Raw genomic sequence first — 44175 nt, forward strand, 5'->3', positions numbered from 1 at the left:
TTTCTGCCTCAGGAATGTCGGTCTTGAAGATGCCTTCGGTACCTTTCAGCTCCAGTGGCACATCTTCTACTATAATCACTTTAAAATTCTCCATATCTCTATTCTATTTTAAGTATTTCTATTCAACTCCAGCTTGAGTTTTCTCATGCTGAACTTCTGTTATTTCTAATTCAACCTTATGTTTCCATCTTTCCTTCAAGCCCTCGAAGTCGATTCTCTTAACGACCGCTACAGGCAGGACAGCCGTGATGATAGCACTGCCGTCAGATCCGGCAGTGGAACTGAGACCGCAGCCGCGCAAGTTGGTAATATCACCTACCTCTCTGGCTATCTGTCTTGCCACGAGATAATTGACATCCACGGTAGTTGAAGAAAAGAAATCGGTAATCTGGCGGGAAACGTAAGCCGACTCATGCTGCTTCACATACACCTCGGCATAAGGATTTCCGTCCGTAGTCTCGATTCTGATGTCGCACTTCTTCGTATTGGCTATCAGGATTTCGAAAAGACGCTCCAGCAGGTGGTAATCCAGCCTTACCATGCCCTTCGCCTGCTCCATCGCCTGCGTACTCAGCATGGTATATACCGATTTGTAATACTCTATCAGCTCGCGTAGCGATTCCACATCATCGGGATTGGTTTCGATGAGCTGTCGGATGCGCGACGGATAATACATCGTTTCATGTTTCAGGGCAGAGAGACAGTTGTCGAGCACCTGATTGGCAACATACAGCTTGTCGCCCTCGTATTCCGTTCGATGGATTTCATCTTCCAGCAGTTCCAGTCTGCTGTAGTCCTTCCGGACATCTGCAATGCCGTCGTTCAGCGCTTTCTCGATGCGCACCACCACCTCGTTGAGCTGTTCGCTGTTGGCTCTACGGCTGGTTTTCTCATCCCATATCTCGCTGATTCGCTGCAGCTTTTCCTTGTCAGAGCTGCTGCTGAGCAGAATCTGGTTGATGGTATTCACCTTGTCTACGGCGAAGCGATAGCGCAGGATGTGGCGATAATACAGCAGATAGTAAGCCAGCGGCAGCTGCAGCAGGAGGAGTATCAGGAGAACCACCGCCACATTCTTGGAGTTCTTGGAAACCTCCATCGTGCGCACGTATTCATCGAGCGTATTGTCGGCGCTCATCTCCCTGAAGAGCTGGGTGTAGACCTTGTTGTTGCTGGCATACAGGTCCCACTGGTGGAGCGCCAGGGCTGCCACAGCACTCTCGTTGCGGATATCGAGAATCACGTTGTAGTCGGTTGGCAGACTGTCTCTGAGCCACTGCAGTTCGGCTATGGCTCCCGACTTGGGATACTTCACCATCAGGAAGGTTCCCTTAGGTCGGAGCGAGAGATAATGGCGGTTGAGAAACTCTCTTGCTGAATCGGCGAAGGCAAGCGTGCGCTCGTAATGACCGTTGACATTGCTGAAATAGGCGCTGTCGGCATACTGGTCGGCTCGCTGCAGATTGAGCGGCTTCTGAACGGCTGCACGCTTGTGCTGATGATGAGAGCCATGAGATTTCTGCATCTTTGCCCAGGCGCTGCCTGAAGGAAGACATGAGAACAGGGCTATCAGCAACGACAGCAGGAGCATACGACCCGCAGGAAGGCGGAAGGCAAAACGGCTCCCCTTGCCCACCTTGCTTTGTACAGAAATATCGCACTTGTCAAACATGCGGCTCGTCTTCTTGTATTTCTCGATGATTCCCTTGCAGTTGATCAGTCCGAAACCATGTCCGCCGGTATAGGCGCGGTCGAAGACATGAGCCAGCTGTTCCTCGTCCATACCCCTTCCGTTGTCCGTGATGGAAATCTCCACATACTTATCCTCTGCCTTGACCTGAGCCTCGACGACTACCTCGCCACCGGCAGGAGTAAACTTCCTGGCGTTGTCGGCTATCGTATTGATCATGAAGAGCGTCAGGGCACGGTCGGCTTTCAAAACAGCATCCGTCGGCTTCACCACGAGCCTGATGCCCTTCATCTGGAAGCTCGTCTTTCCCTTCTCCACAATGTCGAAGAGATGTTGCAGGGAGAAGCTCTCAATGCGGAGATTCAGCATTCCCTGCTTCATCTGAATCCAGCGTGTCAGGGTACTGTTATAATCTTCAATGACATCTACCAGTTCCAATATATACTGGTAGCGCTGTTTTCTTACCTCCTCGGTTTCACCACCCTTGCAGAGTCGGGTCACCTCGTTCAGCATACGGTTTATATACGAAAGATTTGAGTTGGCAAACTCCACTTTGGTGCGCTGCTCCACGTTGCGTTCCTTGTTGGCAGATACTCTCATCATCAATTCCATACGGCGTTCTGTTTCCTCTTCAAACTTCTCAAGGAATTCTTTATGTTTCTGAGCATTAAGTTCCATTCGTTCATGCAGAGGTTTAAGCAGTTCTTCCGTGGATTCCTCCTTGGCTTTCTTGCGCTTCATATAGTCGAAGACATAGAGCAGGATGACGGCAATGACAATCATGGCTATCACGGCGATGATCATGACATTGAGAATCGTGGCGATATCGTCGAGCTGGGCTGCACGGGCTTCGAGCTGGCGGTCCTGTCGGGAAGACTCCTGCAGGTCGAGATAGGCGTTGCGGTTGTAGTCGCTCTTCACCTTGTCGTCGAGTGCGGAATAAGCCAGGCTCATCTGCTCGCGGATGGAAGCCACGAGGTCGGGCGCCTGGAAGATAGCCTTGTTGTCATAGAGCGCATGGTTCAGACAGTCGAGCGACGACTGGTAATCCCTGATTTGCCAATAGCACTCGGCAAGGGTACGATGGGCTCCTGCCGTCTGATAAACATCGCCATAGCTGCTGAAGAGATTGAGCGCCCGCTGGGCAAAGTTGCCGGCAAGCAGGTTGGCTGGCATCTGCTCGATGTTGAGATACTGGAAGGCAGGCAGGTTGTTCCTGATGAGGAACTCCCGGTTGTCTTCATCCTGGATATGTTCGCTGATAGCTTGAAGGGCATTCGCCTGCCAGTAAGGATAAGGATTAGGACCGCTCGCCAGCATGTAGCATCTGATGAGCATATCGAATTCTGCCTGCAGAATCTCGTGCTGAGTACCGTGGGTAATCGCTCCACCCGAACCGTAATTGTAGAGATAGTTCAGATACTGGGCTGTGTCCTGCTCCAAGGCGTCAGGGTCTATCTGGTTCAGGGCTTGCATCATCGGCTTCTCCAACTGCACATAATAGAAATAAGTGGAAGCCACAACCGCAAACTCTGACTGGGCATAGACCGCACGCTGATATTCACGAGGAGGAAGGTTATCAGTCTCCTCGCCTATTCGGCGCAGTCGGCGCATCGCTTTCTCACGATAGGCGTAGAAATCCTTGTTGCGGGCTTCCCGCTGACAGAGTCGCATATTCTGGACGTCGGCAATAAGGAGTTCTATCTGGTTGTCGCTGCGTTCTTCCACCTGGTTGAGCCACTGTTTGGCAAGCTTGTAATCCATCTTGGCTATAGCCACGAAGGCAAGGTTGTTGCAAGCCTCTGCATAACCGGTAGGATAATCGCCGGAAAGAGCTAAGGCTCTCTTTGCCAGCACTTTGGTAGAGTCGAGGTTGCGATAGTGAAGAGCATAGGATTGGCTGTTCAACTTATCAACCTCATACTGATGGGCAGGCGAACAAGCTGAAAAGAAAAGCGCCGCCACCACCACAAGGTTGATGACGACGCTATAAAGATGACATTTCTTTTTATGCATAAGCATAAAAACCAAACAACTTTTATTTAAAAACGATTTTCAAAATTAAGCGCGAGCCTTGGCAATATAGCCAAGAGCTTCCTGGCACTTAGCTGTGATAGCAGCCCAGTCGCCAGCAGCAACAGTCTCCTTAGGGAAGAGCTTAGAGCCCATACCTACACAGAGAACGCCAGCCTTGATCCAAGGAGTAAGATTCTCCTCTGTTGGCTCTACGGCACCTGTTACCATGATGTTGCTCCAACGCAATGGTGCCATCACATTCTTGACGAATGAAGGACCACCTACGTTACCTGCAGGGAATACCTTGGTCACATCGCAACCTGCTGCCTGAGCATTGTTGATTTCTGTAACAGAGCCACAACCTGGTGAATATGGTACCAGGCGACGGTTGCAGACTGGTGCAATGTCAGGGTTGAAGTTAGGACCTACGATGAAGTTGGCACCCAACTGGAGATAGAGAGAAGCTGTACCAGCGTCAACCACTGTACCAGCACCCAAGATCATCTCAGGGCAAGCCTTGTCAGCCCACTTTACCAACTCACCGAAAATCTCGTGAGCGAAGTCACCACGGTTAGTAAACTCGAAAACGCGAACGCCACCCTCATAGCAAGCCTTGATTACGTTCTTGCATATTTCAACGTCCTTATTGAAGAATACAGGAACCATACCAGTCTCTTTCATGGCTGCCATGACCTGCATTTTGCTAAACTTTGCCATTTTTATTTTAATGTTAAGTGTTAAATGTTATCGCTGAACGCGACCATTAGCGTTACCGCCAGCAAGACTCTCTACCTCATCAGCAGAAACGAGGTTGAAGTCGCCAGGGATAGTGTGCTTCAATGCAGAAGCAGCTACTGCGAACTCCAATGCCTCTGCCTGAGTCTCCTTGGTCAGGAGACCGTGGATCAGACCACCAGAGAAAGAGTCACCACCACCTACGCGGTCGATGATAGGGTTGATATCATAGTGTTTGCTCTGGTAGAAGTCCTTGCCGTCATAGATAAGAGCCTTCCAGCCGTTGTGTGTAGCAGAGAGAGACTCACGGAGAGTAGAAACAACATACTTGAATCCGAACTCCTTCATCATACCCTGGAAGATGCCGTAGTAACCCTCAGCATCTGTCTTGCCGCCCTCTACGTCAGCATCTGGCTTGAAGCCCAGGCAGAGCTGAGCATCTTCCTCATTACCGATGCAAACGTCAACGTACTTCATCAAAGGACGCATCACAGAGATAGCCTTCTCTGAAGTCCACAGCTTCTTGCGGAAGTTGAGGTCAACAGAAACAGTTACGCCATGACGCTTAGCAGCCTCACAAGCCAACTTGGTCAACTCAGCAGCCTTGTCGCTGATAGCAGGAGTAATACCGCTCCAGTGGAACCACTGGGCACCCTCCATGATCTTATCGAAATCGAAATCTGCAGCATCAGCCTCTGCGATAGCGCTGTGAGCACGGTCGTAGATAACCTTTGATGGGCGCATAGAAGCACCAGTCTCAGCATAGTAAAGACCAACACGGTCGCCACCACGAGCAATGAAATCAGTGTTTACACCATAGCGACGGAGAGCATTCAGGGCAATCTGACCAATCTCGTGCTTTGGCAGCTTAGATACGAAGTAAGCCTCGTGACCATAGTTAGCCAAGCTGACAGCTACGTTAGCTTCACCACCGCCAGGGATGATGCGGAATGAATCACTCTGAATGAAGCGCTCGTTGCCTTCTGGTGACAAACGAAGCATAATTTCACCTAATGTTACAATTTTTGCCATTGTTGATAGTTTTAATTTATTGTTTTTATGTTTGTTTGTAATTGACAATTCTAGGAACTCATCATTACATGATCTTGACAATGTTTTAAGTCACCGTCTCATATCGTTGGCAAAAATAACCATAATTTCCCAAATAACGAAATAAAAAGGGATTTTTTTTCGTTTTTACCCGTATTTTTCCTTTTTTCAATACTTTTTTTTGGTTTTTGTGCAAAAAAACAGCTGTGTATTCGCACAATTCATTTTTTTATTGTATATTTGTGCCCGAAAGTATGAACTGTGGTCGCACACACATGCTTTGGTTCAATAATCAATTGATGGAAATGCACAGCCGGCACTTATTACTATATAATAATGTTCGCGCGAAGCTTTCCTCAAAAATAAATACTTAAAACAATGGCCGAAAAAATCAGAATCAAGGATATTGCTGAAAGAGCTGGCGTATCCGTCGGAACGGTTGATCGAGTTCTCCATGAGCGCCCCAACGTATCCAAGACTGCCCGTGAAAAGGTGGAGAAGGCGCTGAAGGAGATGAATTACCAACCCAACATGTACGCCAGTGCATTGGCGTACAACAAATCGTACACCTTCTATCTGCTCATCCCTAAGCACGAATCGGAAGCTTACTGGGAAGAGATAGAGGAAGGTGCAAAGAAGTGTGAAGAGGTGCGCCGCGATTTCCATATCGACGTAGAAATCAGATTTTACGAGCGCTCCAATGAGGATTCGTTCCGTGATATGTCGAAAGAGATTCTGGAAGCACAGCCTGAGGGCGTCATCGTGGTTCCGTCTTCGCTCGCCGTAACACGGGAGTTGACCGTACAGCTGCATCATAAAAGCATCCCCTTCATCCTCCTCGACTCATACATGCCCGACCTGCGTCCGCTCTCATTCTTCGGTCAGGATTCGTTCTGCTCTGGCTTCTTCTCAGCCAAGGTGCTGATGATGATTGCCAGTGGCGAAAAGGAAATCATGCTGATGAGACAGACCAAGGACGGAAAGGTGGTCAGCAAGCAGCAGGACAACCGAGAGGTAGGTTTCCGCCACTACATGCACGATCACTTCCCACAGGTGGAAATCAAGGTACTCGACCTGCCGCTCAACGGAACCCGAAACGAATACGTGAAGATGTTGGAGAGATATTTTGCCGAGCATCCGGATACGCATCACTGCATCACCATGACATCGAAGGCACATATCGTGGGCGACTTCCTCCTGAAAACCAACCGCCGTGATGTTCAGATCATGGGCTATGACATGGTGGAGAAGAATGCCCACTGTCTGCGCGAGGGAAGCATCTCGTTCCTCATCGCACAGCACGCCTACATGCAGGGTTACTACTGTGTAGACACCCTCTTCCGGGCAATCGTGCTGAAGAAGAAGGTGACCACCGTGAACTACATGCCTATCGAGCTGCTGATGAAGGAGAACGTAGACTTCTATCGCAGAACGCAAATCTAAAATGATTCTGATTGAAGGAAATAAGTATTTGAATATATACATAATTATAAATATATAAAAACAACTACAGAATGAAACTATCAAGCTTTATCAAGATTAACCCTGCCGACTCGGTAGTGGTTTGCTTGCGCCCAATGAAGAAGGGCGAAGAGATTGAGGTAGATGGTAAGACCATCACCCTGTTGCAGGATACTCCTGCTGGACATAAGGTGCTCATCGACGATGCTGCCGAAGGAAAGGACATCATCAAGTATGGTTATCCAATCGGCCACGCCAAGAAGGACCTGAAGCAGGGCGAATGGGTGAACGAGAATAATCTCAAGACCAATCTTGCCGGAACTCTGGAGTATACCTACAACCCAGTAGACGAGCAGTTGAGCATCGCACAGGAGAACCGCACCTTCAAGGGATTCGTTCGCAAGAACGGCGAAGTAGGTGTAAGAAACGAGATCTGGGTGGTCCCTACTGTGGGCTGCGTGAACGGAATCGCAGAGAAGCTTGTTGAACTCCTGAAGAAGGAGACCAACTGCGAGGGAATCGACGCCATCCACGCATGGCACCATAACTATGGCTGTTCTCAGCTTTCAGGCGACCATGAGAACACCCGTAAGGTGTTGCGAGACATCTGCCTTCATCCAAATGCTGGCGCTGTGCTCGTACTCTCTCTCGGCTGTGAGAACAATCAGGCTGACGCTTTCATGGAGATGCTTGGCGACTACGATAAGGACCGCATCAAACTTCTTGTAACACAGAAGGTTGAAGGCGATGAGCTGGAGGAAGGCATGAAGCTGCTCCGTGACCTCTATCAGAAGGCTAAGGAAGACAAGCGCGAGGACGTGCCGGTAAGCAAGCTCCGCGTAGGTTTGAAGTGTGGCGGTTCTGACGGCTTCAGCGGAATCACAGCCAATCCATTGGTAGGTGAATTCTCTGACTGGCTGGTTGCTCAGGGCGGAACATCTATCCTCACCGAGGTGCCTGAGATGTTTGGTGCAGAGACCATCCTGATGAACCGTTGTGAAAACAAGGAACTCTTCGACAAGACTGTTCACCTCATCAACGACTTCAAGGAGTACTTCCTCAGCCACGGTGAACCAGTTGGCGAGAATCCTTCTCCAGGCAATAAGGCTGGTGGAATCTCTACCCTCGAAGACAAGGCGCTGGGCTGTACACAGAAGTGCGGCCGTGCTCCGGTCAGCGGCGTATTGCAGTATGGTGATCGTCTGGAGACTACCGGTCTCAACCTCCTTTCAGCTCCAGGCAATGACCTCGTAGCAGCCACAGCACTGGCTTCTGCAGGTTGCCAGCTCGTACTCTTCACCACCGGTCGTGGAACGCCATTCGGCACCTTCGTACCAACCATGAAGATTTCTACCAACAGCAATCTGGCAAAGAACAAGCCAAACTGGATTGACTTCAATGCTGGTGAACTGGTAGAGGGTACTGAGATGAAGGATCTTGTACGTAAGTTTATCGATAAGATTATCGCCGTAGCCAATGGCGAGGAAGCCCGCAATGAGAAGAACGGCTACAGCGAAATCTCCATTTTCAAGAATGGAGTAACATTGTAACATTAAATATAAAACATGAGTAATAAAAAAGGTTTGCTGGCGCTATCGCCGTTATTTCTGCTGATTGTCCTCATCGCAGTGTTCACCGTCTATTCTACGGATGCGACTCACAAGGACACCAGCTTGTCGCTCACCGTGGCATTCATGATATCCAGTATCTATGCCGTGGCGATTTCGGGTGGAATGCCCATCAAGAAGCGAGTAGATACCTACAGTAAAGGTGCTGGTGCCAACAACCTGATGCTCATGTTGTGGATATACGTACTGGCAGGTGCGTTCGCAGCATCGGCAAAGGCGATGGGGGCTGTAGACGCCACCGTGAACCTGGCGCTGAGCGTTCTGCCTGCCAGCATGATTCTTCCAGGACTCTTCCTGGCGGCTTGCTTCATCTCCGTCTCCATCGGTACCAGCGTAGGAACGGTGGTGGCGCTGGTTCCTATTGCAGCCGGACTGGCTAGTTCCATGCACGGCAATGTGGGTATGATGACCGCCATCATCGTGGGTGGCGCCTATTTTGGCGACAACCTTTCGTTCATCTCTGATACGACGGTGGTGGCAACCCAAACGCAAGGTTGCCGGATGAGCGATAAGTTCAGGGTGAATTCGCTCATCGTGGGTCCTGCAGCCCTCATCATCCTCGGCGTCTATGCCGTGATGGGAATCGGTCTTCAGGCTCCAACCGACATTGCAGACGTGGAATACGTCAAGGTATTACCTTATATATTAGTACTCGTCTGCGCCATAGCCGGCATGAACGTGATGGCTGTTCTGGCAATGGGCACGATACTCTGTGGCTTCATCGGCGTGGCAAGCTACTATCTCGGTTCTCCCCTCTCCTACGACCTGTTTGGCTGGTTCTCGGCAATGGGCAATGGAATCACGGGCATGGGCGAGCTGGTGATTATCGCCATGATGGCAGGCGGAATGCTGGAAATCATCCGGGAAAACGGAGGAATCAACTATATCATCGACAAGATTACCGCCCGTGTTCACGGCAAGCGTGGAGCCGAACTCTCCATTGCTGCGCTCGTATCGCTGGTGAATATCTGCACAGCCAACAACACGGTGGCAATCCTGACTGTAGGAAATATCGCAAAGAAGATAGGTGATAAGTTTGGCGTAGACAACCGCAAGGCAGCCAGTATCCTCGACACCTTCTCGTGTATGGTGCAGGGAATGATTCCTTACGGAGTTCAGATGCTTCTGGCAGCCGGTCTGGCAGGAATCAGTCCGATGGACATTCTGCCCTATCTCTACTATCCGGTAGCCATCGGTATTGCCGCATTCCTCGCAATCATCTTCCGCTATCCGAAGCGATATTATTAAACAGAAAAATATCATTTAAAAATCAGGCGATATGAACTTTTTACAGAGAAACCTTTTCATCAAGCTGCGTTCCGAGAATTTCGGAACCGATGAAGAACTGGAACCAATGACAACCTTCAAGATGCAGAAGATTGCCCAGATGATGAAGAACCTCAGCGACATTCCAGAGGGAGAAGTTCGCATGAACAACAGTTTTCTGAATCGCCGTCTTACCAAGATACAAGATGACGAACGCCATGCTATCGACACCTCGATAGAAACCGTCTACCTGCTGCGCATCATCGTGGGCAATGTGAACAGCATCCTGAAGAGCGGAATCAATCTGAAGGGAATCATCCAGCTGGGCAACTACCTGCGCACGAAAGGCGACAAGGTAGACTTCGTGAAACTGGAGAAATGGCTTACCAGACTTCGCATCCAGCGCATCGCACAGCTGGAAGGAAGCGTGCTCATCACCTTCTTTGACTTTGAACAGGACGAAATCCCGTTTGTTCGCCACGTAGAGCCTGGCGCATACAAGCATACGCTGCGCTCGCTCTATTACAACATTACGGAGCATCAGGACATCCAGTTTGAACAGAACAATGCCGGCTTCGTACATACTACTGGAGGCACCATGCGCAAGAATCTGCGCCGAAGCATGCGCTTCCTGCAGTATGCTCCGATAGAGACTATGAGCAATTTCATGAACAACTTCTTCCGTTCACTTTCGGAAATCGAAGAATAGTGAAATATAAATTTATATAAAAAACGAACACGTCTGATGCATATATCGGACGTTTTTCGTATCTTTGCAGTTATGAAAAGAAGTATCATAACAATAATTACCATTATTTTTACCCTTGGGCTTCATGCTCAAGTGCAATGTGAAGATACCTGCAGTCATGTACATGGTATTGACCTCAGCCATTACCAAGGGAATGTCTTTTGGGAAACTGTAGGTGATAATTCCAAGATGGCTTATGTCTATCTGAAAGCTACTGAAGGCGGAACCAACGTAGACGCCAAGTATAAGAAGAACATTGACCTGGCTCACCGGTACGGGCTCAAGGTAGGATCCTACCACTTCTACCGCGCCAGGATTCCGCAGCAGACGCAGCTGGAGAATTTCATGGCACAATGCCGACCTGGGGATCAGGACCTGCTGCCGATGATAGACGTGGAGACCAAGAGCGGACTGAAAACTGAAGAGTTCTGCGACTCGCTGTTCAAGTTCCTGCATCTGGTAGAAAAAGCCTACAGACAGAAGCCGCTCATCTATACTGGAGCCAACTTCTACGACCATTATCTGCTGGGCAAGCTGGACAGCTACAAGCTCATGATTGCCCAATACTCCAAGCGGGAACCCGTATTGGCAGACGGCAGAGACTTCGAGATGTGGCAGTATACAGGTAAAGGCAGACTGAACGGAATCAATGGTTATGTTGACAAAAGCCGCTTCATGGGAAGGCATAGACTGAGAGAAATCAGATTCAGACATCGATGACTTTGAACTTCGTTACTTTGAACTTGGAGCTTTGAACTTTATGATTAGCTTCAGGGGGTAAAAGTGTGGGCTTGAGGTTAGAAAATCAATGATATCTGGAAATTAAAATATGTAAATCAATAAACTTTAAATAAAACTATGGCAATTATAAAATGTCCAGAATGTGGACGCCAAATTAGCGATAAAGCACCAACATGTCCAAGCTGCGGTGTAGAGATTGCGGGCAAAATCACCAAATGCCCTAACTGCGGAGAGGTATATTTCAATTATCTTGAAATGTGTCCTAACTGCCAGTCTCCCAATCCGACATTGGTAGGTGGCAGAGGCGGATTCTCTCCTGCTCCTTCTGTACCGGTGCAGCCTGCACAGCCAGTGGAACCGGTTGCTCCAGTTCAGCAGCCAGCAAGACAAACCATGCAGCAGCCAGCAAGACCGGCAAATCCGGGAATGCCTGCAACTCCTCCACCTCCACCAGTACGCCCAACGGCAGCTAACGGAAACGGAGGCGAGCAGAATCCGGCAAACAAGGAACCAGAAAAGAAGAAGGGAACCAGAAGCATTCTGATCATCTCGCTCATCTTCTCTGTTCTCGTCTTCGGAATCCTGTATTACTTCTATGACAATGCCAACAAGAACAAGGAGATGGAAGCTTACGAATACGCCATGCAGAGTACTGACCCGATGGTTCTGCAGAGTTATCTGGACACCTACAAGGACGCAGACGAAGCCCACCGCGATTCGATTACAGCCCATCTTGACCGTTTGAAGCAGACGGATCAGGACTGGACCAATGCCGTGGTAAGCGGTTCTAAAGATGCGCTGCAGGCTTATCTGGAGAAATATCCGAACAGCATTCATAAGCAGGAAGCCATCAACAAGATTGATTCCATCGACTGGAATGTGGCTAAGAATGCGGATACGGCTGATGCTTATCAGACCTACCTGGATGACCACAGAGACGGTTCGCACATCGAAGAGGCTGAGAATGCCCTGAAGAAAGTGAAGGGGCGTGACCTGCAGCCGGAAGAGAAAGAATTTATCTCTAGTCTCTATCGCCAGTTCTTCCAGAGCATCAACGCTCATGATGGTGATGGGTTGCTCGCCAACTGCGAAGACATTCTCTCTTCACTGCTGGGCAAGAATTCTGCACCGAAATCGGATGTCGTTACCTTTATGGACAAGCTCTATAAGGAGGATGTTGCCAACATGAACTGGCACATCAACAATGATTATCAGATCAAGAAACGTGAGATTGGCGACAGCGAATATGAATATCAGGTAGTGTTCACCGCCAAGCAGGTGGTTGACAAGACTGACGGTTCCAAGCACGAACAGTTGTTCAAGATTTCGAGCACCGTTTCTCCTGACCTGAAGATTTCATCATTCAATATGTCGAAGGTAACTCCTGCTCAATAAAAAACATGGGAAAATAAAATATGGGAAAATAAAAACGCCCTGTAAGAACAAAAGCATTCAAGTTTCAATGACTTATTTTAAAGCTTTTGCCCTTACAGGGTGATTTTGTTTATTGCATCTGACTTCTACTTTGCGTCCTTCATCTGGCGAAGCAACTCTTTCTGTCTGTCATTCAAGCCGGTTGGCAACTTCACATTATAGGTGATCATCAGATCACCGAAGGTTCCATCGCCACGGTCGTAACCCTTGCCACGAACACGAACCTTCGTTCCGTTCTGAGTCTCAGGCTTGATCTTCAACTTAATCTTCGAACCGTTGCTCAGCGTGATGATTCCTTCACCACCCAGCAAGGCAGTATACATGTCGATGTTCACGTTCATGTTCATTTCGCCATTGTTGGTTCGAGCACCTTGCTGACCGCCGCAGCCGCCGTTGCAACCGCCAGTACCGAAGTCAGCACCTGCGCCATAACCGGCATTGGCTCCACCGAAACCGCCAAAGCCACCAAAGCCGCCCGTTCCAGCGCCGCCTCCGAAGCCGCCGAAACCAGCACCGCCCTGGCTGCTGCGGGAACGGCCGCCGCCAAAGAGATTTTCGAAGAAGCTGGAGAATCCACCTCCGCCACTTCCGAAACTGCTGAAGTCGAAGCCCTCAAACGGATTGCCGCCAGCGCCACCGGCACTGCCGCCACCAAATCCACCACCACCGAAGCCACCGGCGTTCTTCCAGTTCTCGCCAAACTGATCGTATTTGGCACGTTTATCTGGATCTGACAACACCTCATACGCCTCGTTCAAAGCCTGGAACTTAGCCTTAGCCTTCGGGTCGTTAGGGTGCAAGTCAGGATGAAACTGCTTAGCTCTCTTACGATAGGCTGCTCGAACATCCTTCTGAGGAATGTTCTTGTCAACACCAAGAATTTTGTAATAATCTACGAATGCCATATTCTTATACCTCCTATTTTTAATTATTTTTTGAATTATCCAACAAAAAGTATGCCGTAATTGCCAACTTTTTTGTACTTTTGCAGAGTAATAATAACTTTTTAGTAATATGAAACTAGTATTTGCAGCGCTCTTGTTGGCGCTTACCATCAACTCACCCGCTATGGCACAGCAACGTACCGTAAAACTGAGAGTGATCGAAACGAGTGACGTCCACGGTTCCTTCTTCCCTTACGATTTCATCAACCGGAAGCCAAAGGCAGGTACTCTGGCTAGAGTTTCTTCCTACGTCAACGACCTTCGAAAGACGTATAAGGACAATGTTATCCTCCTGGAGAATGGCGACATTCTGCAGGGGCAGCCCACCTGCTACTATTATAATTATGTGAACACCCAGGCTCGCAACGTGGCTTCGGATGTGGTCAACTATATGAAGTATGATGCGCAGGCGTTCGGTAACCATGATGTTGAGACCGGTCATCCTGTTTACGACAAATGGATCAAGGAGTTGAACTGCCCTGTTTTGGGAGCCAACATCATCGACACCAAGACTGGAGAGCCTTACGTCAAGCCTTACATCATCCTGAACCGCGAGGGTGTGAAGGTTGCCGTGCTCGGCTTGCTGACTCCAGCCATTCCTAACTGGCTGACAGAGAATCTCTGGAGCGGTCTCCATTTCGAGAACATGGTGACCAGTGCCCGGAAATGGATGAAGCACATCCTGGAGAACGAGAAGCCGGACGTGGTAATCGGCGTCTTCCATAGTGGTAAGGACGGTGGAATCGTTACCCCTGAATATGAAGAGGATGCTTCGCTCAGAGTTGCAAAGGATGTGCCAGGTTTCGACCTAGTACTCTTTGGTCATGACCACACTCGATGCAACGAGACTGTTACCAATGTGGAAGGCAAGTCTGTTATTTGTCTCGACCCTGCCAATAACGCCCTCTCCGTAGCTGATGCAGAGATTACTCTGACCCTCAACAAGAAGAAGGTGAACGGTAAGAAGCAATATGTAGTGACTGACAAGAAAGTGGTAGGAAACCTTGCCGATGTGACAAAATGTCCTATCGACGAGGAATTCATGAAGGCTTTCGAGCCTCAGATTGCAGAAATCAACCAATATGTGGGCAAGCAGATTGGTACTTTCAAGAACACCATCCACAGCCGTGAATCGTTCTTCGGAAGCTGCGCCTTCAATGATTTCATCCTCAACCTGCAGCTCGAAATGACCAAGGCTGACATTTCCTTCAACGCTCCGCTCCAATTCAATTCCACCATCAACGCTGGCCCTGTCTACGTGAGCGATATGTTCAACCTCTATAAATATGAGAATCAGCTCTACGTGATGCGCCTCACCGGTGAAGAGATTCGCAAGCATCTGGAGATGAGTTATGACCTTTGGGTGAACACCATGAAGAGTCCTGATGATCATCTGCTTCTGCTCGACACCCAGACCAAGGGCGATCAGCAGCGCCTGGGCTTCAAGAATCTCTCCTTCAACTTTGACAGTGCTGCAGGAATCGACTATGAGGTGGATGTTACGAAGCCAGACGGAGAGAAGGTGAAGATTCTGCGCATGAGCAACGGTCAGCCTTTCGATGAGAAGAAATGGTACAATGTAGCCGTAAATAGCTATCGTGGCAATGGTGGCGGAGAGCTTCTCACTCGTGGCGCCGGAATTCCAAAGGACAGTCTGGACAGTCGAATCATCTACCGCAGCAAGCGCGACCAGCGCTACTACCTGATGGAAGCTATCGAAAAGATGGGCACTATCGAGGCTAAAGCCAACAACAACTGGAAGTTCGTACCGGAAGCATGGACCAAGCCTGCTGCCCAGCGCGACTATGAATTGCTGTTCGGCAAGGAAAAATAACTGAGTCCACTTTAAAAAGTAGTTTTTGGTTCTTTTTTCTATAACCCCATTTGATTATCAGATGGTTACTTTTGGAGGAATTATCAAAAATGACTTTTTAAAGTGGGCTCATAACTGAACTTTCGCAAGTTTCTTCCCACACGCCGGTGACCGTTGGTTCAGAGCGTGTGGGACTAACTTGCAAAACTTGAGAAAAAATATATTATGAAGTATTGGTTTATATTTTGCAAGAGTGACCTCTTGCTGGAGAAGAGAGAAGACGGAACCTATACGATTCCATGTAGTGAGGAATGTCCGATAGAGACAAAGCCCTGGACCCACATCCTTAACATCACTCCGATGGAGGACGGAACGGAGGTGAAAACCTTCACCATTCCGGAACCCGTCACAGACCATCCGAAGTTCGAGATGTGCGGTCTGCGCCCCAGTTTCTATAAGCTCACACCTGAGCTTTATCAGAAGGCTGGCAAGTGCCAGGAACTGAACTACTGGGACATGAACACCCATTTCTGCGGCGTCTGTGGCGCTCCGATGCAGATGGCAACCGACATCAGTAAGAAATGCACCCAGTGCGGCAAGCAGGTCTGGCCATCTCTCGCCACCGCCATCATCGTGCTCATCAAGAAGGGCGATCAGGTTCTTCTCGTTCATGCCCGCAACTTCAAGGGCAACTTCGATTCTCTCGTAGCCGGATTCGTAGAGACGGGCGAAAGCCTGGAAGAAGCCGTGCATCGCGAGGTGATGGAAGAGACGGGACTTACCATCAGGAACGTGAAGTATTTCAGTTCCCAGCCATGGCCTTATCCAAGTGGACTGATGGTGGGCTATACGGCAGAATATGTGGATGGAGAAATCCACCTGCAGAAAGAGGAACTCTCTCGCGGTAAGTGGTTTAGCAAGGACAACCTCCCTATCCTTCCTGAGAAATTATCCATTGCCCGCCGCCTGATTGACGCCTGGCTGGAGGGCAAGATTTAATAGTTGAACGCAACAAGAAACTTTTGTTCTGAACAAGAAACAAGAATGCAACAAGAGATGAAAGAGAAACTTTGGAATGCTAACTATGTGAAGGTGATGACGACCAATTTCTTGCTCTACTTCGCCTTCTATCTTCTCACCCCGTTGCTCCCGCTCTATCTGAGTGAGACCTTCGGGACAACAAAGGATGTAATCGGCATTGTACTGAGCGGATATACTGTGGCAGCCCTCATCGTCCGCCCCTTCAGCGGCTATGTGGTAGACGGGTTCTCTCGAAAGAAAGTATTGATGATCTGCCTGGCATTCTTCGCCATCTTCTTTGCAGGATACATTGCTGCCAGCACCATCCTGATGTTTGCCATCTGCCGAACCCTGCATGGCGGACCGTTTGGCGCCGTAACCGTTGCCAACAGTACCTGCGCCATTGATGTCCTGCCTGCCAGCCGCCGCAACGAAGGCATTGGCCTCTACGGACTGAGCAACAATTTCGCCATGGCAATAGCTCCGTCTGTCGGAATCTATCTCCATAATATGGTGGGCAGTTACATGGTGCTGTTCTGGATTGCCTTCATCGTAGCCATCGCTTCGGTGGTGATTGCCGGAACGGTTCATCTGCCGGAGAAGGAGATTGTGAAGAACAAGGAGAAGCTGTCCCTGGACCGATTCTTCCTGACCCGTGCCTGGCTGCTCGCCATCAACATCTGCATGTTTGGTTTCTGCTGGGGTGTTCTGAGCAACTATCTTGCCATCTACAGCAAGGAAGAACTCGGTATTACGGGCGGAACGGGAACCTATTTTGCCATTCTTTCGATGGGCTTGTTCCTCTCCCGCTTGCAGGGTCGTAAGGCACTGAGCAAAGGCAAGTTAACGCAGAATGCAGCCGAAGGAATGCTGATTTCGCTGGTGGGCTTCATCATCTTCGTCGCCATCAAGCATCCAGTAGCCTATTACCTCTCAGCCGCACTCATCGGTCTGGGCAACGGTCATCTCTATCCTGCCTTCCTGAATATGTTTATCAATGTGGCGCGCCACGACCAGCGAGGCACAGCCAACAGCAGTATTCTTACGGGTTGGGATTTGGGATTCGGAATCGGCTGTCTGCTCGGTGGTGTTGTGGCAGAGCATTTCAGCTACAACGGAACCTTCTGGATGGTAGCCATCGAAAATGCCGCAGCCGTCGTTCTGTTCTTTGCCGCCTCTAAAAGCTTTTTCGAGAAGCGGAGAAGAGTAGAATAGAATTTTCAGAAAAAATGTTCCGTGAGAAAACGGAAAAAGAAAAAAAAAATGAGGGTGTGCCATCAACAAGATGATGACACACTCTCAACTGTTTTCCAATGCTGTATTTCAGCTTAGAATGGAAGATCGTCAGCGCTTCCACCTGCTGCAGGAGCTGCTGGCTGAGCTGGAGGGAATGGAGCAGTAGCACCTGCTGCAGGAGCAGCTGCAGGAGCTGGCTGAGCAGGAGCTGCACCCATAGGAGGGAATGCTGAAGCACCAGGCTGCATTCCACCCATTGCGCCAACAGCGTTAGGATCTACGCGCTGCACGTTCCATGCGCGGATACTGTTGAACCAACGACCCTGATACTCGTGAGCATCAATATCGAAGGAAACCAAAATCTCTTCACCACTCTGAATATTGAACTGAGCCATACGGTCTGCGCCAAAAACATCAAAGCACAACTTCTTAGGATATGCTTCGTGAGTTTCGATAACATAAGACTGAGCCTTCCACTCGCCTCTCTGAGAAACGCCGCTTCTTTCTGGTAAAACGGCAATAACCTTTCCTTGTAATTCCATATTAATATTTTAAAGTTTTTATAGATTCAAACGATTCTGACTGCGAAATTACTAAAAATAGTTCTAAAACTCAAACTTTTATCCAATTATTTTTGTGTATGAACAATATTTTTTGTATTTTTGTGCTCAATTAAGCGATTATGCTAAATTAAATAGGTGAATAAGAAAAATAAAAAATTAATTTAAAATAAATACTCATGAGATTTACAGTTTCAAGTTCTGCACTGAGCAACAAGCTCAACATGCTAGCCAAGGTAATCAGCAGCAAGAATTCCTTGCCTATCCTTGATTGTTTCCTTTTCCAGGTAGCAAATGGTGAAATGACAGTTACTGCCAGCGATAGTGACAATATCATCAAGAGCACCATCGAACTGGCAGACAATGACGGCGAAGGCGAATTCTGCGTACCTAACAAAGTTATCCTCGATGCGCTCAAGGAATTGCCTGAGCAGCCTCTCAACTTTGATGTTGACACGGAGACCTTTGCTATCAAAATCGTTTACCAGAACGGTCTTTACAACTTCACCGGTCAGGATGCGGAAGATTACCCTCGCACACAGAGCATGAACGAGGCTTCTCATTTCATCGCCCTTCCTACAAACGTGCTGATTGACAACATCTCACGTTCTCTCTTCGCTACGGCAAACGATGAATTGCGCCCTGTAATGAACGGTATTTATTTCGACCTCACTGCCGATGCTCTCGCCATCGTTGCCAGCGACGGCCATAAGCTGGTGCGCAACAGAAACTACACCATCAAGAGCGAGACTCCAGCTTCTTTCATCCTTCCTAAGAAGCCAGCTTCCCTGCTCAAGGCTATCCTGACAAGAGACAGCGATGACGTGGAAATCAAGTTTGATGACCGCAGTGCCGAAATCCTTTTCGCTGACGGCGAGATGAGATGCAGACTCATTGACGGTCGCTATCCTAACTACAACTCCGTGATTCCTAACAATCCTAACGAGGTAACCGTAGACCGCAGGGCTCTCATCAGCGCCTTGCGCCGCGTAATGCCTTTCGCCAGCGAGAGCAGCCAGCTGGTTCGTTTCAGCATCGAATCAGGCAGAATGGAGGTTTCTTCTGAGGATATGGACTTCTCTACATCAGCCCGCGAGCAGATGTCATGCGAGTATGTGGGTTCGCCAATCAACATCGGTTTCAAGGGCAGCAGCCTGAACGAAGTGCTCAGCAATATCAATAGCGACAACATCATCCTCCAGCTCGCTGACCCTAGCCGTGCCGGAATCATCGTTCCTGCAGAGCAGACTGAAAACGAGGATGTCCTCATGCTCATCATGCCTATGCTCCTGAATGACTAAGGAGCAGCAGGCTTAACTGAATCGTCAGACAAATATTTTTAATAGAAAAATGAAACTCAACTTAAAGAAGCCTTTAATCGTGTTCGACCTTGAAACAACAGGCCTGGACATGGTGAAGGACAGAATCATTCAGATATCATACATCAAGGTAAGTCCGGACGGAACAGAGACAAGAAAGAACCTCTTTGTCAATCCGGAGAAGGAGATTCCTGCAGAGGTCGTAGCCCTCACAGGTATCAGCAACGAAGACGTCAAGGACGCTCCTACCTTCAAGCAGCTGGCAGCCACACTCGACAAGGAGTTTACCGGCTGCGACTTTGCCGGCTACAATTCCAACCATTTCGATATTCCGATGCTCGCAGAGGAATTCCTCCGTGCCGGAATCGACTTCGACTTCAGCAAGTGCCGCCTTATCGACGCTCAGACCATCTTCATGAAGATGGAGCGCAGAAACCTGGCTGCAGCCTACAAGTTCTTCTGCGGAAGAAAGATGGAAGAAGATTTCGAGGCTCATAGAGCTGACCAGGATACAGAAGCCACCTACCGCGTGCTGATGGCTGAGCTCGACAAATATGCTCCAGGCGTTCAGGACGAACCGGAGCGCGTGCTCAACAACGACATGGACGAGCTGGCTGCCTTCTCCAAGCAGAACGACAATGTAGACTTTGCTGGCCGCATCGTATGGCAGGAAGTGAAGGATGCTGACGGCAATGTAATGACCGATGAGAAGGGCGAGCCTCTGAAGCATGAGGTCTTCAACTTCGGCAAATACAAAGGCTGGGACGTTGGCGAAATCCTGACCCGCGACCCAGGCTACTTCACATGGGTTCTGGGCAGCGACTTTACCAACAATACCAAGCAGGTACTTACCCGTATTCGCCTCCGTGAATACAATAAGCGTATGGGGAAATAGGAGAATGTTGAAAGGAAAGAAAATAGTACTGGGCATTACGGGCTCCATTGCAGCCTATAAGTCCTGTCTCATCATCCGCGGGCTCATCAAGAAAGGCGCTGAGGTGCAGGTGGTCATCACGCCAGCCGGCAAGGAGTTCATCACTCCCATCACCCTCTCTGCCCTCACCCATAAGCCCGTGGTGAGCGAGTTCTTCTCGCAGCGCGACGGAACATGGAACTCTCATGTTGACCTCGGACTCTGGGCAGACGCCATGCTCATTGCTCCCTGCACCGCCTCTACGATGGGTAAGATGGCTCACGGCATTGCCGACAACATGCTCATCACCACCTACCTCTCAATGAAGGCGCCGGTCTTCATTGCACCAGCCATGGACCTGGACATGTACAAGCATCCATCCACCCAGGCTAACATGAAGACCCTCCTGGGCTATGGCAATCATATCATAGAACCGGAAGTGGGATTCCTTGCCAGCGGACTGGAAGGCAAGGGACGCATGGAAGAACCCGACATCATCGTGGAGTATCTGGAACGATTCTTCAGCGAGCAGGAAGATCTGAAGGGCAAGAACGTGATGATTACTGCCGGACCCACCTATGAGAAGATAGACCCGGTGCGCTTCATCGGCAATTATTCTTCCGGCAAGATGGGATTCGCCCTGGCTGAGGAATGCCTGCGCCGTGGCGCCAACGTAACCCTCATCTCCGGTCCCGTAGCGCTCTCGTGCAGTCCCGGAATCAACCGCATCGATGTGGAGAGCTGCGAAGAGATGTATCAGGCCTCTACCCTGGCTTTCCAGCAGGCAGATGCAGCCATCCTCTGTGCTGCCGTTGCCGACTTCAAGCCGAATGCCGTTGCCGACAGGAAAATCAAGCGTGAGAAGGACGACCTGGAATTGCGCCTCGTGCCTACGCACGATATTGCTGCTGCCCTGGGACAGATGAAGCAGAAGAACCAGCGAATCGTGGCTTTCGCCCTGGAAACCAACGACGAGGAAGCCAACGCACAGAAGAAGAGACAGAAGAAGAATGCCGACTTCATCGTGCTCAACTCCACCCGCAATCCGGGAACCACATTCCGCACGGACGACAATCAGATAACGATTATCTCAGAAAAGGGCAAGAAAGAATATGAGAAGAAACCAAAGACTGAGGTGGCTAAAGACATCATCAACGAATTGGCAAAAATCCTGTAGGTGGATGAAAGCTGTCTGTATGGTATGGATTCTGTTCTGTACCGTACAGACAGTTTCTGCGCAGGAGCTCCAGGCCAAGGTCACGATCAACCACGCCCAGATTTCGGGCACGGACAAGAGCGTCTTCGAAAACCTGCAGCAGACCCTGGAGCAGTTTCTCAACGACCGCCAATGGACCCATCTGCAGTTTGCCAGGAAAGAGCGCATCGTCTGTAATTTCAACATTACGGTAAGCAAGTATGATAAAGATGCAAACATGTTTACATGCAAGGCGCTTATCCAGGCTAACCGACCGGTCTATAATTCGGCCTACACCACCACCATATATAATAATGTGGACCAGAACTTCACGTTCAAGTTTGCCGAGTTCGACCAGCTGGAGTTCAACGAGCAGCAGATAGACAATCAGCTGACGGCTCTCTGCGCCTATTATGCCTATCTCATCATAGGTCTCGACCTCGACACGTTTGCGCCCAAGGGTGGCGAAGATGTGCTTCAAAGATGCATGAACCTTGCCAACAACGCCCAGAACCTCGATTATCCGGGATGGAAGGCATTTGCCGATTCCAAGAACCGCTTTGCCATCATCTCCGATTATCTGGACGGCGCCATGGAACCCTACCGCCAGCTGCAGTATGATTATTACCGCAAGGGGCTGGACGAAATGGCAAGCAACGTGGAACGAGGCCGGGGCGAGATTACTACGGCTCTTACCACCCTTCTCCGAAAGGCGAGGGAAAACCGTCCGCTAAGTCTGCTGCCGCAGATATGGACTGATTACAAGAAGGATGAGCTTGCCAACATCTACAAGGGTCATGGAACCCAGAAGGAGAAGGAAGCCATCTACGAACTTCTCTTCAGCATCAACCCGTCTCAAAGCGCTTTCTGGGACAAGATAAAGGAATAAAGCCCCGGCTTTCTGCCAGGGTTAGAAAAAAGATTTAATGAATTATGCTCAAGCAACTGTATATTAGAAACTTTACGCTCATAGACGAACTGGATATAAGACTACATCCAGGCTTCTCTGTCATCACTGGCGAAACGGGTGCAGGCAAAAGCATCATCCTCGGAGCCATCGGCCTGCTGCTGGGCAACCGTGCCGACAGCAAGGCCATCAAGTCGGGCAAGGACCGTTGCGTGATTGAGGCTCATTTCGACCTCTCCAGATACGACATGAAGGGTTTCTTCGACGACAACGACATCGATTTTGATGCAGAAGACACCATCATCCGCCGTGAACTGACCAGTGCCGGCAAGAGCAGGGCTTTCATCAATGACACTCCGGTTCCCCTGACCAAGATGAGAGAACTGGGCGAACAGCTGGTGGACATTCATTCGCAGCATCAGAACCTGCTGCTGCAGAAGGAAGATTTCCAGCTCAACGTGGTAGACATCCTGGCTAAGGACGCAGCTCAGATCAAGACCTACCAGGCTGCCTATCAGCAATATCGCTCAGCCCAGGCTGAGTTGGAACGGCTGGAACAGGAACTCAACAGAAACCGTGAGAACGAGGAGTTCATGCGATTCCAGTATAAGGAACTCGACGAGGCGCATCTGGAAGCAGGCGAACTTGAGCAACTGGAGCAGGAATCAGCGACCCTGAACCATTCGGAAGAAATCAAATCAGCTCTCTACGAAGCCGACCATTCGCTTTCGGGCGATGAGGGAAGCATCCTGCAGCTGCTGCGCAATGCCAGCAACAGCATCAGCGACATCAGGGAGGTCTACCCCGAAGTGGCTGAACTTTCCGACCGCCTGGATTCCAGCTACATCGAACTGAAGGACATTGCGCAGGAAATCGGCCGAAGCCTGGACCGGATAGATTTCGACCCAGCCCGCCTGGAACAGCTCAATTCCCGACTGGATAAGCTCAACGCATTGCTGCAGAAATTCCATGTAGAGACCGTAGAGGAACTCATCGAAACCCGCGAACGTCTGACTCAGCAGCTTGACCATATCGACAATGGCGATGAGGACATCAGGCTCATGCAGAAGGAAGTAACCGACAAGCAGCTTAAGGCATTGTCGGCAGCCTATGCACTGACGAATCTGCGCAAGAAAGCCGCCAAGGCAATCGAGACGGAGATGAAGAACCGTCTCATCCCGCTCGGTATTCCTAACGTCCGGTTCGAGATAGAATTTGCCGAGAAACCGCTCAGCAGGGACGGTGCTGACAAGGTAAGCTTCCTCTTCAGCGCCAACCGCAGCACCCCTCTCCAGCCTATCAGCCAGGTAGCGTCCGGTGGCGAAATAGCCCGCGTGATGCTCTCGCTCAAGGCGATGATCAGCGGCGCTGTCAAACTGCCAACCATCATCTTCGACGAAATCGATACGGGAGTCAGCGGAAAGATTGCCGAGAAGATGGCAGAAATCATGACCGAGATGGGCAACCTGAACCGTCAGGTCATCTCCATCACCCACCTGCCTCAGATAGCAGCCATGGGCAGCCATCATTATAAGGTGATGAAGGAGGAAACCCAGACCGGAACCATCTCGCAGATGCGGGAACTGACTCCTGAACAGAGGGTGGAAGAAATCGCCCAGATGCTCAGCGGAAGCGACATCAGCCAGGCGGCACTGGCTAATGCCAGGGAGCTGATAAACAAACATGCCAAATAATAGATATGAAAAGAATCAATATAATAATTTTGACTCTGATGCTGGGAGCATCGAGTGTCCTTGCGCAACCTGGCTCTGTACAGAAGGTTGCCAAAAGCGTCTTCACCTTGACTACATTCAATAAGGACGGCGCCATCATATCATCTACACAGGGAGTGTTTATTGATAACAAGGGTACTGCCATCAGTACTTTCAAGCCTTTCGTAGGAGCCACCAAGGCCAGCGTGGTCGATGCCACGGGAAAATCGTATGAAGTTGACGCCATCATGGGAGCTGATGAGCTTTATGATGTTGCCAAATTCAGAATCAAGGCGAATACGGCTGCGGCTACCATCGCTGCAAAGGAGACGGAAGCCGGACAGAAAGTGTGGCTCGTTCCCTACTCTATCAAGAAGTCGCCATTCCAGCAGGAAAGCATCACGAGTGTAGAGAAATTCCTTACATCCTACAACTACTACATCTTCTCTACGGGAGTTCCTGAGAATGCGGTAGGCTGTCCTTTCGTCAACAAGAACGGACAGGTGATAGGACTGATGCACAGCAACGGTCAGACCACAGCGATTGACGCCAACTACGCCAGTCAGCTGAAAGTTTCCGGTCTTTCATCGCTCGATGCCGCCCTGAGAGAGACTTCCATCCGCACAGCCCTGCCTGATACAGAGGAGGAAGCCATGACCATGATGACCCTGAAGAAGGGTCAGCTGAAAATGCAGGATTATGACAAGTATGCTGACGAATTCATCGAGAAATTCCCTACATCTGCCTTCGGATATAAGGAAAAGGCGCTCAGCCTGGTGAACGACAGCAAGTATGAAGAGGCTGCCCGAATGATGGAAACCGGCATTAAGAAGTCTGCTGCCAAGGATGAGGCTCATTCGGATTATTCTGACATCATCTATCAGAAGATAATCTATAAGGGCGATTCCGTTTATACAGCCTGGACACTGGACAAGGCGCTTGACGAGGCTCGCCAGGCTTACGCCATCAAGGCTCAGCCGGTCTACAAGCATCAGGAAGCCCGAATCCTCTTCACTAAGGGCGATTATGCAGATGCAGCCAATATCTTCCTCGACCTGACCAAGACTCCTATCAATAGCGGTGAGCTCTATCTGGAGGCTGCGCAGGCAAAGACAAGGCTGAAAGCTCCTGATTCTGAGATTGAAATGCTGCTCGACAGTGCCGTCAGCGTGGGAGCCCGCACCAACATGGCGGGTCCATACTATCTGGCTCGTGGTCAATATCTGGCAGGCAAGGGGCAGTATCGCCGTGCCGTTCAGGACTTCAACATGTACGACAGCATTGCGCGCCCGGTAGATCCAGCCTTCTTCTATGCCCGCTATCAGTGCGAAACCAAGCTGAGAATGTGGCAGCCGGCGCTGTTAGACATTGCCCGAACCTGCTATCTTGCGCCAAAGGAGCCAACCTTCTTTGCCGAGTGGGCAAGTCTGGATTTGCGAGTAAAGCGTTATGATGAGGGAATCAGTGCCGCATCCCGCTGCATTGAGTTAGCCCCTGAATATGCTGACGGTTACCTCCTCCTCGGTCTGCTCTATAAGGAGAAGAACATGAAGGCAGAAGCCATCAAGAATCTGAAAAAGGCAGAAGAACTGGGCGATAAGCGAGCTGCCGGATATCTGGAAAAGATAAAATAGCAAGCAAGTTTTTACGAAAAGAATAAGAAAATAGGGGAAAAGCTCTGGATTTAGAAATGAGCTTTTCCCCCTTCAACTATATTTATTTCTCGTGTAATTTTCTTATTTTATTTTCCCGTAAACTGTCCCATGAAGAGGATGCTACCGCTCTGTCTGTCAGTAATCGTATAGACGAACGGACAGTCAGCATGGAAAACCACATGGCGCTCTTCTCTTGGCGCCAGGGCTGTAAGCATGATGGCTCCGGTAACGGCAGCAGCCTTGGTTCCCGTTTCGCTCACCTCTATCTTAGCCTTCTGCAGCATCTGGCTCACGAAGAAATCGCCCTTGGCGAAACGGCTGAAATCTGCCTTCGACGGGTTGAAGATAGATGGCGCACCCAGCTGACTGATGATGTCGTTGAGCGGCAATTCTATTTCTGTGGTAAACTTAGGCAATTTCAAGTCTACCTTGCACTCCTCCATATTTCCCATCATTGTCCTGAATTTTCCTGCATCCATACCCTTCATCATCTCGTCGATGCTCTTGCCCTCGTTAGGCAGCATGACGGTCATGCAGTAGGTTCCGTTGCCGTAGAGCAGCTGCACCGCCTTGAAGGTTTCATTCTCATAATAGTCGAATTTCTCATTCTGATGCATCATCTCCACCTTCTGGATATCGCGCGTATAACCACGGAAATACTCCAGCTTCGTGTCATTCTTGTCAAACTCCTTCATCCAGGTGCCCTTGAAGTAAATGGCGTTCAGCAGATAGGAAACTGCACTAGGCTCCATGCGGTCGATGAACTTCGGAATCATTCCCTTTGTCTGCTTCTCGCACCAGGAGTTGATGCGGTCAGCTGACTTCTGTGAATTGAAGTCGAGGCTCTCGATTCCAGCCTGATAATTGTCAGAAACAGCCTTCACGAAATCTTTATCCAACTGATATTTCTTGTTGACAGCCACGTAGTTAGCGATGTTCACGTCGGTCTGTCTGTCCAGCTTTCCAGCGCTCTTGATCAGCGACTTATACAGTTCGTTCAGTTCCTTCACGCTCACCCCTTCGCAGCCAATCGCCTTCATGATTTCCTGCTGGGTTTCACCGTCAGCACCGTTTGCCAACATACCCATGAGATAGGAAACGCTCATAGGCGAAACCACCTTCGAGTCCATTCCCGAAACCTTCTGGAAGAGGTTGAAGGCAAACTTGTTGTTCTTCTGCAGAATGTCGAGCTGAGCATCCGAGAGAGTCAGATATTGTTCGTCCATATCCATATCTTCGCTAGGGCGAGCCACCTGGTTCCCGTCCTTGATTTCCTTATTCACGTTTTTGCTTGTAGAGCAAGAGTTGATAGCCATAGCTGCCAGCATCATCAGCACGGCAGACTTCATCATGTTATTCTTTTTCATAATCTCTTCTTTTAAATTTCGTCTGCTAGTAAAATGCAGCAGTCGGGAAATCCTTGCATCTCTCTTCTTTATTTTAACTCTTCTTAATATTTCTCAAAAATAATAGTTTAAAAACCGTAAAAACCTTTGCACATTCCAGAAAATAATACTATCTTTGCATTTTACATAAAGGAAAGAAACAGTTACTAACAATCAAAACAATTGAAATTATGAGCAAATATTTTGCAGAATCAGAATTGATCATCAATGAAGATGGAAGTTGCTTCCACCTCCATTTACGCCCGGAACAGGTGGCGGATAAAGTAATTCTCGTAGGCGACCCAGGTCGCGTAGCTCTCGTAGCATCCCATTTCGAGGAGAAGGAATGCGAGGTTTCAAGCCGCGAATTCCACGCCATCACCGGAACATATAAAGGCAAGAGAATCACCGTACAGAGCACCGGAATCGGATGCGACAATATCGATATCGTGGTCAACGAGCTGGATGCACTGAAAAACATCGACTTCGCTACCCGCACCGAAAAACCGGAGCACACCACCCTCACCCTCGTACGCATCGGAACCTGTGGAGGCTTGCAGCTCAACTGTCCTGCCGGAACCTTCGTCGCTTCACAGAAGAGCATCGGTTTCGACGGACTCATCAACTTCTATGCCCGCCGCAATGAAATCTGCGACCTCGAGACCGAGGCAGAGTTCAAGCGCCAGGTGAAGTGGAACGACCAGATAGGAAATCCATACTGCGTAGACAACGACCCGGAGCTGCTCAATCAGATTGCCGGCGACGACATGGTTCGCGGAATCACCATCGCCTGCGGCGGTTTCTACGGTCCTCAGGGCAGAGAGCTCCGTGCCCCACTCGCCGACCCGGAGCTTAACGCAAAGATTGAGGAATTCGAGTATAAAGGCTTGCGCGTCAACAACTTCGAGATGGAGAGTTCAGCCCTTGCCGGTCTTTCTCTCCTCCTCGGCCACAAGGCATTAACCTGCTGCATGGTCATCGCCAATCGTCGAGCCCTCAGTGCCAACACAGGCTATAAGAGCACCATCGACAATCTCATCAAGGTTGTGCTCGATAGAATCTAGTTCATTGCAGCAATACGCCCTGAACCAACGGTCACCGCCCGAAGGAAAGATAAAGAGCAAAAGCTCTCGAACCCCCGCTAGGCGTCCCGGCAGATTTGAAATCCGCCGTAAAAAAAAGTTCGACCTATTAAAACCCTGGGGATTTGTAATCCCCCAACAAAAGGAAAGCATACTCCTTTGCTGCGGATTACAAATCCGCAGAACCTAAATAGGTTAGGATATTTTTAAACGCCGGATTGCAAATCCGGTGGGACGCTAATGCCCTGAAAGGCAAAAAACTCATTGCAGCAATACGCCCTGAAGGGGCAGAAGCTCCTAGCACAGGGCAACGCCCTGGGTTGAAACAGCAAACAACTCTGTCGCCCTGAAAGGGCAAAAGCTTTAAAATTCAAGTTTCGCAAGTGAGGGAATTGATTGAAGTTAAAGAAGTTATCACTCCCTACGGTCGTTCGGGAAGTTAAGGGACAATAGTCTTCTAGCGTAAAACGTAGGACATTTGTCCCTTAACTTCCTTCTAACTTCCCTAACTTCACTTAACTTCCCCATATGCGAAAGTTCAGTTTAAAATAAACAAGAAAGAATGAAGAATCAAGAAGAATGTATCTGCGCCCTGGCAACCCCAGCTGGAGGCGCCATCGGAATCATCCGACTCAGTGGCTCCGACGCCATTACCCTCACCGACAAAATCTTCCAGTCTGCCAACGGCAAATCCCTGGAAGAAGCCAAGCCCTACACTCTGCATTATGGCGAAATCAAGGATAAGGATGGCAACACCATCGATGATGTACTGGTGAGCGTGTTCCGTGCACCCCACAGTTATACAGGCGAGAACTCCACCGAGATTTCCTGTCATGGCAGCCGGTACATTCTTCAGCAGGTCCTCCATCGCTTTACGGAGGTAGGATGTCGCCAGGCAGAACCGGGCGAATACACCCGTCGTGCCTATCTCAACGGCAAGATGGACCTCTCCCAGGCAGAAGCCGTAGCTGATCTCATCGCCTCTACCAACAAGGCAACCCACAAGATGGCGCTCAGCCAACTGAAGGGTCATTTCAGCAACGAACTCTCCCTGCTGCGCGAAAAATTATTAAAGATGACTTCGCTCCTGGAGTTGGAGCTCGACTTCAGCGACCACGAAGAACTGGAGTTTGCCGACCGCAGCGAACTCCAGGCACTAGCCGAAGAAATCAACCACAAGATTACCACCCTCGCCCACTCCTTCGAAACCGGCAACGCCCTGAAGCAGGGAGTAGCCGTAGCCATCGTAGGCAAGACGAATGTGGGCAAGAGCACCCTGCTCAACCGTCTGCTCCACGAGGAGAAGGCAATCGTGAGCGACATTCACGGAACCACCCGAGATGTAATCGAAGACACCACCCTCATCGGCGGAATCACCTTCCGCTTCATAGATACGGCAGGAATCCGCAAGACGGATGATGTGGTAGAAAACATCGGAATAGAGCGCACTTTCCAGAAGATGGAAGAGGCGAAGATAGTAATCTGGCTATTAGATGAGCAGCCGTCAGTCTCAGAAATCGAGGAGATGAAGCAGAAGAACCAGGGCAAGAAGCTGCTGGTAGTATTCAATAAGATGGATTTGCTGGAGGATGAAAAGCTTGAATTCGATAAGTTCACTCATTCCTGCGGTTCAGATTCCAGCGAAGCAGAATCCCCACTCTTCATCAGTGCCCGCACAGGCGAGAACGTTTCATCCCTGGAGCAGGCATTAGTAAAAGCTGCTGATATTCCTGAGATTACCGAGAACGACGTCATCATAACGAGTGCCCGCCACTACGAAGCCCTCATCCGTGCCCATGATTCCCTCTCCCGAGTATTGGAGTCGATGGAAATGGGAATGAGCGGCGACATCATTGCCGAAGACCTCAAGATGGTATTGGAGGAGCTGGGCGAAATCACTGGCGGACAGATAAGTAGCCAGGAGACATTGAACAATATCTTCAAGCACTTCTGCATCGGAAAGTAATTTGCTGCAATACGCTCTAGAATTGAACCTACATTCAGGCAATACGCCCTGTAAGGGCAAAAGCTTTAAAATACCGATGCTTTTGCTCCTTACAGGGCTTTTTATTTTTACTCCCCAAACTCCTCCTTCACATCAAAGCAAGGGCAATCCTTGGCGGCGAACTCGTTGTGGCCATGAACTGTCGCCTCGGGATATTCCTCCTTCAGCTGTTCTATGAGCGCTTTCAGCGCCGCCTTCTGCTCGGAGGTTCGGGTGTCCTTCGGCTTGCCATCCTTGGAAAGCCCGCCGATGTAGCATACTCCGATGCTCACGGTGTTGTGTCCCTTACAGTGGGCGCCAACTTCCTCCACTGATCTGCCCACGTGGATGCTGCCGTCACGATAAATCACGAAATGATAACCGATGCAGAAAAAGCCACGCTCACGGTGCCAGCGGTCGATGTCGGCAACGGTAAAGTTGCGACCTTCCTTGGTCGCACTGCAATGAATGATGATTTCCTTAATCTTACGCATGATAATCTTGATTTTTATTGGAATAGTGATAAATACTTAAGAGGAATATCCTCAACGCCCCAGTTTCTGATGACCAGGGAGATTTCCTCCCCGTTCTCCAATGCCTCGTCTATCTTATTACGGAAAAACATGTAGCATTGTTCGGAATGAGCCACAAGACCTGTAATCTGAGACTTACCGATGATGATACTGCCATATTTTAAGGTATAGGGACCATTTCCAGGCATGATGACAGGCTTGCGGATAACGGACTTCGGAATACGGCTTGTTTCTTTCAGTATTACAGGCATGATACTGTAAGAACCTTTCCCTTGATTATAAACCGGTAGAAGTGCAATCTTATATGTACCTTGCGCCAGACGACTCCTGCAGTTCTCCAAAGTGCCGCAGAAAAAAATTCCGTTGATAAACAGTGAGCCATCCCATCCCCATTTAGTGAAACGACGGCGAAATATACTGATGTTCATGATAATTAACAATTTATAATTAATAATTGATAATTGAATCTAAGGGGTGGCCATTAAGGATAAGGTTGAATTGAAAAACCTTAATGACCCTTAATGACCTTGACCCTTAATGACACCGATTAGACGGTAGATGATGCTTTCTGATAGCGTTTGTCAGGCAAAACGCTTATCAAGCCCTGACGCTTCCAGTTCTTCAGCATTTGTTTTACCGATTCGCGTGTAGAACTTGCACCCTTTACGGCAACACTCTGTTGCTCAGCCTGTTCAAAGGTGAAAGTAACGTCCAGCCGCTCGAAAATAGAGTCGTTTCTTCCACGTCGTGAACGGTCGTATGGCGACTGTCCGGAATAGTTCTTCGACGAGAAAGCATCCTCGATGCGGCTGCGGAAGAAATAGAGCGCATTCTCCAGCTGATAATCAGCCAGGGTGTCGAAGACAGCAAGCATGGTAGGCGTCTGCATCTTCACTATCAGTTCCTTCCACAACTGCGGATTCTGCTTCAACTGCGTCTCTGCGCCCTGGAAACCATGCTTCTGAATCAGCGATTCTGCCACCTTGCAGAGCATGATGCATGTCATCATTCTCATCGTTGTAGGACAGATTCTGAAACGCTGGCGAGCCTTCACCTTGTCGTCATTTTTCATTGTCTCCAGTCTGATCTGTTCCAGCCATCTTCTACCTTTCTCCTCCAGCTTCGGCAGCACAACCTCGCCCGACATCAGCGGCAGCAGATGGGCAATCTGAATGATGCGGTCACGCTGGCGCTCAGTAAGAATGTAGAGATTCTCTGACAGCGGAGTGAAGGTGTTGTCCGGTGTACGAGCCACGACAATACGACTCTGAAAACCATCCGTATAATTGCTTACCACTCGATAGAGGGCATCAGGCGTTCCGCACATCACCACGTTCCATAACAGTCGTTCGATATGGACGTTTACCGCATCTGCACTTCTTGCCTCTCGTTCGTAGCTCGTACCGTCGTATGCCTGACGCAGCATCACGGAAAAATCGCTCATGGCAGATTTCCACTTCTGCGCCACGGTGTCAGCTTCCGGTGTGAACGAGAAGGCGTGCTTGCCCTCGGTGTTAGCCAGACGCTCGGCAAGATTTGCCACAGTATTGTTCAGCGTCAGACATCTTACAGGAAGTTTCGGCTCTTCCGGCTGCTCCTTCTTGTTCTTCGCCGCACGCTTCTTGGCTCTCCATTCGTCCTCCTTTTGCTGGTACATTTTGTCCATTTCCTTCACTTCTGAAGTCCATGCGCCAATCACCGGGTCGATGCTTCCCTTTCCGGATGCAAAGTCACCGGCGATGTAGGAGATGAGGTTCAGCGAGTTCATCTTGCCGTGAACAGCCACCTTGACTCCTGTGGCAAGCATTCCGATGGCAGGACAGATGGCAGAAATCACTGGCATTGCCAGGGCTGGTCCTACTGCGTCAACCGATTCCTTGACTCCCTGCGGCATTTTGGGCAGGGAGTTGAAATAGAACATTTCGTCCTTCACGTTGACTTCGTCCGTTGCGTTCTCCTGCCCCTCATAGCCTGCAACAGAACCACCACTAACAGCGCCCTGTTTCATTCTCTCCTGTCTGATTACGGAAAGCACATCCTTCAGTCGCTTAGGCATTTGCGTGATTTTCTCGTTCAATGCCGAGTTGATGCAAGCCATCTTCTCCTGCTCTGAAAATCCATCGTAGCAGGGAATGATCTGTCCCATCAGATTACCGTCAAAACCGCAGATGTGGCGCAGGTTCACGGCAAGCTCAAAAGTCAGCGTATTGCGGTTGGAACGTACCGGTTCTCGTCCGTCATTATACATCTGCCACCACTTCCGGATGATTTCAGAATAAGGGATTCCGAGGTAATCCGCAGAGCTGGATGAAGGAGAAGAGGAAGGAGCAGAGTTTCTCAAATTCTGAAATTCTTGACTCTTTAAAATCCCCTGGGAAGAGTTTCTCGAATTCTCAAATTCTTGACCTTTTAAAATCCCCTGAGGATTCTGGATCTTCTTGATCTCTTCGAGCCAAGGCTTGTAATGTTTATTCGCCTTGTGCGCACCCTCCGGAAGCTCTTCCTGTCCGAATCTTTCCCTCTCTTCCAGCAGCTTGCCTTCAGCAGCCACGGCAGCCTCGTCATAAGCATCCTGAAAGAGACGAGGAGAAAGGAAGAGCAGGTCTTCTCCATCCGATGAAGTAGTGAAATAGACACGGTTGATGTCATGCGCCGAAGTATCCATTTCGCACTCCAGCATCGTGGAGATGCGTACCTGGTTCTCAAGAATAGTCTTGCCCTTTTCTCGCTTGAACACCGCATGACCGCCCTGTCTTGCACTCCTCTCCAGCATCAGCAGTCCGAACTTCTCCGGTTCCTTCAGCAGCAGCTTGGCAGCCTTGGCGAATGCCTCCGGCTCATCCATATCAAACCCGAAAGCACAGCTTGGCAGTTTCGTTCCCTTCACCACCCCTTGCGGATAATGTCCGGAATAATTAAACTGCACCAGTCTACGTTTCGCTGCATCGTTTCCGGCTCGAGCCAGACGAAGATTCGCCTTCTGCTCGTTGCTTCCACGCAGCAGCTTGTACTCCTCTTCCGTAGTGATGGAGTGGGCAACCTTGTGCCCATTCTCCACCTTAATTAAATAACAACTCATCTATCTTTTCCTTATCGTTTCAATTGATAATCCACAACCGCATCAGCAGCCTCTTCTGCCTCCTTTACCAGAGTGCTTCCGATATTGATTCCCTCGTCGCAAAACACCTTCAGGGTGAGCTGGATAGCTCCGTCCTTGGTCTTGCTCACACGTCCGTGAGCCAGCTTTCTGATCAGTTCCGCCTGCGAGCGGATTCTTGGTTTCGCCATGAAGTCGAAAGTACCGTCCGTCAACTGCTGGGCAATGCCCGGCGAGCGGAACCCCTCCACCTTGTTTCTCACCCCTTCGTTTTCTGGTGAAAACATGAAACACTTGCCTTCGTCATAGAAAGCCACACCACCCAGCTGCACGTGCTGGCAGCCGTTCATCTGATTATTCTGTACATTAACCGTCTTTTTCATAATCTTCTTGAATTAAAAATTAGGTTGAACGAAAGAAGTGTCGTAAGTTTTAGTTTGCGCAAATTATCCCGGGACATTTCTCACGCCACCTATTTCAATTCAAGATTAGTTACTAGCCAAGTTTCACGATGTCCGTAACCAGGATGTCCTGGTAAACCTGACCATTGTACTCACGGGTCGTGAATCGGAGCGTAACCGCCACCAATGTTCCCGGAGCAAACTTGCACAGGGCAATGTTGCCGAGCATTGCCGCAGCATACTGGTTCTCGTACTTGCCGCCCATCTCCTGGAGGATGATGTTGCATTTCATCATCTGGCCGTTCTCACTCTTCTGACTCTGTACAGCGAAAGCCTCGCCCTGCTGCACCACTCTCATAATCTGAGCATTCATAATATAATAAATGTACGAAGGTGTTTCAAGATCTCCTTGTAAAATTACTGAGCTTTCTTGTTTCTTCGACGATGCAAAAGTACAATGATTTCCAAACAAAAGGACAAAAAAAATCCCTCACGAATCCGTTTGGGGGATGTGGGGGATATACTTTGAAATTTTAGGGGATACCCTTGGGGGATACTATCTTAACTTTTCTATCTTTCGTGTATTGATGACCTTTCCTGGCTTAGCATATTTGACGTCCAGAAACTCTAAGTCTAGCTTGTCAGCAATCTCTTTATACACTACACAGCATTGTGGTGCTTTGCTGTCATCAAGCGTCCATTTCGTATAGTCATTTTTCTTGAAATATTCATCAATCTCATGAAAATCATAAGCTGAACATCTCAATCTTGTGCTGAAAGCAGAATTGATCTGATCAATGAAAAGACGCTGTGTTGACTTCTTCAACCAATTCTTTCGGGAGAAAACCTTATAGGCGATGAACCAATGTTTCTGTGCGCTGAGGGTATTGTCTTCTATTAAGTCTTTAAGTTTAAGCATCAGCTTGTCTACATCCACATTCTCCTTGAATGCGATGTTCTTGAATACGGCTTCAACCTTCTTTTGGCAATGCTCCTTGGCAATTTGATAAGAAAGATACTTATCGAGGAAATCATAAATGTCGTTGTAGGTCTGTTCTTTCTGTTCCAGAATGTAAGCTACAATCAGTTTGATGTTCCTGCCATTGTTGTGAAATACCTGTCCGAATCGGCAACCGAAAAGGATATTAGCCCGTTCTACGACAATGGTGTTCTTCAGTTGGGTGGCATCAGGATAGATGAGTGCTTCTTCCTGACTGTCCTGCATATAGATCAGTTCCAGTCTCTCTTCATTCTCCTTACGGTACTTGTCCAGTACCTTGGAGAACAGATCCTCATAATAGGTGTCATTGATGAAGGATTGTCTGAAGCCATGAAATCCCTCATCAACCATAAGGATGATGTCATTGACCATTTTGCGCATTTCTTCGCCTTCATAGCCCTTATAGGAGGTAAGCGTAGGTTCTAATTCTGTTTTAATCTTATAGAATCTCTCCTTCTTATCATCCAACAAAGACCATGCTATTTCTATCTTTAGTGAATTTAGTAAATCGAAAATCTTTCTTACATCATTGCGCAAGATTAGCTTCCAAGCAGCTATTATGTCCTCATTGTTGTTTTCGTCTTCTTCTTTTCCTAAAAGGCGGAAGCAAACTTTGAAGCGATCAACTAGATCTTCTAGCTTGTTTAATTGCACTTCTTGTTCGTCGTCCATGATTTTATAGGTTTGAATTGTTATTAATAAGCGGCGTGGGGTTCCCTGTAAGTACCAGTATTAAGGTACCTGCAAGAACCTTCAGTAAGGTACAAACAAGTTCTGCCCACGCCGTAGAGGAGTGGACGCCTTGCTGTCACCGTCTTCTTACTGAATTTGTGAATTTGCAGGTTCTTAATACTGTAGAAGTGCCAGATAATCAGCGTCTATCTTTTTATGATTACTTTCTGTTTTCTTTCTGTTTCTTATTTCAAATTTTAAAGGGTTTATGCTACATTTTCTTCATCATCCGCCCAGTGGTCGCATTGGCGCATCACGGTCTCCAGCGCCTTCTTTGCACCCTCAGGTGGATACTTGTATTTCTTGAGCAGTCGCTTCACCATCACTCGCATCTTTGCCCTTGCCGATTCCTTCCGGTTCCAGTCGATGGTGCGGTTGCGGTGCAAGACTTCCGTCAGTTCCCTGGTCAGCGCCACGAACTCCTCGTCAGAGTAAGCCTGGCGCACTCCTTCCGGCGTGGAGAGCGCATCATAGAATGCCTTCTCCTCGGGCGAAAGTCCCAGGTCGTTGCCCTCTGCCTCTGCCTGCTTCATCTGCTGAGCCATCTTCAACAGTTCCTCTATCACTTCCTCGTTGGTGAGCAAGCCCTTCAGATAGTTGGAGAGACTCTGGCTGAGCATGTCGGAGAAGAGGTCGCTCTGAACCACGTTGGTCTTCTGCTGCTGCTTGATTTTCTCTTTCATCAGTTTGGTGAGCAGTTCCACCGCCAGGTTGCGCTCCTTCATGTTCTTCACCTCATGGATGAAGGCGTCGTCGAAGAGCGAGAACTCTATCTGGCGGTCGCCGAAGAGATTGATTACTCCGTCGGTCTTCACGCTCTGACGGAGCAGCTCACCGATACGCTCGTTGATTTCATGTCGGCTGATCTTGCCCTTCTGCGAGAGTTTGAGCATCATCACGCGCAGCGCATCCATGTAGCACACCTCTGCCTTCTGCTGCTCATTCAGGAGCGAACGGCAGAGCGTGGTGGCGTTGTGAAGCAGATTGCTGTGCTCCATGAAATTCTTCTTGCGCTGAATCATGGCTGGAGAACTCAGGAAGTTGGCTCCGCTCGTAATGGCGAAGGCACGCTTCGTATTGTCCTGTTCGAAGAAGCCGGAATAGTCGAAACCATGAAGCTGGTCTCGGCAGATTTCCATCTCTTCCTTCCATTTCACCAGGGCGGTCTTGGCGATGTCGGGGTCTCCGAAGCGGCGGCGGTCACGGTTGGTGTACTGCTGCATGGCACTCTTCAGCGCCTGCGCAATGCCTACGTAATCCACTATCAGTCCGCCTTCCTTGCCCGGGAACACACGGTTCACTCGGGCTATTGCCTGCATCAGATTATGACCGCTCATCGGCTTATATACGTACATGGTGGCGAGCGACGGAACATCGAAGCCCGTGAGCCACATGTCTCTTACGATGGCGATTTTCATCTCATCGTCGTTGTCCTTGAATTTTCTTGCCAGTTCCTTCTTGTAGGCTTCGTTGCCGATAATCGGCTGCCAGTCTTCGGGGTCCTGGTTCGAACCGCTCATCACCACCTTTACCTTCTCCGTCCACTGGGGGCGAAGCTCCAGCATCTTGCGGTAGATTTTGATGGCGATGGTTCGGGTCAGCGCCACGATCATTGCCTTGCCGGTGAGTTCCTGCGCACGGTTCTGCTCGTAGTGCTGGATGATGTCCCTTACCAGCGTGTCGATGGTGGCGTCTTCGCCCAGGAGTACTTCCAGCCGGCTGTGCTCCTGCTTCGCCTGCCTGATCTGCTCCTCGGTGGCTCCCTCATCGGCCAGGTTGTCGAACTCATCGTTCAGCAGCTTCATCGTGTCTTCATCGAGGTTCAGGTTCACCACACGGCTCTCGTAATAGACCGGACGGGTGGCTCCATCATCCACCGCCTGACTCATGTCGTAAACGTCGATGTAGTTGCCGAACACTTCCTCCGTGTCTCTGTCGCGGTCGCTGATAGGCGTTCCGGTGAAGCCGATAAATGACGCACCTGGCAGGGCTTCTCTCATCTTCTGGCTGAATCCCTTCTTCATCGTCAGACTCTTGTTGTCCCAGTGCTCTTCGCCGTATTGCGAGCGGTGCGCCTCATCGGTCATCACGATGATGTTGCGGCGGGTGGAGAGTGCCGAGTCGCCTTCTTCAAACTTCTGAATGGTGGTGAAGATGATTCCCCCACTCTTTCGGTTGCGGAGCAGATTGCCCAGGTCTTCACGGCTCTGGGCGTTCTGTGGTTCCTGACGAAGGAAGTCCTGGCAGCGGCAGAACTGACCGAAGAGCTGGTTGTCGAGGTCCTTGCGGTCGGTTACCACCACGATGGTCACTTCGGGCAACCGTTGCACCAGCTGGTGGGCGTAGAACACCATGGAGAGGCTCTTGCCCGAACCCTGCGTGTGCCAGAACACGCCGATTTTTCCGTTGCCTTCCACGGCGGTACGGGTGCGCTGCAGGGCTTTGCCCACGGCGTAATACTGGTGGTAGGCGGTAAGAATCTTGGCGTATTTGCCCTGGTTCTTGTCGAAGCAGATGAAGTTCTGCAGAATGTCGAGCAGTCGCTGCTGCTGGAACATGCCGAGGAAGAAGGTGCGATAGTCGGCAAAGAGGGTTGACTCGTATGAGCCGTCCACGGTCTTCCATTCCATGTAGCGTTCCAGCTTGGCTGTGATGGTTCCGGCACGGGTCTCGCTCATGTCGCTGATAACGTTGAAGGCGTTGTAGCTGAAGAGGCTTGGAACGTCCTGCTGATAGTTTCTGATCTGTTTGTAGGCATCTTCGATGGATGCGTCTTCAGAGATGGCGCTTTTCAGCTCCACCACCACGAGGGGCAATCCGTTGACCATCACCACCATATCGCAGCGCTTGTTCTTATACTCTTCTACCCGCCACTGGTTCACCACCTTGAAGAGGTTTCTTTCGGGATGGTCGAAGTCGATGAGCCTCATCAGGGCTGTTCGTTCTTCGCCATCTTGCAGGAATCCCACCTCCAGACCGTTTTGCATCCAGAGTGTAAACTGCTCGTTGTTCTGTTCTAAAGTACCGATGCTGATGTTGGTTATTTGCTTGATTCCTTCATCCATTGCATCGGCTGGCAGTTGAGGATTAAGCCGTCGCATCGAGGCGACCAAATCGGCACGATAGAAGGGCTCCTTATAGTTGCGCTCCACCTCGTAGCCACATTCGTACGCATAGCCGAGTTCGTCGCGGAACAGGGCAATGAGCGTTTGCTCGTATGCGTCTTCGGTGAATTTCTTGTCGTCTGCCATAATGTTATATTTTTAATTTTCTTTCTCGTTATTTTCTTTCGTAGCTTTTCTTATTCCGGGACTTCCAGCTCGCCTGACATTAAGCGAGGGAGAAGGGTGTCGCGGAGAAGGGAGAGGCGGGAGTTCTCTTTCTGAATTGAAGCAATTTTATCAAAGAAAGGTTTTACCTTATCTTGAAAATCATATATGCTTTCCTTATCAGGGATAGCCAATTCAAAGTCATGAATATCCGATGGCTTTACATGAGGTTGAACAGCACCTGTTTGCGCATGCTTTAATAATTTAGAGTTCACCTTTAAAAAGCAATACACAAAATAGAAATTCTCACACGAAATATCTATAAATGAACAGTCTGATGCCCAGACAGGAACATGATACATTCTCATGAAACCCGCATTTGCTCCAGAACCACTTACTGTAATTACAGGTGCTCCAGTGTTCGCTACATTATGATAGCAAGAAGGTTCCAAACCTCCTGCAACAACAGGAACACCTTCATCAATAGCATTCTTTGTAAGCAAGTTTTTGCCTCGCTTAAAATTGCATAGCTCCCCAAGCGTTCCTACTTTCCATCCTTCCGGAATCATTCCCAATTCACTATCCACGAACTTACCATTCTTGAAAGGCTCAAAGTCAACGAACCAATTCTTGAAAATAGCCTGCGCCATCTCCTCCAAATCAGCATTGATCTTGTTGTTCAACTCTATCTTCCGGTCGAGAGAAGAAAGGATGGAAGCTATGCGGCGCTGGTCTTCTGTCTCTTTTGGCACCATCACCTCAATTTCTTTCATGGTTTTACCGGAAACTTCTGCAAAAGTTGTTCCTGACCCTTGTGAGGCAATGTTATCCTTATTATATTTTAAAAGATAATACAGAAACTCACTATCAGTTTCTTCATTAGGGATTACGCTTTTAAAGCCTTGATTAGTACACATATCGTTGGCTACTATAGCTACATAACCAATAGGCGCACGTGATGAAAACAAAACACTCCCTTTGGGTAGCATCTTACACGAGCAGCTTTTAAAGCCTGCCTCTGTTATATTTCTTTCACCCCTAAGAATATACTTATTGCTATTAACAGATAAATCTTTTGGTGTAAGCCATGGAATATTTCCATCATAGAATGATGTGTTTTTAGTTGATGGAGTTGCTCCACCAACGATAGTTCCTATTTCTCCAAGAGTAACTTCTTTCCACTCCATACTATTTCCTCCCTAATTTCTTTTCCAAAAAACTCTTTCTGCCATAGTACCCCCTCTCTGGAAGACTCATCGGAAACATAGAGGTGCTTTCTATAGCCTCATACTCATCCCTCAAATCTTGAAGAAGATCGTTTTGTTGCTTTTGATAGAAATTTTCTTGGTCTTTCTTCTGCTTACGATAAATTATAACAGAAACCACGATAGAGACTATAGAAGCCACTACAGCCAACAAAGAGAAAAGCCCAGAATATTCATTTAAAAACTCCATACTTTACACCTCCCATCCAATTTTCTTCAACTGCAATCTGATTTCCACTTCCTGCTTCTTGCTTTCCTCAAACAGCTGCTTCAGCTCTCCGGTGAGATTCGTCATTTTCTCCTCGAAAGGCACTCCGTCGCCTTCGTCTTCGGCGATTCCTACGTATCTGCCAGGAGTCAGGATGAAGTCCTGAGCAGCAATCTGCTCGGTGGTGCATACGGCACAGAAGCCCTTTTCATCCTCCAGAGTTCCCTGCTGGAAAGCATGGAAGGTGTCAGAGATTTTCTTAATATCCGTATCAGGCATCAGCTCACGAAGCTTGCGGGTAACCATCGTGCCCAGATTGCGGGCGTCGATAAATACGGTCTTGCCCTTCTGCGCCTTGTTGCGGCTGATAAACCAAAGACTTACAGGAATACCCGTACTGTAGAATAGCTGCGAAGGCAAAGCCACGATGCCCTCTATCAGGTCGGCTTCGATGATGGCTTGGCGAATCTGTCCCTCGCCGCCACTCTGACTCGAAAGCGCACCATTCGCCAGCACCAAACCAATCTTTCCGTTTGGAGCCAGATGGTGAATCATGTGCTGCATCCACGCAAAGTTGGCGTTGCCAGCAGGTGGCAAACCATACAGCCAGCGCACATCTTCCTGAAGCGCACTCTGTCCCCAGTCGCTGAGATTGAAAGGAGGATTGGCAAGAATGAAATCTGCCTTCAGCGTAGGGTGTTGGTCATCATAGAAAGTGTCAGCAAAGACATTGCCCAGGTTCGCATCCAAGCCACGGATGGCAAGGTTCATGTGCGCCATCTTCCACGTATCAGGGTTTGCCTCCTGACCATAGATGCTGATTTTGCGCAGGTTTCCCTTGTGGCGCTCGATAAACTTGGCGCTCTGTACAAACATACCGCCGCTTCCGCAGCAAGGGTCATAAACTCTTCCCTCGTAAGGCTCCAGAATCTCTACCAGCGTGCGGACAATGCAGGAAGGCGTATAGAACTCGCCACCATTCTTGCCCTCCAGGCTGGCAAACTGCTGCAGACAGTATTCGTAGGTTCTGCCCAGCAGGTCTTTCTCCTCGCCAGCATCGTGCATTTCTATGTTCGTAAAGAGATCTACCACATCGCCCAGACGGCGCTTGTCCAGCTCCGGACGGGCGAAATTCTTAGGCAGAATGCCCTTCAGTCTTTCGTTTTCACGCTCAATGGCAGTAAGCGCTTCATCTATTACCACGCCTATTTCCGGTGTGTGGGCAGCAGCACTAATCTTGCTCCATCGGGCTTCAGCAGGCACGAAGAAGATGTTCTCGGCGGTGTATTCGTCCTTATCTTCCGGGTCGGCGTATTCGTCGCCCTGCAGCTCCTGGAACTTCTGTTCGAAGCGGTCGCTGATGTATTTCAGAAAGATGAGTCCGAGCACCACGCCTTCGTATTGCGAAGCGCTGAGGTTGCCTCTCAGAATATCGGCAGCCTTCCATATTTTCTCTTCAAAACCAATGCTGATGGTATCTTGTTTCTTAGCCATGATTGTTTATTTATTAATGAGCACAAGTCGCCAGTCTGCGTTGCTGAAAACGTAGGAACTGTCTGTGCTGGTTATTGTAAATATCTGATTTTCTATCTTGATTTCATCGTCCTTGATGGTGTAAGGGTAGCTTCCACAAGGACTGATTTCATATTCACCGTGCACTAATTTGCCCCCTTCATCGAAGTGGTAAACCATTTCCTTTTCAGTGAAATAAACGCTGTCTGTGGTGAATCGGCAATAGGTGGGAGCCTCCTTGATGTCTATTTTCAAGGCTCCAAGGCGACCTTCAGCCTTCAAAAGTTCCCATTCATGGGCTGTAAATGCAGTTTTATAATCGAAAAAAGTGGATTTTTCGGTCTCTTCATCACTGGAACAAGAGAAAAATGAAAACACGAAAAGGGCGGCTACCATCGCATAAAAATACGATAATAGTCGCCCTCTGATAAGTGCAGCATGACTTGAAGCTAATTCTGATTCTCCAGAATTACCCCCCCCCTAAAATGCTGATAATCAAGCTGTTATGTAATTTTATACCCATACTTATCTTACTTTTAAAGTCTTTAATTCATACGGAGCAATGTCATTTGCCCGATATTGAAGGCAAAGTTAATAAAACTTTTCGAAACCACCTAATTTTATCACGTTATTTAACGGGAAAGTGATGAGGAGAGCAGAAAAAGTGGCTTTGAGGGCAGTTTTTACTCCTTTTGAAGGCAAAAATAAGAAGGGTAAAAATGCAGTTATGGGGCAGAAATGCACATTTTCTACCCTCATTTCTGTAGGAAAAGTAAAAAGAATATACAGAAAGGGATGGGAAAAGTGGACGAAATTTCAGAATATCCTGAGAGAAAAAATGCAGGATAAACAAGACAAGAATATATAAGAAAAAACTTCAATACGTTTATAATCAACTGTTTACAAGGTGGTTCTCAGTAATAAAAACACCTCTTAATCCTTAACCTTTGGGGGTCATTAAGGGTCATGTCATTAAGGGTCATTAAGGTTTTCGGGAGAGAAAATGTCATCTATAGTATAATATAAATATATATTTATATTTACTATAGCTCTTAATGACCGAAGCGGATTTTCTTAATGACCCTTAATGACACTGACCCTTAATGACACTTTTTGTTGCTCTGCTGGTATTTTCATCTGTCATTCAGCCTCTTCACAACATTGCTGCAAGAAACTTTGCATGAAATCTCAATAGAACCCATTGTGTTACAGCTACTTATATCATTTCCTGCAAAGAAAGTTGGGGTAAAAGCTTGCAATCGGGGCAAAAATGTTGTATCTTTGCACCAGCAATCGAAGGAAACGCCTTAGGTGCCTGAAAACGGGCATCTCTTACGACCGAGGCGGGGGATAAATGATGGCAGGCGCCGGTCATCAATGACGACCCCGAAAAGGACAGGAAACGGGGCTTCCGGGGAGTTGCAAAAATGAACCTTTTAACACAAACGACTATGATTAATTACAGCATCGTAATGCGTAGCGTGAACGCAAATCTTCTGGCAATCAACCAGGCAAAGTCACGCATCAACCAGGCGAAGAAGGAGGGCAAGGAGCCTGAGAAGGCAGACCTCGACCTCGTGAAGACCGAGAAGCAGAACGCCTTCGCCGTATCGCAGTACACCGACATCATGACCATCGAGAAGTTTGCCAAGCACATCACCTCT

The 44175-nt window shown here is 49.0% G+C and carries 36 protein-coding genes and 1 pseudogene (1 of these 37 cut by a window edge); 19 read left to right on the plus strand and 18 right to left on the minus strand.

The genetic code is table 11. From position 1 onward, the window contains the following. The 4 genes in view from ACQRBJ_RS08495 to ACQRBJ_RS08510 are tightly spaced (at most 45 nt apart) and all read right to left on the minus strand, a layout consistent with a single transcriptional unit that may run on beyond the window. Window positions 1–94 carry the beginning of a DUF5932 domain-containing protein gene (locus ACQRBJ_RS08495; RefSeq protein WP_153126131.1) on the minus strand. It extends 632 nt beyond the left edge of the window, so 94 of the gene's 726 nt are visible here — the first part of the coding sequence; the start codon lies at window positions 92–94; the stop codon falls past the left edge of the window. A 24-nt stretch (window positions 95–118) separates the two neighbouring features. Next, window positions 119–3706, minus strand: a complete 3588-nt coding sequence (locus ACQRBJ_RS08500) for a DUF5112 domain-containing protein (RefSeq protein WP_445303341.1) — start codon at window positions 3704–3706, stop codon at window positions 119–121. Between the two features lie 45 nt (window positions 3707–3751). Next, a complete protein-coding gene (locus tag ACQRBJ_RS08505) occupies window positions 3752–4423 on the minus strand; it encodes a bifunctional 4-hydroxy-2-oxoglutarate aldolase/2-dehydro-3-deoxy-phosphogluconate aldolase (RefSeq protein WP_006846600.1) in 672 nt (223 codons plus the stop codon). A 27-nt stretch (window positions 4424–4450) separates the two neighbouring features. Next, window positions 4451–5473, minus strand: coding sequence for a sugar kinase (locus tag ACQRBJ_RS08510; protein ID WP_294970509.1), 1023 nt, complete (start codon window positions 5471–5473; stop codon window positions 4451–4453). Between the two features lie 396 nt (window positions 5474–5869). Here ACQRBJ_RS08510 and ACQRBJ_RS08515 point away from each other — a divergent pair, with 396 nt between their 5' ends. The 6 genes from ACQRBJ_RS08515 to ACQRBJ_RS08540 all read left to right on the plus strand — a co-directional run bounded on the left by ACQRBJ_RS08515 (window position 5870) and on the right by ACQRBJ_RS08540 (window position 12730). Next, window positions 5870–6934 (plus strand): LacI family DNA-binding transcriptional regulator, encoded by a 1065-nt coding sequence (locus ACQRBJ_RS08515; protein WP_445303342.1) that lies wholly within the window; start codon window positions 5870–5872, stop codon window positions 6932–6934. A gap of 71 nt (window positions 6935–7005) precedes the next feature. Beyond that, complete coding sequence (locus tag ACQRBJ_RS08520; RefSeq protein ID WP_294970505.1) at window positions 7006–8502, plus strand: altronate dehydratase family protein; 1497 nt, start codon at window positions 7006–7008, stop codon at window positions 8500–8502. Between the two features lie 15 nt (window positions 8503–8517). Further along, complete coding sequence (locus ACQRBJ_RS08525; protein WP_294970503.1) at window positions 8518–9828, plus strand: Na+/H+ antiporter NhaC family protein; 1311 nt, start codon at window positions 8518–8520, stop codon at window positions 9826–9828. A gap of 31 nt (window positions 9829–9859) precedes the next feature. Continuing rightward, window positions 9860–10555, plus strand: a complete 696-nt coding sequence (locus ACQRBJ_RS08530; RefSeq protein WP_294970501.1) for a hypothetical protein — start codon at window positions 9860–9862, stop codon at window positions 10553–10555. 72 nt (window positions 10556–10627) lie between these two features. Continuing rightward, window positions 10628–11314, plus strand: a complete 687-nt coding sequence (locus ACQRBJ_RS08535) for a glycoside hydrolase family 25 protein (protein WP_153126117.1) — start codon at window positions 10628–10630, stop codon at window positions 11312–11314. A gap of 138 nt (window positions 11315–11452) precedes the next feature. Next, on the plus strand, window positions 11453–12730 hold the full coding sequence (locus ACQRBJ_RS08540) for a zinc-ribbon domain-containing protein (protein WP_445303343.1): 1278 nt from the start codon (window positions 11453–11455) through the stop codon (window positions 12728–12730). Between the two features lie 125 nt (window positions 12731–12855). Here ACQRBJ_RS08540 and ACQRBJ_RS08545 read toward each other — a convergent pair whose 3' ends face one another. After that, window positions 12856–13674, minus strand: a complete 819-nt coding sequence (locus ACQRBJ_RS08545; protein ID WP_217761218.1) for a DnaJ domain-containing protein — start codon at window positions 13672–13674, stop codon at window positions 12856–12858. A 109-nt stretch (window positions 13675–13783) separates the two neighbouring features. Between ACQRBJ_RS08545 and ACQRBJ_RS08550 the strand changes: the two genes are divergently transcribed. From ACQRBJ_RS08550 to ACQRBJ_RS08560, 3 genes are all read left to right on the plus strand, one after another. Further along, complete coding sequence (locus ACQRBJ_RS08550; RefSeq protein ID WP_445303344.1) at window positions 13784–15547, plus strand: bifunctional metallophosphatase/5'-nucleotidase; 1764 nt, start codon at window positions 13784–13786, stop codon at window positions 15545–15547. 201 nt (window positions 15548–15748) lie between these two features. Next, window positions 15749–16525, plus strand: coding sequence for an NAD(+) diphosphatase (gene nudC / locus ACQRBJ_RS08555; RefSeq protein WP_445303359.1), 777 nt, complete (start codon window positions 15749–15751; stop codon window positions 16523–16525). A 45-nt stretch (window positions 16526–16570) separates the two neighbouring features. Next, on the plus strand, window positions 16571–17761 hold the full coding sequence (locus ACQRBJ_RS08560) for an MFS transporter (protein WP_295346458.1): 1191 nt from the start codon (window positions 16571–16573) through the stop codon (window positions 17759–17761). A gap of 113 nt (window positions 17762–17874) precedes the next feature. Here ACQRBJ_RS08560 and ACQRBJ_RS08565 read toward each other — a convergent pair whose 3' ends face one another. Then, a complete protein-coding gene (locus ACQRBJ_RS08565; protein WP_293630174.1) occupies window positions 17875–18324 on the minus strand; it encodes a DUF3127 domain-containing protein in 450 nt (149 codons plus the stop codon). Window positions 18325–18521: 197 nt separating this feature from the next. On the opposite strand from ACQRBJ_RS08565, the gene dnaN reads away from it, so the two are divergent. The 6 genes from dnaN to ACQRBJ_RS08595 are packed head-to-tail and all read left to right on the plus strand — an operon-like array spanning window position 18522 to window position 26022. Then, on the plus strand, window positions 18522–19643 hold the full coding sequence (dnaN, locus tag ACQRBJ_RS08570) for a DNA polymerase III subunit beta (protein ID WP_445303345.1): 1122 nt from the start codon (window positions 18522–18524) through the stop codon (window positions 19641–19643). A 49-nt stretch (window positions 19644–19692) separates the two neighbouring features. Further along, a complete protein-coding gene (locus ACQRBJ_RS08575) occupies window positions 19693–20556 on the plus strand; it encodes a 3'-5' exonuclease (RefSeq protein WP_264950095.1) in 864 nt (287 codons plus the stop codon). Window positions 20557–20560: 4 nt separating this feature from the next. Next, the gene (gene coaBC / locus ACQRBJ_RS08580) at window positions 20561–21751 is read left to right on the plus strand and encodes a bifunctional phosphopantothenoylcysteine decarboxylase/phosphopantothenate--cysteine ligase CoaBC (protein ID WP_294970484.1); all 1191 of its coding nucleotides are present in this window, start codon (window positions 20561–20563) and stop codon (window positions 21749–21751) included. Window positions 21752–21755: 4 nt separating this feature from the next. Continuing rightward, the gene (locus tag ACQRBJ_RS08585) at window positions 21756–22658 is read left to right on the plus strand and encodes a type IX secretion system protein PorD (RefSeq protein WP_228117768.1); all 903 of its coding nucleotides are present in this window, start codon (window positions 21756–21758) and stop codon (window positions 22656–22658) included. Window positions 22659–22702: 44 nt separating this feature from the next. Then, a complete protein-coding gene (gene recN / locus ACQRBJ_RS08590) occupies window positions 22703–24370 on the plus strand; it encodes a DNA repair protein RecN (RefSeq protein ID WP_441932306.1) in 1668 nt (555 codons plus the stop codon). Window positions 24371–24375: 5 nt separating this feature from the next. After that, the gene (locus ACQRBJ_RS08595) at window positions 24376–26022 is read left to right on the plus strand and encodes a tetratricopeptide repeat protein (RefSeq protein ID WP_445303346.1); all 1647 of its coding nucleotides are present in this window, start codon (window positions 24376–24378) and stop codon (window positions 26020–26022) included. Between the two features lie 107 nt (window positions 26023–26129). On the opposite strand, the gene ACQRBJ_RS08600 is transcribed toward ACQRBJ_RS08595, so the two are convergent. Then, complete coding sequence (locus ACQRBJ_RS08600; RefSeq protein WP_445303347.1) at window positions 26130–27410, minus strand: serpin family protein; 1281 nt, start codon at window positions 27408–27410, stop codon at window positions 26130–26132. Between the two features lie 209 nt (window positions 27411–27619). On the opposite strand from ACQRBJ_RS08600, the gene ACQRBJ_RS08605 reads away from it, so the two are divergent. Beyond that, window positions 27620–28492, plus strand: a complete 873-nt coding sequence (locus tag ACQRBJ_RS08605; protein WP_441937881.1) for a nucleoside phosphorylase — start codon at window positions 27620–27622, stop codon at window positions 28490–28492. 580 nt (window positions 28493–29072) lie between these two features. Beyond that, window positions 29073–30476: a tRNA uridine-5-carboxymethylaminomethyl(34) synthesis GTPase MnmE gene (gene mnmE / locus ACQRBJ_RS08610; RefSeq protein WP_445303348.1), complete on the plus strand. Its 1404-nt coding sequence runs from the start codon at window positions 29073–29075 to the stop codon at window positions 30474–30476. 107 nt (window positions 30477–30583) lie between these two features. Here the strand turns inward: mnmE and ACQRBJ_RS08615 are convergent, their stop codons facing one another. The 11 genes from ACQRBJ_RS08615 to ACQRBJ_RS08665 form a co-directional block, all read right to left on the minus strand. Then, on the minus strand, window positions 30584–30988 hold the full coding sequence (locus tag ACQRBJ_RS08615) for an N-acetylmuramoyl-L-alanine amidase (RefSeq protein WP_337946521.1): 405 nt from the start codon (window positions 30986–30988) through the stop codon (window positions 30584–30586). 14 nt (window positions 30989–31002) lie between these two features. Continuing rightward, window positions 31003–31455: a hypothetical protein gene (locus ACQRBJ_RS08620; protein WP_445303349.1), complete on the minus strand. Its 453-nt coding sequence runs from the start codon at window positions 31453–31455 to the stop codon at window positions 31003–31005. Window positions 31456–31574: 119 nt separating this feature from the next. Next, on the minus strand, window positions 31575–34106 hold the full coding sequence (locus ACQRBJ_RS08625; RefSeq protein WP_445303350.1) for a DUF3987 domain-containing protein: 2532 nt from the start codon (window positions 34104–34106) through the stop codon (window positions 31575–31577). Window positions 34107–34117: 11 nt separating this feature from the next. Then, entirely contained in the window at window positions 34118–34507 is a 390-nt protein-coding gene (locus ACQRBJ_RS08630; RefSeq protein ID WP_445303351.1) for a hypothetical protein, read from the minus strand. 112 nt (window positions 34508–34619) lie between these two features. After that, window positions 34620–34898 carry a hypothetical protein gene (locus ACQRBJ_RS08635; protein ID WP_445303352.1) on the minus strand — a complete coding sequence of 93 codons (279 nt, stop codon included), beginning with the start codon at window positions 34896–34898 and terminating at the stop codon, window positions 34620–34622. A 183-nt stretch (window positions 34899–35081) separates the two neighbouring features. Then, window positions 35082–36197, minus strand: coding sequence for a hypothetical protein (locus tag ACQRBJ_RS08640; protein WP_295346566.1), 1116 nt, complete (start codon window positions 36195–36197; stop codon window positions 35082–35084). Window positions 36198–36463: 266 nt separating this feature from the next. Then, a complete protein-coding gene (locus ACQRBJ_RS08645; protein ID WP_445303353.1) occupies window positions 36464–39508 on the minus strand; it encodes a type I restriction endonuclease subunit R in 3045 nt (1014 codons plus the stop codon). A gap of 50 nt (window positions 39509–39558) precedes the next feature. Continuing rightward, a complete protein-coding gene (locus ACQRBJ_RS08650) occupies window positions 39559–40713 on the minus strand; it encodes a restriction endonuclease subunit S (RefSeq protein ID WP_445303354.1) in 1155 nt (384 codons plus the stop codon). A 1-nt stretch (window position 40714) separates the two neighbouring features. Then, complete coding sequence (locus tag ACQRBJ_RS08655; RefSeq protein WP_427879372.1) at window positions 40715–40981, minus strand: hypothetical protein; 267 nt, start codon at window positions 40979–40981, stop codon at window positions 40715–40717. Window positions 40982–40984: 3 nt separating this feature from the next. Continuing rightward, complete coding sequence (locus ACQRBJ_RS08660; protein WP_445303355.1) at window positions 40985–42493, minus strand: N-6 DNA methylase; 1509 nt, start codon at window positions 42491–42493, stop codon at window positions 40985–40987. 6 nt (window positions 42494–42499) lie between these two features. Beyond that, window positions 42500–42793, minus strand: a complete 294-nt coding sequence (locus ACQRBJ_RS08665; protein WP_445303356.1) for a hypothetical protein — start codon at window positions 42791–42793, stop codon at window positions 42500–42502. 364 nt (window positions 42794–43157) lie between these two features. Here ACQRBJ_RS08665 and ACQRBJ_RS08670 point away from each other — a divergent pair, with 364 nt between their 5' ends. Then, entirely contained in the window at window positions 43158–43379 is a 222-nt protein-coding gene (locus tag ACQRBJ_RS08670) for a hypothetical protein (protein ID WP_445303357.1), read from the plus strand. Between the two features lie 583 nt (window positions 43380–43962). Beyond that, window positions 43963–44175: pseudogene (locus ACQRBJ_RS08675) on the plus strand (DNA-binding protein); the annotation flags it as partial.

This window comes from Prevotella sp. SGI.167 (assembly GCF_050313615.1).
Taxonomy (GTDB): Bacteria; Bacteroidota; Bacteroidia; order Bacteroidales; family Bacteroidaceae; genus Prevotella.

What these genes read in the sequence shown, in the direction of transcription:
- ACQRBJ_RS08500 (WP_445303341.1), bottom strand. Translation starts at nt 3,706, where the DNA reads ATGCATAAAAAGAAATGTCATCTTTATAGCGTCGTCATCAACCTTGTG.
- ACQRBJ_RS08505 (WP_006846600.1), bottom strand. Translation starts at nt 4,423, where the DNA reads ATGGCAAAGTTTAGCAAAATGCAGGTCATGGCAGCCATGAAAGAGACT.
- ACQRBJ_RS08510 (WP_294970509.1), bottom strand. Translation starts at nt 5,473, where the DNA reads ATGGCAAAAATTGTAACATTAGGTGAAATTATGCTTCGTTTGTCACCA.
- ACQRBJ_RS08515 (WP_445303342.1), top strand. Translation starts at nt 5,870, where the DNA reads ATGGCCGAAAAAATCAGAATCAAGGATATTGCTGAAAGAGCTGGCGTA.
- ACQRBJ_RS08520 (WP_294970505.1), top strand. Translation starts at nt 7,006, where the DNA reads ATGAAACTATCAAGCTTTATCAAGATTAACCCTGCCGACTCGGTAGTG.
- ACQRBJ_RS08525 (WP_294970503.1), top strand. Translation starts at nt 8,518, where the DNA reads ATGAGTAATAAAAAAGGTTTGCTGGCGCTATCGCCGTTATTTCTGCTG.
- ACQRBJ_RS08530 (WP_294970501.1), top strand. Translation starts at nt 9,860, where the DNA reads ATGAACTTTTTACAGAGAAACCTTTTCATCAAGCTGCGTTCCGAGAAT.
- ACQRBJ_RS08535 (WP_153126117.1), top strand. Translation starts at nt 10,628, where the DNA reads ATGAAAAGAAGTATCATAACAATAATTACCATTATTTTTACCCTTGGG.
- ACQRBJ_RS08540 (WP_445303343.1), top strand. Translation starts at nt 11,453, where the DNA reads ATGGCAATTATAAAATGTCCAGAATGTGGACGCCAAATTAGCGATAAA.
- ACQRBJ_RS08545 (WP_217761218.1), bottom strand. Translation starts at nt 13,674, where the DNA reads ATGGCATTCGTAGATTATTACAAAATTCTTGGTGTTGACAAGAACATT.
- ACQRBJ_RS08550 (WP_445303344.1), top strand. Translation starts at nt 13,784, where the DNA reads ATGAAACTAGTATTTGCAGCGCTCTTGTTGGCGCTTACCATCAACTCA.
- ACQRBJ_RS08560 (WP_295346458.1), top strand. Translation starts at nt 16,571, where the DNA reads ATGCAACAAGAGATGAAAGAGAAACTTTGGAATGCTAACTATGTGAAG.
- ACQRBJ_RS08565 (WP_293630174.1), bottom strand. Translation starts at nt 18,324, where the DNA reads ATGGAATTACAAGGAAAGGTTATTGCCGTTTTACCAGAAAGAAGCGGC.
- dnaN (WP_445303345.1), top strand. Translation starts at nt 18,522, where the DNA reads ATGAGATTTACAGTTTCAAGTTCTGCACTGAGCAACAAGCTCAACATG.
- ACQRBJ_RS08575 (WP_264950095.1), top strand. Translation starts at nt 19,693, where the DNA reads ATGAAACTCAACTTAAAGAAGCCTTTAATCGTGTTCGACCTTGAAACA.
- coaBC (WP_294970484.1), top strand. Translation starts at nt 20,561, where the DNA reads ATGTTGAAAGGAAAGAAAATAGTACTGGGCATTACGGGCTCCATTGCA.
- ACQRBJ_RS08585 (WP_228117768.1), top strand. Translation starts at nt 21,756, where the DNA reads ATGAAAGCTGTCTGTATGGTATGGATTCTGTTCTGTACCGTACAGACA.
- recN (WP_441932306.1), top strand. Translation starts at nt 22,703, where the DNA reads ATGCTCAAGCAACTGTATATTAGAAACTTTACGCTCATAGACGAACTG.
- ACQRBJ_RS08595 (WP_445303346.1), top strand. Translation starts at nt 24,376, where the DNA reads ATGAAAAGAATCAATATAATAATTTTGACTCTGATGCTGGGAGCATCG.
- ACQRBJ_RS08600 (WP_445303347.1), bottom strand. Translation starts at nt 27,410, where the DNA reads ATGAAAAAGAATAACATGATGAAGTCTGCCGTGCTGATGATGCTGGCA.
- ACQRBJ_RS08605 (WP_441937881.1), top strand. Translation starts at nt 27,620, where the DNA reads ATGAGCAAATATTTTGCAGAATCAGAATTGATCATCAATGAAGATGGA.
- mnmE (WP_445303348.1), top strand. Translation starts at nt 29,073, where the DNA reads ATGAAGAATCAAGAAGAATGTATCTGCGCCCTGGCAACCCCAGCTGGA.
- ACQRBJ_RS08615 (WP_337946521.1), bottom strand. Translation starts at nt 30,988, where the DNA reads ATGCGTAAGATTAAGGAAATCATCATTCATTGCAGTGCGACCAAGGAA.
- ACQRBJ_RS08620 (WP_445303349.1), bottom strand. Translation starts at nt 31,455, where the DNA reads ATGAACATCAGTATATTTCGCCGTCGTTTCACTAAATGGGGATGGGAT.
- ACQRBJ_RS08625 (WP_445303350.1), bottom strand. Translation starts at nt 34,106, where the DNA reads ATGAGTTGTTATTTAATTAAGGTGGAGAATGGGCACAAGGTTGCCCAC.
- ACQRBJ_RS08630 (WP_445303351.1), bottom strand. Translation starts at nt 34,507, where the DNA reads ATGAAAAAGACGGTTAATGTACAGAATAATCAGATGAACGGCTGCCAG.
- ACQRBJ_RS08635 (WP_445303352.1), bottom strand. Translation starts at nt 34,898, where the DNA reads ATGAATGCTCAGATTATGAGAGTGGTGCAGCAGGGCGAGGCTTTCGCT.
- ACQRBJ_RS08640 (WP_295346566.1), bottom strand. Translation starts at nt 36,197, where the DNA reads ATGGACGACGAACAAGAAGTGCAATTAAACAAGCTAGAAGATCTAGTT.
- ACQRBJ_RS08645 (WP_445303353.1), bottom strand. Translation starts at nt 39,508, where the DNA reads ATGGCAGACGACAAGAAATTCACCGAAGACGCATACGAGCAAACGCTC.
- ACQRBJ_RS08650 (WP_445303354.1), bottom strand. Translation starts at nt 40,713, where the DNA reads ATGGAGTGGAAAGAAGTTACTCTTGGAGAAATAGGAACTATCGTTGGT.
- ACQRBJ_RS08655 (WP_427879372.1), bottom strand. Translation starts at nt 40,981, where the DNA reads ATGGAGTTTTTAAATGAATATTCTGGGCTTTTCTCTTTGTTGGCTGTA.
- ACQRBJ_RS08660 (WP_445303355.1), bottom strand. Translation starts at nt 42,493, where the DNA reads ATGGCTAAGAAACAAGATACCATCAGCATTGGTTTTGAAGAGAAAATA.
- ACQRBJ_RS08670 (WP_445303357.1), top strand. Translation starts at nt 43,158, where the DNA reads ATGAGGAGAGCAGAAAAAGTGGCTTTGAGGGCAGTTTTTACTCCTTTT.